Source organism: Corynebacterium sp. Marseille-Q2823, assembly GCF_903645345.1.
Taxonomy (GTDB): Bacteria; Actinomycetota; Actinomycetes; order Mycobacteriales; family Mycobacteriaceae; genus Corynebacterium; species Corynebacterium hiratae.
The window spans coordinates 167,211-209,313 of the sequence record NZ_CAHJXS010000005.1 but is presented as its reverse complement, the minus strand read 5'-3'; the positions used below and the strand labels follow the sequence as shown (position 1 = coordinate 209,313).

The following is a 42,103-nucleotide window of genomic DNA, read 5'->3' as shown; positions in this document are numbered from 1 at the left end:
TGTTTTCGTAGAGGGCCACAGCATCACGTTTGAACTGTTCGGAGTACCTAGGCATGGTGGTAGATTACCTTTCTTCCCAACCCAACCGGGCTGGATATCAGGTGTCTACCAAACAGGGGTCAGGTCCCCCCAGCTGTCAGGTGCTCCTGTGCGAGAAAACGGCACGATGGGATTGTGCGGGTAGGTGTGGAACAGCTTCGGTAGCCGGTCGGCTGGAGACAATTCCAGTTGGCGCTGCAAGTATTGGATAAGGGAGAGCTGCCCGAACACGCGATTCATTCCTTCAGCTACCGGAGCCAGCCTGACGTCATTGTTCAGTTTCGGTTTGATGTCGTAAACACGGTTGAACATCCTTGCATGATGAGCTGCGTAATTACGCAGAATATTCAAGGATTTCAGCCATGATTCAAGCTGAGGACCAGTTAGGCCGCAGGGCTCGGCAATCCGTTTGCGCACGATATTGGGTGACATGCCGTACAGGTACGACAGCATCCCCCAATCCATGATTGCGACAGCCGCCCAGATGGGTAGAGTCCCGCCATATTTGGATTTGTGGTGGGCGACGAAGTCCTCCTTCGACGCTTTCAATGCCGACTGGTACTTTCTCAGCCACACCTCGTGCACGCTACGCCCGTCTTTGTTTCGCTGCCGTGCCCGGGCGCTCAAACGCTGGGGATCCAAATAGATCAGCGGGTCAAGGCGACCCAGCTCGTGACCGAGCTTGGTTCGAATAGCCAACTCCACGCGATCAAGCTCGATGAACACGCTGTGGCGCAATTGTTCGTCAAACCCATAGAGGGCTACCACCAGGTCAAACGATGCTCCCTCAACGAATTCATCTCGGGCAGTGCCGTCGTCTTGGGAGAAACGGCGCATCGGGTACCAGTATCCGGACAAGCGGTAGTAGTTCAATTGAGCCAGCAGCGTCTCAGCATGCTTGGGATCATCCACTCGCATCCCACGCTGACGAAGCAATTCGACCTGTTCACCGTAGGTCTTGAACTGCTTCACCTGCTCCACGCACACCCCTGTTTGATACAAAAACGAAGACCGGCCCTGGACTCCCATTGAGGCGGGCAGCGGAACCGGTCATGTTGACTACGAGGTTACCTGGTTGATGACGCCGAGGCAAGAGCACGGGACATGGAGCCATCGGTACGATCCGAACCATCACCTCGGGCGGACAGGTCCTGTTCTGCGGCTGGGACGTGGCGACCGCCCTCGGCTACGCCAACACGAAAGATGCCCTGGCGCGTCATTGCAGGGGGTCGTTAATCACTACCCCCTTGAAACGGCTGGTGGCATCCAGCAGGTCAGGTTTACCAGCGAAGGTGTCCTATTACGACGTGGTGCTGGCGTCGCCGTCGCTGATCACCACCACCGAGATCGCCAAGGACTACGGCCTGTCGGCGAAGAAGCTCAACCAGATTCTGCGCGGGGAGCAGGTGCAGTTTCACCAGCCCGGGCGTTGGTTCCTCTACGCCAAGTTTACTGAGAAGGGTTACACCCAGTCCAAGACGTACGAGTACGACGAGGGCAAGACCTGCACCCACATGTACTGGACGCAGAAAGGCCGCCTGTTCATCTATGACCTGTTGAAGAACATCCGTGGCCTGCTGCCGGTGGTCGAGCGTGAAGGCGAGGACGCCAGATGACCACCACTGCGCTTCTTGATATCGGAATACCGAAGAAGAACGTCGAAGGATACCCTGACCCGACCTGCTACCGGGCCCTGAAAGCGATTCAGCGCGCCGAGATCGACTGGGCTCACCAGATGGACATCCCGAACCACCACCAGATCACCGACCAAGCCGGGCTGGAGCAGGTGGCCAGGTTGGATCACGTCGCCGCCACCTACACCAACGACCGGCGCTCGTCTGCGAGCTTCATTTCCTCGGACTGTGTCGTGATGGACATCGACAACGACCACACCGAGGAATCATCCAACTGGGTGACACTGGAGAAGCTCGCCGAGTTGATAGCGGGTGTGGTGTTCATGACCGCCACTTCCCGTAACCACCAGAAGGCGAAAGGCGTGCTGGCGGCTAGGTTCGGTTTCTTTGATCAGCAGGCGTTGGATGCCGGACGGTTCATCTACGGAACCACAAACGGGCCCTCGGCAGGCTGGCGTTCATAAAGCTAGGAGTCGATCTTAGTGTTGGTGGCAATCGAATGTGTCCGGTACGCCCACTAATGTTGATTAATGGATTCACTATTCCCCATCATTACGCAGACCCAAGGAGAACCAACCCATGACGCACCGCGCAGACGCAGGGCTTGAGCCGGCTCGGGAAACGTCGGCGGCGCAGACGTCGTTTGTGCCGCAGCCAGGAAACCAGGAGGCGCGCCGGGCGGACCTGCGCCGCTGGAAGGCGATTGCGCTGTCCTTCCTGATTGGTGCGGCGGTGATCTTTTTGGGGTGCTCGTGGTGGCAGGCGTCGGCAAGCGGGGCTCCCGTCTGGGTGGGCTACGTGCGCGCGGCAGCGGAGGCAGGAATGGTCGGTGGACTGGCGGACTGGTTCGCGGTGACCGCGCTGTTCCGCCGCCCCATGGGGCTGCCCATCCCGCACACCGCGCTCATCCCCAACAACAAGGACCGCGTGGGTGATGCGCTCAAGGACTTCGTGGAGGAGAACTTCCTCACCGCGGATGCACTCAGCGCCAAGGTGCGGGAGGCGGAGATACCGCTGTGGCTGGCGCGCCAGGGCGTGGAGCCTGGGCGGGCGGAGGAGGTCTCCGCGTGGATTGGTGAGCGCGCAGCCAGCGTGGTCGCAGACCTAGACCCGGCGGAGGCAGAGCAGTTCATCCGCACCCAGGTCATGGACCGTCTGGCAGAGCCGGAGTGGGGCCCGCCGCTGGGGCGCCTGCTGGAGGGCTATATCGCGGAAGGCAAGGCGCGGCCGCTGGAAGATGACCTCATTGAGTGGGCGCACGGCAAGATCCTCGGCATGGAATCCACGGTGGTCACCGCCATTGATGAGCGCATGCCCGGCTGGGCGCCGCGCTTTGCCCGCGAGATGGTGGGGGAGAAGGTCTACGCCGAGCTTGTGGAATTCGCCGATGAGGTCCGCCGCAACGGCAACCACGAAGCCCGCCTGGCCATTCGCCGCAACCTGTCCAAGCTGGCTTCGGACCTGCAGTGGGATGAGGACATGCGCGGGCGCATCGAAGGCATCAAGCAGGAGATGCTGGCCTCCGATCAGGCGCAGAAGGCGCCGGCGGCGATGTGGGCGACGGTCTCCTCCACGCTCATTGAACAGCTCACCGACCCAGAGTCCTTCCTGCGCCAGAAGATCACCGCCAAGGTGAAGGAATTGGCGCACCGCCTGCTGGAGGATTCCGAGTTCCTGGCCCAGGCCAACGAGCTGGTGGACAAGGCCGCGCGCTACGCGGTGGAGAAATTCGCCCCGGAGATCATCGCGATTATTCCGGAGACCATTAAGCGCTGGGATGCCCAGGAGGCTTCCGAGAATATCGAGCTCATGGTGGGCAAGGACCTGCAGTTCATCCGCCTCAACGGCACGGTTGTGGGTGCGCTGGCGGGGTTGGTTATCTACACTGTTAATCATCTGCTTTTTGGCGTCTAACAAGGAGTGACGACCATGTCCGTATTTGACTCAATCAAGAATGCCGGTTCCTCTGCTTTTGATGTGGCCAAGGATTTTGGTGGCCGTTTCAAGGAGGAGCGCCAGAACCAAGCCCAGAGCGCGCAGGCGGATCGCATTGCCCGCGCCGCCGATGAGGCGGGCATGGGTGATGGCACCGCGAAGGAAGAGTCCTTCTTTGACCGCGTGACCTCCACGGCCAAGAACATTGGGGAGTCTGTGTCCTCCGCAGCGCGCGAGACCCGCAACTCGGAGTCTTTTGAAAAGGCCCGTGAGGATTTCACCACGGCCTTCAACGAGACCCGTGAGGGTGTTCAGGGCGCTATCAACAACGCCAAGGAGCAGCGCGCGGAGGGCAAGCATGCCCAGCAGCCGCAAGAGCCGCAGAGCCCGCGCAACCCCTACGCACAGAAGCCGAATGACGATGTCATTGACGGCGAAGTAGTTGACGAGAACTAGTTAGTCTTTCTTGATGCACACTTTTCTTAACATTATTGCGTCGATACCGCACTACATTTTCATCGCGGTATCTCTCTTCGCCCTCTTTGGTGCCGTCCTAGCGGCGATGACGCGGGAGGATGCCTTCCGCGCCGGTGACCGCCAGAACAAGTGGGTATGGGTCGGCCTGCTCTTCGGCTCCGCCCTGTTGATGAACCTGCCGCTGCCTTTTGTCAGCTGGATTGGTGCCATCATCACCGGCGTGTATTGGTTTGACGTGCGCCCGCAGCTCAAGGCCATCATCAACGGCGATTATTCCTACTAATGCTGAATCTGCTTGAGGCCTCCGTGGAGGAGGTGCGAACCCAGTCGGCGGGGCAACAGCGAGTGCTGGTCTCCCCGCACCACGTGCTTGCCGCTGAGGGCGCCGAGCACGTTATTGCTGTTGCCGGTTATCCCACCGGCCGCCACCACTCCTTGGTGAAGGCAGCGGAGGCGCGGCTGGCCGTGCAATCAGGTGCCGCCGAGGTGTGGGTTGCGGTGGATGCGCTGCTCGGGGATGCCACCTCGCTCCTCTCCGAGCTCGTCACCCTCCGCGAAGCCTGCCCGCTGCCCGTGCGCTTGGGGCTCATTCTTCCTGAGCGTCCGGCTTTGCCGTTGCCGGAGTATGCGCGTGCTGCCGAGCAAGCGGGCTATCAGTGCCTCATTGAAACGGGCTCCGTCGTTTCAGACGACGAAGCCCTGGATACGCAGCTCTCCATAGAGAGCCTTTAATTCTTAATTAGCCGGTGCCTGCTGTGCTGGCGCGGTGGCGGAATCGAGTTCGCTCATTGGAACGTCGTGGCCAATGAGGGTGAGCGTCAGTTCCCCAGCCCCAACATCCACGGATTCAAAGGTCAGCTGCTGGCCCGCGAGCTGTTCCTCCATGCCTTCGGCCAAGGCATTCGAGATCGCGGAGGTCGCCTGCTCGGGCAGGTCGAAGCCGAAGAGCGATGCTTCCTTCGCATCGATGGCGAGTTTGCCATCGCGAGCCTCCGGCTTGAGCGAGAGCGTGGCCAGGCCACCGGCAAATTCCACGTCGAGGTCATCCTCGGCATCGTTGGCGGTAATCGCGGTGACCACGAGGTTGCCCAAGGCGTCATAGCCAGATTGGTCAGCAATGGCCTTCTGGAAGCTGGCAAGCAGGAATTGATCCGGGACGGTGGTCGAGGCCCGCAGGGTGCCCGCGACCGGTTCCTTGGACAGCGTCATGTCTTCGACGTGGACATCAGCGGCCGGTTGGCCGGTGATGGTGGTGCCCTCAATCTTCAGCGTGGACGGGGTCTTCATATCCATCTGCGGAATCTTGCCGTTGAGCAAACCAAAGACCATGGGGCTGGCACCGAAGCTCACCTCCGGTTCTTCGGAGGTCTCCACGCCCTGCTCCTTGGCGGACTGGGTGAATTCGCTCTTCATCTGCGAGCCCAAGAACCAGCGTAGGCCAAGCTCAGCAAGCAAGATGATGAGCAGGAGCGTCACCAGTACGCCGATGAAAATTTTCCAGGCCGTTGAGGCGGGAGATTTAGAAGCCATGACTACTAGTGTGGCGCACTGGCTTAAAGTTGGCCAACTACCAAGTCCCAATCCACTGTGAGCACGTTGTCCCGCAGGCGGCGGTTCACCGGGTGGATGGGGACTGTCTGCCGGAGTTCTTCGCGGGCCATGCGCCAGCGCACCCGCGGACCATAAGGAGACCAGCCGGCGGCGCGGTCCCAGGCGGCGTCGGCCGCCTGCAAGAGCTCATGGATTGGTTCACCCGGCACGTTGCGGTGGATGAGGATTTTGGGCAGGCGCTCCGCGATATCGCTGGGGCGCGCAACGTCGAAGGGATCCCAGGCGAGGGTCAGCGTGCGTGGACCGGCGGCGCTGAGAAGCACCCAGGCCGCCCTGCGCCCTAGCTCATCGCAGGTTCCCTCCACGAAGAAGCCGCCCGGAGCAAGACGCGAGGTCACCGTGTTCCAGGCTTTCTCTACTTGGTCAACGTCATACTGGCGCAGCACGTTGAAGGCGCGCACTAGCTGCGGGCGGTAGCCGGCAAGCTCGAAGCCGCCGAGCTCAAAGGTGACGCCATCGCGCGGCGGCAGGACGCGCTCGGGGGAAATCTCTAGGCCCGTTACCCGGGTTTGCGGGTTAACGCTGCGCAGCCAGCCAGCCCACTCCACGGTGGTGGTGTGGGAGGCACCGTAGCCGACGTCGAGAGCCAGCGGCTTACTCGTGGAGCGCAGCAGCGAAGAGATTTCCGGGTGCGCCACCATCCACCGATCGCAGCGGCGCAGGCGGTTGGGGTTTGTGGTGCCGCGGGTAACAACGCCAAAAGGCCGACCAGCGCTTTCCTGAGCCTTCAGGTTATGCGCGTGATCGGCCATGGCAACAACTGTGGTGTAGGGAGTTGTTTAGAGGTTGTTGGAGATCCACTCGTCGGTGAGCTTGCCCTCGTTGGTGTAGAGCTCCTGCAGAGCTTCAGCGACCTTCGGTTCGATGGCAGCGCCCATCATCGGAATGTTGACGGAAACCTCGGAGACATAGTCCAGAACGGTGGTCTCATCCTGGGACTTGTAGGTGATGTCACCCTTGAAGTCGACCGGGGTGCCCTTGACGTCAGCGGTGAAGGAGACGGACATCTGATCATCGACAACCTCGCCGATGGTCACGGTGCGCTTTTCCTTCAGGTCCTGGGAGACCATGGCGCGAACAGCCTCCGGGAGGAGGGAGGTCGGAAGAATTTCGTAGAGCACAGCGGTGTTGCCGGTGAACTCGTGCACGGTACCCGGTTCCGGGGACAGCTTGGCCACGATGAAGTCCCAGTACTCCCGAGTGGTCAGTGCCTTGTGCACCTTATCGATGGGCTGGTTGATGATAACGGTGTTTTCGCTACGGGTTGACATGAGTTACAGACTACCTTTGTAGACGTGCTAGATAAATTCCTGACCCTCGCTGACATTGACGGAGTCACTCTGGATTCCGAGACCACCTTCGCCGATCTCACGACGCTGCGCATCGGTGGTGCACCGCTGGTGACGGTGCGCTGCGACAGCGCACAGGCAGCGATTGCAGCTTTGGCCGCGCTTGACGACGCCTCCCAGGACTACCTCGTCGTCGGCGGCGGCTCCAACCTCGTGGTGGCGGATAGCCAGCTGGATGTTGTGGTCGTGGTGCTCGACTTCGAGGACATCGACGTCACCGTGGCCAACGGCCTCGTGCGCGCTGATGCGGGCGCGGTGTGGGATGACGTCGTGGCCCTGACCGTGGAGTGCGGTCTTGGCGGCATTGAGTGCCTCTCCGGCATCCCGGGCAATGCCGGCGCCGTGCCGGTGCAGAACGTGGGCGCATACGGCGCTGAGACCTCCGACGTCCTCACGCAGGTCTACCTTTATGAGCGCGCTACCCGCACGGCGAAGTGGGTACCGGCGGAAGAATTAGAGCTGGCCTATCGCTACTCCAACCTGAAGTTCACCGGACGTGGAGTGGTGCTGGCCATCGAACTGCAGCTGACCACCGATGGACTGTCCAAGCCCCTGCGCTTTGGCCAGCTCACCCAGAACCCCGGTGAGCGCCGCCCTGTTGCCGAAGTCCGCGAAGAAGTACTAAAGCTGCGCCGCAGCAAGGGAATGGTGCTCGACCCACAGGACCATGACACCTGGTCAGCCGGCTCCTTCTTTACCAACCCTATCGTGGAACCGCAGCTTGCTGATTCCATCCAGGAAACCGTCCGCGCTTCCCGTGGCGATGAGGATGCGGACCGCATGCCGCGCCATGCGGTGCCGACAAGCGGCACCGCATCTGGAGAAGGAAAGGAAAAGCTCTCCGCCGCCTGGCTCATCGAGCGAGCCGGCTTTGCCAAGGGCTACCCGGGTGAAGAGTCAGGTGCGAAGGCAACCCTGTCCACCAAGCACACCCTGGCGCTGACCAACCGCGGTGAGGCCACCGCAGATGACATCGTTGCGCTGGCCCGCGAGATTCGCGCCGGGGTTCAGAAGGCCTTCGGGGTGACGCTGGAGCCAGAGCCTATCTGGTTGGGTGTGAGTATTTAAGAAGGACTTGGGTGGCTAGGCTATGACGTTGAGCCACTCATCCTTGGCCGCGAGGAAATCGCGTGCGGCCTCCTGTGCGCCCTCGAGTGAGTGGTGGGCGCCCCAGCCGCACTGTACCTCGTTGGCGGCGGGAACCTCGGTGGCGTTGAGGATGTCATTGAGTGCGCCCTCGACGGCGCGGAGCAGCTCGTCCTGCTCCATGCCGTTGGTGATGGCGTAGAAGCCGGTGCGGCAGCCCATCGGGGCAAAACCAATGAGCTTGTCGGTGTAGTTGCGCATGAAGTTGGCCATCATGTGCTCCACCGAGTGGATTGCCTCGGTGCCGAGGTGTTCCTTGTTGGGCTGGCAGAAGCGCAGGTCGTACTTGATAATCTCGACTCCGCCGCCCAGGTCGGTGCGGTCGGCGACGCGGATATAGGGGGCGTCGACAAGCCGGTGGTCGAGCTCGAAGGACTTTACGTTGATCTTGTTCTCGGTGTTCTTCTCAGTCATGCTTTCCCAGTGTAACCACGGCTTAGCCTGTGGCCTGAGTGTCCTTCCCCTGAATGCGGGCTGTGCCGCATACGCTGGTCAGATATGAGCGAAGAGGAAATTAGTGGCAACGCTATTCCGGCTGAAGACCCAGAGACCATCGTGCCGTTTAAGAGCTCGACCATCCTTGAAGTCCAGGGCCACGATGAGGAGCGCGACCCTTTCTCCAGGGACAACCGGCTCCGCAAGGAGAGCTGGGGACTGATCATCCGCCGCACGTGGAATGACTTTTTCCACGATGCCTTCATGGACCGTGCCGCCGGAATGACCTACTTCACGCTCATGGCTTTTGCGCCCACGGTGCTGGCCGCCTACTCCATTGCCACGCTCATCTTCTCCTCCCGCCAAGCGGAAGTGGAGCAGCTGACCTCAGAGCTCATCGAACGGTACGTCCCTGGCTCGCTTTCTGAGCAAGCCCATACGGTCGTCGGCACGATCATCGGCTCTAGCGCGCAGGGGACGTTGGCACTGATCATTTCCCTGGCCATTTCGCTGTTTTCAGCGTCGGCGTATGTGCGGGCCTTCTCGCGCACTGCCAATACCGTGTACGGCCGGGTGGAGGGCCGGGGCATCATCCGCACGTGGGCGCTGATGTGGGGGCTGACAGCGGTCATCGTGGTCGGCGCGGTCATCGTGCTCTTTGCCAACTTACTGCGTGATGCAGTTCTTAATGAGGGGCTGATTCCGCTTGCGCGCAACGTAGGACTAGAAGATGCCGCCACGTACTTGGTGCGAATCTTCCTCCCGGTGTGGAACTGGCTGCGCTTTCCCGTCACCGTGGTTGTGGTGCTCACGCTCATCGCGGTGCTCTATCACTTCGGCCCCAACGTGCGGCCCGGGCGCTTTAGGTGGATTACCTATGGCTCCGTGGTGGCGCTCGTGGGCACAGTAGTGTCCTGGGGGCTGGTAGGCCTTTACCTGAAGTACTTCGCTGCGGCCAGCGCCTATGGTGCGCTGAGCACCGTCATGGCGGTATTCATGGACATGTGGTTGATGAACACCGTGCTCATCGTCGGCATCAAAATTGATGCTGAGGTGTTGCGCGCCAAGGAACTGCAACTGGGGCTACACTCGGAGCGTTTTATCCAAGCCCCGCCGCGCTCTGATAGCTCCTCCCAAGCCCAGGCCCGCGCCCAAGAAAGCTTGGAACAGAGAGCGCGTGAGATTTCAGATAACGCGCGGCAGGCACAGGACGAGACGGCAGGGATGTAGCTCTACTTCAAAGCGAGGTGGAAGGGAATCTCGGTGCCCGGCACGACGATGCCGAACGTGCCGTCTTCCGCGCCGTTCTCCGGCACGCTGACAGCCACTCGGCCGGTACGTTTCTCTTGCGGCTGGAAGGGAGTGTCTACGTCGATAAACCCATTGACATCCCACATGAGGGGCTGCCCATTCGATTCCTCGCCCGGGCCGAAGTACAGGAACGCCATTTCCGAGCCGGCGTCGGTCTCGTTGCCCACGTACGTCAAGGTCAAATCAAAGACCAGGTATTTCTTCCCGTCGTCTGGCTGCTTGTAGGAAGGGTCCGCGGCCATGACTTCGTCCGTGCCATCAAAGTTGAGGTTGCTGACATCCACGTGCCATTCCGGTCCTTTCAGCGTCGTGTTGAGCGGTAGCGGGTTAGAACGAGAACCGGGCGTGCCTTCTTCAATGACTTGGTTTCCGTTCTCATCAGGAACGCTTTCGTAGTATTCCGTTGCTGTTGGGGTGGGGGAGCCCGTGCTGTCCAGCGTCTCCTCCTCATCCCAGGGGCGCACCGTCGTGCCCACGACAGAACTTGATATTCCGGGTGTTTGCGTAGTGTCCGGAAGCGACCCGATGAATTTTGCGGCCATGAAGAAGAAAAAGACGACCGAGGCGATCAAGCTGCCCACCACAGTGATGATCAGGGCGACTGCTCCCCACGCAGTTGACTGGTTGCTGAGGAAAAGTGAGACGGCGCCGGTAATAAGAGCTACGAGGAGAATGATCCAGCCTGCGACGTAGATGCCGGGGATGCAGGCGATGATTGTTCCCAGTACGGCGAGCGCCGTGGCGATGATTCCAACGACGGACTTTTTCTTCGGCGGCTCTGGCTGGAGATGGGCAGCCCCGTAACCGCCACCAGGGCTGCCATAAGGAGGTCCCTGTGGAGGGAAGGGCTGGTTGGCATAGGGGTTTTGCTGTGGGCTGCCGTGCTGTCGTGGCCCCTGCTGACTGGGGCCCGGAGGCGGGGTGTGCGGCGGATACGGAGGTTGGGTCATGAGTAGCTTCTTTCAAGGGAGCGTCCGATGAGCTCCGATAATAATCGCCGCATGGCTACTGGACCTGGGAAAGCGGCTAGCCGGGGAACGCTCCTAGATGCCAAAACCTTGCTCCCGCGTTGCATGGATCGGCGCTAAGTTTGGCAGATAGGGTAGTTGCAAGGCCGAGGGAAGGCGTACCTTCCGCGCTGCGTGGCCGGCACGCTGTCACTGCGCAGATTCTTCCGAAACCTGGCGGTGGCCAGCGGCCTTTTCTTGCCCGCGCTTATTAATCAGTGCTGAGACTAGGAATCCAAACCCCATAACCGTCGTGGCCCTGGTTGACCACTCGTAATCAGCGATGAGCCAACCGGCAAGGGAAATGACGCTGAGTGAGCCGACAGCTGTTATGAGGAATTTTTCAATATCCATGCTTCGTCCTCTGGTTCGTAGAAGTCTCGCAATTAAGTAAGCGGTGCCTTATGCGAAAAGCTATCACGAGGCGAAGGGTGCAGACAGAAAAGAAGCCGAGGAGGCCCGCTTCTGAGCGGAGGTCCTCGGCTTGTTCTAAGGGCTTGCTGTTAGGGGGCTAGCGCCTTAGGCGGAGGGGTAGGTGTCGTCATCGGTGAGGCGCACGGTGTCGTCGAGAAGCATGGCAATCTCGGCGGCCTTGGCGTCCTGTGCCGGAAGGCGGCGGCCTTCGATGACCTCGAAGAGTGGGGCGCGGCCCAGCATGCCGGCCTCGAAGTGGGCGCGGCCAGCACGCAGGCGCTGCTCGGCGCGCTCACGCCACTGGGCGGCGGCATCCGCCCCGCGTTGCTGGGACACAGCCTGCTCGAACACACCTGGGTGAGCGTAGACGATGAGCGCGCTGACATGGCCGAAGCCAAGCGAGGTCAGTGCCGCGGCCTTCACGCTGTGGCCTGCCGCAGCGAGGTCCAGCGGGGAGCGCAGCCACACCAGGTTCGGCGCCTTCGGAGCGATGAGCGGGTCGACGCAGTCCAGGGACACGTTCGCCGGGATGCGGTGCGTGCGGAAGACGTCGATGATGCCGCCGGTCTGGAAGAGCGCGGCACCCGCCTTGGAGTGGCCGGTGAGCGTCTTCTGGGAGATGACAAACATCGGCTGATCCTCATCGCGGCCAATCGCTGGCCACAGCAGGGAGTGCAGCTCGGACTCGTTCGGGTCGTTGGCGCGGGAGATGAAGCGCTCGTCGATGCCGCCGGCGACCACGACGTCGGCCTTGCCCAGTGCACTCTTGCTGCATAACCCAGATAAAGATCCAGCCCACTCTCGACTAGGGCGAGGCGGGCTGAACGATTAAACGAAGCTTGTCACGGCGCACGACACCCCGCCAGACGGACGAACAAATGAGCAGGCAGTGAATGCGGTTGAATGGACGGTGTCAAGTTTTCGTGGCTGGGTGAATTTCCTTGCATCATCAATCGCATGTAGAAATCGCGTAGATCGTGTAGGCTCACACGCAGCACTAACAGCCCGAAAGAAGAAGAACAAGAAAGCATAAAGGAGGCGAACCGCGATGATGACCCATAACAATCAGCCGCTAGGACGCCTCTTTAAGCAACTCTTCTAACAGGCTGACTTGACCATTTCCCGGGAAAGCGGCCCTGCTTATCCCGGACGTTGGTGCCAGCCGCGCGACCCGCGCGCACAACTTATAAGTCAGCCGCCCAAGCAGGCCCTTTCTCACGAACTGCGTTACGCAAACGCAGAGAAAGGCTCTCTTATGCGCCTGCACAACTTCGCCTCCATTGTTGAAGACAAGACGGTGGCGCAGGCACAACTCGTCGCTGACCTGCCCTTCGTCTACCCACATGTGGCGCTCATGCCTGATGCCCACTTTGGCAAGGGCTCCTCGGTCGGCACTGTCTTCGGCACGCTGCGCGCCGTCATCCCGGCGGCCGTCGGCGTGGATATCGGCTGCGGCATGATTGCCGTGCGCACGGGGCTCACCCACGCGGACATCCAGGACTTCGCTCTCGAGGACCTGCGCACCGCGGTCGAAGACTCCATTCCGCTCTCGCCCGGAAACTACAACGGTTGGATCATGGACCCGCGCACCGAGGCCCGCACGCGCGAGCTCTCGCAGCTGGCCCAGGACACTGGCGTGGATCTCGGCCACTCCAAAAACTGGCGTCAGCAGCTGGGCAGCTTGGGCGGCGGTAACCACTTCATTGAGCTCTGCCTCGACGAAGAGGACCGCGTCTGGCTGTTCCTGCATTCTGGCTCGCGCGGCGTGGGCAACAAGATCGCACAGGAGCACATCGAGGCCGCGCAGCGTCACTGCGAGAAGCACTGGATCCAGCTCGCGGACAAGGACCTGGCCTACCTCGTCGAGGGCACGGAAGAGTTCGACTCCTACATTGCGGATCTCCACTGGGCACAGCACTTTGCGCTGCTCAACCGCGATGAGATGATGGACCGTTTCCTCGACTGCGTCGCCACCTGGGCCGGCGCAGACCGGGAGACCCTCGAGTTCGAGCGCATCAACTGCCACCACAACTACACCCAACGTGAGAGCCACTACGGCAAAAATGTGTGGCTCACGCGTAAGGGCGCCATCAAGGCGGACGAAGGCGACCGCGGCCTCATCCCCGGCTCGATGGGCACCACTAGCTACGTCGTGGAAGGCAAGGGCTACCCGCCGGGCCTCAAGTCTGCGCCGCACGGCGCGGGTCGCGTCATGTCGCGCACCCAGGCCAAGGCCCGCTTCACCGAGGCGGATCTTGCCGCACGCATGGAAGGCATCGTCTATCGTCCCGGCGCCGAGTTCGTCGATGAGATTCCGGACGCCTACAAGGACATCGACCGCGTGATGGCTGATGCCGCCCAGCTCGTTGAGGTCAAGCACACCCTGCGCCAGATCCTCAACGTCAAGGGCACCTAACCTGCGTCATGATGAGACCGTCACTTTTAGTGACGGTCTCTTTTGAGCTTTCCGATGCCCCCTCCTGCAGCGTCGCATCAGCACGACGCTTTGCCTTATGTAAGGAAACGAAGTAGGTGACCACTATTGATTACTGCTTATTTATTGCGAAGGGCTGGAACTGCTCGGCCGGTCGGAGGTGAAAGCCGAGTATTAAACTGCGTCGAAGCGAGTTGGCGTTCAGCATCGTCGACCAACATGAAAACATCGTCAGCGAAATAACCGAGAAGCCCGCCCGCACCGATGACTTTCTTACGCAGAATGCCAGCCTCGGTGAGTGAATCGAGCGCGTCTCGGGCCGTGCTTGTCGATGAAATCCCCAGCTCGGACTTCACAATGGGCACCGTGACCAAAGGCATGGCAGGAAGCTTCTTGAGCAGTTGGAACTCCGTCGAATTCGATTTCAATGCGCGCTTGCTTCCTTGCGCAGTGCGGTGGTGATTGACCTTGTCCATCCATTCTGCTTCTAGGGCGGCGACGCTATCCGCAAGTTCAGCTGCTTTGGTGGTGGCGACTTGTGCAGCCTCGACGAAGAAAGAGATCCATGCCAGCACGTCACCCTCGCGGAATTTCGTGAGTCCGTCGACGTAACGGTCACCGAGCGTTGCCAGCACCATACTGACAGGGAGAACCGCAGCATCGGTGAGCCCTCTGCGCTGCAAAAGTGCGTGAATCATGGCTCGTCCCACGCGCCCATTCCCATCCGGGAATGGGTGGATGGTCTCGAACTGTGCATGAACGAGCGCTGCTTGAACGAGCGCGGCGTGGTCTGCCCCGTTGAAGTATTCAATGAGATCATCGAGGAGTTCTGGGACTTGCACGGGAGGCGGGGGAACAAAAGCTGCATCGATGGGGTGATAGTCAGACCCGCCAATCCAGTTTTGAGTAGTACGTACTCCTTGTAAAGGCTTTTCTGCAACGAGCGCTGTCTGCATTGCAACAATGTCATCCAGGACTAGCTCGTCTTTGTAAGCCAAGTCTGCATTGATGGTGTCGAGGATGGCGACATTGCGGGCGACAGCTGTTGCGGATTCTTTGAAACCCCGAATTCCGGAATCTGATTCACGCGCGAGGATCGCCATGGCCACTTTGTCGGAGTTAGGAGCGATTCCCTCGATCCGGGAGGAAGCGACGGCCTCAGAACGGAGCAGGAGTCGCGCAACGCCTTCAAGGGAATGGGTATTGTCTCTCATCCCAAGATTGTGAATCTCCCGCTCGATGCGAACGATACGTCGCGAGAGCTCGGACGGAAGCTTCAACGACATGCCTGCAAGTGGATCGGGAACGAAAGCGTGATACTTACCTCCTTGTTTGGCGCGTCGAGAAAGACCGCTGCCATCAGCGGGGATCCATTCCAATTCGACTGTTTTTGCCACAGCTGACTCCTCTCATGCGCTTGGGGCATTGGGGATAAGGTTTATCTTGGTAGATTGATATCCTAGTTTACCGGGATAGCCGTTATCCCGGTGGACTGCGAGCGCAATGCGCCAGATAACTCTTATCGTGAGTCACCGCTTTGTTAAAGACGTTTGATACGGTCCTATGCTTCGTATGGTTCTGGATGAGTGGAGAAGATTATCGGAACCAATCGCTCGATTTTGGGGTATTGGTACTAGCAATTCGGCACCAACGTCGCCGAGGATGATGATGCAGCGTCGCCCACAGAAAAGCTGGCTGATACGGAAAGAATCCGTCGGCGAGAGCGCGAAAGCCAGCGGCTTCGTGAAGAGCGCGATATTCTGCGCAAGGCCGCGAAGTATTTTGCTTAAAGAGACGACCTGGTGATCCGCTTCCAGTTCACTTGTGACCATATCCCCGACTACTCGGTCAAGCGGATGTGCACAGTCCTGGGCTTAAATCGGTCTTCGTATTACAAGTGGAAGAACTCGGCTCCGCGGCGCCGTGCGCGCCTTTTAGATGACGCTGTGGTGGCCGCGGAGATCCAGACCATTTTCGACGCTGAAAACGGCGTGTGGGGCGCTCGTCGCATCACCGCCGAACTCAACGACCCCACACGTCGCGACGGTGCTACAACCCCTGCCAAGCGGATCAATCGCAAAAAGGTGGCACGTTTGATGCGGGCCCAGAACCTGTTCGGATTTCAAAAGAAGCGCAGGGTCTAGACCACTGTGCGCGACAAAGGCCGGCGCGTGTTTGCAGACTTGGTCAACCGTGACTTCACAGCCTGCGCTGCAAATCGTGTGCTTGTTGGCGATAGGGCCTGACCCCCGGAAAGTAGACACGTCGGGGGTTAGCTATGCTGCTTGAGTCAGTGTAGCTGATGTGAGTGCTTCGAAGGCATCGGGGGCTAGAAGATTGCACCAGGAGTGCCGTCTGCGCGTGTTGTAGCGCATGCACCATCGGAAGACTTCTTGGCGGCAGATGATGGGATTGTCAAACACTTTCCGATCACGCAGAACTTCACGCTTGAGACTGGCGTTAAACGATTCTGCCAGGGCATTATCGGCACTTGTACCCACTGCTCCCATGGATTGGCGAACACCAAGTACAGCGCAGTGCTCTCTAAATGCTTGTGAGGTGTACACACTGCCATGATCGGAATGGAAAACTGCCCCTTTAAGGCTTCCGCGGACTTTTCTGGCATGAGATAAAGCTTCGATAACCAGCGATACCCGCATGTGATCGGCTAGTGCATGGCCGACGAGTTTGCGCGAGTAGACGTCGATGACCGTGGCCAGGTACATGTTCTTGCCGCCCTTACACGGCAGGTACGTAATGTCGCCTACATAGACGTGGTTCGGCCTGTCAGCTGTGAATTTGCGGCCTACTAAATCTGGCATGACTCGACGTCCAGGCTTGCGCCTGGTGGTGATGCACCGACGCCGTTTACTAAAGCCTTTCAGCCCCATGGATTTCATGATGCGTGCGACCTTCTTGTGATTGATCGGAGGAAAGTCCGTATCGTCGTTGAGGCTTGCAGCGATGCGTTTAGCACCATAAAGCCCGTGCTCATCATCGAAGATAGTCTTGATTCTCGCACCAAGAAGGGCATCGGAACACGTCTTTAACCTGCGTTTTTCGCGGGTGTTGACCCATTTGTAGAACGAGGAGCGATTGAGCTTTAACACGTGGCACATCCGCTTGACCGAGTATTCGGTTCGGTAGTCATAGACAAACTGGAAGCGGATTACCAGCGTGTCTCTTCGGCAAAATACTTCGCGGCCTTACGCAGGATGTCACGTTCTTCACGAAGCTTAGAGACTTCTTTTTCTAGCTGGCGGATCCGTTCAGAATCAGTCGTCGCCTGGGCGTTGTCACGCAGGGTCTTCGTGCGGGCGCGTTTGCCGGTGCCGTACTGCTTAAGCCAGGAATAAAGTGAGGATCGATTGACACCAAGCTCTGCTGAAGCCGCGTGAAGTGAGAGGTCCTCATTGTTTTCGTAGAGGGCCACAGCATCACGTTTGAACTGTTCGGAGTACCTAGGCATGGTGGTAGATTACCTTTCTTCCCAACCCAACCGGGCTGGATATCAGGTGTCTACCAAACAGGGGTCAGGTCCATATTACGTATCTGCCGATCGCAGACGGAACGAACATGTACTTGGCAACAGTGATTGATTGTTTTTCCCGCAAACTTGTCGGCTTTGCTATCGCAGATCACGTGCGTTGCGAACTGGTAGAAGAAGCCCTCGAAAACGCTTCCCATCTGCGTGGAGGTCTTGATGGTGCGGTTTTCCACTCGGATCATGGAAGCGTGTATACCTCGTCGCAGTTCCAGGCAACATGCAAGCGCTTGGGCGTTACCCAGTCGATGGGCGCGGTGGGAACCAGCGCGGATAATTCGCTGGCTGAGTCGTTCAACGCGGCTCTGATACGGGAGGTCCTCAAAGATGCGAAGACATTCGCCAATCAACTGATCTGCCGCCGAGACGTCTTCCGGTGGTGCGTGCGCTACAACACGTGCCGTCGGCACACTTGGTGCGGGTATAAAACTCCCGATGAGTTCGAGTCCCAAGCCGCTTAAGGTCTGATAGGCTTACACCTACATTTTGTTCACCCCACGGTGTCTACTTTCCGGGGTCGGGCTCCTTGAAACCGTCGCTCACCAGCCGCCCAGAGTTCTCTTTCTGGAAGTCCTGAATTTTGATTAGGTCTGGGAGCATTACGGTGTTTCAATCATTCCAACTGGACGGGGAGATGAGGTATATGTCGTCGAAAGTTATTTGGCTTAATCGTTCTATGGGGTAATCCTTATTTTAAGAGCATTACAGTGCAGAGTGGAACTATCAGGATTGAACTTCGTCGAGTTGAGATAGCAATGGTATTCCGCGAACCGCTGAGGTTAGCGTCATCATGGTGGCAATGAGCGCGATTGTTGAAATGAGTCCGAGTGTTGTTGAAGCTCCCCAGTGCTCAAATCCAAAGCCAGCGAGAAATGCTCCGAATGGCATGAGAAATATTCCAGGAATGGTAGAAGCTGTGGTTACTGCGCCCATTCGGTAGTCAGGGGTAATGGCGGCAGTAAAAGCCCCAATTGCAGTATTAAAAGACGCTAGGGGTAGACCCGCGATAAACAAAGCAATGATGGTGGCGACCGTATTGCTATGTAGTGTGGTAAGCACAATAAGGCTTATTGTGAAGGTAAGTAAAGCTATAGTGCCAAGTTTTCCTAGTGGTACAACCTCTGCTAGCTTGCTGGCCAAAAAAGAACCTACGATGACACCGGATCCAAAAGATGCTGAAATCAAACCGATAATGAATGCAGATTCTCCTGTAGCGCGGTATGAAAAAATCAGTACCAAGATAAAAGCTGACATTGGAATGTTGGCAACGGCTGCCACGAGAGTGATTGCGCGCAGCCCTGTGTGGCTAAATACAAAACGGAACCCATCAGTCGAGGACTTTAGAACAGAAACATTTGTGTCGTGTTCTTCGGGTAACTGATTTGCTGACGCTGAATTAGGCTTTCGAGGAACGAGAGCGCAGGCGATGGCATGGAATGCTCCCTGGACAAAAAGAGCTAAGTGGGGGTTTAAACCGTAAAGAAGTCCGGCGCTCGGTCCGCCGAAAACTTCCGCAGTGGATTCACGTCCATGCGCGATAGCATTTGCTGTACCTAGATCGCTTGTAGGGACCATCTGCTTGATGAGACTTTGTTCGCTTGGTGCGTCGAATGCAGAGAGCGCGGAAGCGAGAACGATGCATAAAACTATGGGGAGTAACGGAAGAACACTAAAGGAGAGCATGAGAGCAATGCTGATCCAAATGATCGTTTGAGCGAGAGTAACTCGTTTTAGCACTACTGAGGGATGAAACTTATCTGTTAATGCACCGGCAAACAGGCTCAAAAGAATAAGCGAACCTGTTCCAAAAGCTGATACTGATCCTGCCAGTGTGGCGTTTTTGCTTATGTCAAAAATCAATAGTGGAACTATTACTGAAGCCATTGCATAACCAGTTTGGTTGAACGCCATTGTTCCGACTAAGCGGCGATAGCCAGGAATACTCATTAAGGTGGCCATTTCTTAGTCCTTTCATGAAGGCTAATGTTGGCAAGACGAGGGGAAATCAATGGAATATTGATTTGAATAGTCTGCAAGGTTTTGATGTAGAACTTTGCCCATAGATAAGTTGGTTCTTGAGACTAAGAACCTTAAGGCTTCGAGTGAAGCCAATGCACTGGCTATTGACACGATAGGTGCTATCGCAGCGTTAATTCCAAGAGGGGTTTCCTCATAGAGTCCAGAAATATTATTCTGTTGCAGCCGTTGTTTTTCACTTTCTCGAAGGCATCGGTAGCACCCTGTCGTTCCGGGGACAAAAGTCGCGCAAACCGCCATCGGCCCGGCGTAGCTGCAGTCAATCCAGGGCCTTTTGGTGGCTATTGCGGCTTCTGATACCCAATATGCCGATTCGGGTGGGTTGTCGATTGCTCTTATAACTAGATCTGCTTCCTTGAAAATGGGAATTAATTCCTCTACTCCTTCAATTTTTCGCTCGATCGTACGTACTGAGCAATCGCTATTTAACTCTCTAATCCTATTTTTGAGTTCATCAGTCTTTAATTTGCCGATAGATTTTTCCGAATAAGCAATTTGTCGATTCAGGTTGGACAACTCGACAGTGTCAAAATCAACGAGAGTTATTTTTCCTATTCCACTTGCGGCCATCTGTAACGCGATGCTAGATCCAATGCCTCCGGCCCCTAAAATGCAAATGCTCGACGAGCAGATAATTTCTTGAGGAGCCCATCGATCAAATTTCCCAAATCCGCCTAGCCATGAGTAGAGCGCAGTACTGCGAGAAAAACGAGTCTGTTGTTCTGGGGTTAAGTTGGGTTGAGAAATGGCCTCAATGTGTCCTAGCTGGATTAGCTTCTCGAGCAGAGTATGTGCATTAAAGGGAGAAAGTCCCGTTTGCTTAGCGATCTGTTCGGTAGCTTCGTGCTGATTTAGGGTGCCGTTTAAAATTTTATTCAATTTTTGGAGATGGTGGTCTGGATCTTGGACATAGTGGCCGATTCCTGCCGTGTTTGATCCAACAACTGACCTGCCATCCCCTAGAGGCCTAACTTCATGGGCGGTCCGGAATGATATCAAGGACATTGTTCTCCTTAAAGTAAAAAGGGGGCCCGAATGTATTCAGGTCCCCGTGGTTGTCTGATGTTTTATGCCTGTCCAACGCGGTGGGCTTCCATCAGATTCTGGGTGGAAATCACTTCAAAATCGAATGACATTGGCCTCCTCCTTTCATAAGTGAAGTTACAGACAGAGTAGCAGGGATCCAAAGCACAGTCAATGAAAAATATAATTTAAATCTCTAAGGGGTGAACGTAGGACATATATCATAATGTTTAAAAGGCATCTCATGTGAAGGTTGTCTGGGGTGGTGGTTTGTTGCTGTGACGTCTTTCGAATTTCCAGGGTCACAGCTTTGACTATGGCCAACTTGCCCAATGATTGCGGTGGTTGAGTGGTGTTTTAGTGTTAGTGTTATGACGTTAAAACGCTTCAAAGTGACTTCAGTGATGTCGGTAATTGGGGGGTTCGCATTCTCGATGAATTGTTAGCGGACATGAAAAGCTGACCGGAGGCGGACATAAAAAAGTCCGCCTATGGCCATGAGAAACTGACCAGTGGCGGACACCACGGGGGCAGGGCGTGTTCGAATGATTGACTCGTCCTGTTGGAGTATGGTAAGCGAACTTATCCCCTCTGGTTCAGAGCCCTGTTGTGACGTCGATCTAGCGCTGGGATGCTCCTCGAGTTCGAACGACGATGACGTGGTGCATCAGCCGACCGATGGGAGCCGTGTTGTTCGGTGTCGGGCGCACCTGTGGCATGAGGTCCGTGAAGCTTGGCACATGTGATTTCACGGAACGTGCCGACGGCGCGCGGCCGCGTGCTGTGGTTGCCTTCGATAGGCACGAGGAACCCGGTGTTGGAGTCACCATCGGCGACGGCGGGGCCACAGGCCTGACACCTCAACTTCACCCCTGCTTCTTCTAGAAGACAATTGCTGCTGATTAGAGACGGAGTCAGGTCCGTCCATGCTTTTCGCTAGATGAGTCCGGTTAGACTCTTCTATCGAACATCGGATGAAGACCCCTTATTTTCCTACCCCCAATAAAAACTCCCCAAACCCCTAAATCCCGTGTCTGCCACTGGTCAGTTTTTCATGTCCGCCAACATGAATTGAACCGCGTAGCCTTTGACGAAACTCGTCACTTACGGAATGGTGATGATGCGGATAAATTTAATGAGGGAAACTCAAAAACCGGCTGGCACGAGTTGTTGAAGTAGAACTTCCAGGACCAGCGAATAGTGAACTGCGTAGTTTTGTTCGTAAGGCAGTTTCGTTAGCTCATTCGATAAAACACGCACCGAACTCATCGCGCCGTGAAGCTGGCATAATCGCTGATTCCGTAATCATGCTTGTCAATATTTTTCGGCGGATGTTTGAAAGCGTGTGATGGAACATTTAATTGAAAAGCGTTGGTGAGCAAATATCGTCGCGACATAGAGCGAAACGAGGTTAGTCCGAAAGGAAAGGGCCAGTTCGTACTTGAACTGGCCCTAATTGCTAGAGGTTACGCACCCGGGAATTCACCGTTGCTGCCCAGGCGCGCATCGGCGTCGAGGAGCATGGAGATTTCCGCGGCCTTGTCGGCGTCGACGAGACCGTAGCCGTCAATCATCACCTTGGCGTCGGCGTGCGGTAGGCGGCGGCCCTCGATGACCTCGAAGAGCGGGGCGCGGCCCAGCATTCCGGCCTCGAAGTGTGCGCGGCCGGCGCGCAGGCGCTGCTCGGCGTGCTCACGCCACTCGGCAGCTGCATCCGCCCCGCGCTGCTGAGACACGGCCTGCTCGAACACGCCGGGGTGGGCGTAGACGATGAGCGCGCTGACGTGGCCGAAGCCAGCGAGGTCAGCGCCGCGGCCTTCACGTTGCGGCCCGCGGCTGCCAGATCCAGCGGCGAACGCAGCCACACCAGGTTCTTCGCCTTCGGCGCGATGAGCGGATCAACGCAGTCCAGCGACACGTTGGCCGGGATGCGGCCGGTGCGGAAGACGTCGATGATACCGCCGGTCTGGAAGAGCGCGGCACCGCGAGTGGTGAGCGTCTTCTGGGAGATGACGAACATCGGCTGGTCCTCATCGCGGCCAATCGCCGGCCACAGCAGGGAGTGCAGCTCCGACTCGTTGGGGTCGTTGGCGTTGGTGGAGGTGTCGTGCTTGGACAGGACGCTGACGTCGTTCGGCGTCAGGCCCAGGCCGCGCAGCGAGCGCGCCAGGCGGGAGTTCTCCCGGCCACGGCCAGCCCCCAGCGCACCCAGGCCAGGAGCCGGGATGGAGGTGTGGGCGCCGTCGCCATAGGAGGCCGCGTGCGCGACCACTGCGAGGACCGGAAGGCCCAGCTCTTGTGCAAGGGAACCGCGCACCAGCAGGACCGTGCCGCCGCCTTCGCCTTCGAGGAAGCCGCCGCGGCGGCGGTCATTGGCGCGGGAGATGAAGCGATCATCAATTCCCTTGGCGGTCATCTTCGCGGTCTCCGCGGTGGCGTTCATGTCGCCGAAGCCCTGGAGGGATTCCACCTGGACATCGTCGATGCCGCCGGCCACGACCACGTCGGCCTTGCCCAGGGCAATCTTGTCCACGGCCTCCTCAATCGACACCGCTGCGGTAGCACAGGCGCCGATGGGGTGAATCATGGAACCGTAGCCGCCCACCAGCGACTGCATGGGGTGCGCCGCGATGACGTTCGGCAGGGCCTCCTGCAGGATGTCGGACGGGCGCTCCTCACCAAGGAAACGGGTGACGAAGACCTTGTGCAGGGATTCCATGCCACCGATACCGGTGCCCTGCGTGGTGGCCACCTGGCCCGGGTGGATGGAGCGCAGCAGCTCCGCCGGGGAGAAGCCAGCCTGGGTGAAGGCATCCACCGCACTGACCAGGTTCCACACCGCCATGCGGTCCAGGGAGTCGAGCATGTGCTCCGGGATGCCCCACTTAGCGGCGTCGAAGTCATCCGGCATCTGGGCGGCGACGGTGCGAGTCAGCGTAGCCTTGCGCGGCACCTTGACGGTGGCACCCTGGCGGCGGGTGACCTGCCATTCGCCGTCCACCTCGACGATGCTGACGAACTCCGGGTCCGCGTCCTGAATATCGCGGGCGGTGGCTTCCGAATCCACGGCGAAGGTGACGTCGCGGTCCAGGAAGACGGTGGTCAGGTCGATGGAGCCGCGGTCGGTGAGGTGGTACTTATCCGTCAGCGTGCGCACACCGGAGCGTGCAACGACCTCATCGCGGAAACGCTCGAAGATGTCCTCCTCGGCGATCTCTTCATCGCTCTCCACCACGAACCAGCCCGGGTGCGGGTCCTCGCGCCATTCCACCAGCCCGGTCATCCAGGCCAGCTCCAGCACACCAGCTGCGGTGAGCTCCGCGGAACCATCGCGCTGCAGGCCATACTCGGCCTCGAAGCGCGTGCGGCCGGAGCCCCACGAGGAGACCTCGCCGATACCGGCGATGACCACCATGTCCTCCAGGTCCGTGGTGACCTGGCCAACTTCTTCCTCCAGGCCAGGCTGCACTGCTTGTACCTGGTTGGGCAGTGCCGCGATTGTGATGGGGGCTTCTATATCTTCGTGCGGAACTGCGCCAGCGGTTTCCGCACCTGCGGCAAGCTCCTTGAGGGAGAAGCCCTCTAGGCCGCCGGTGAGGTCCTTCTCTACCGGGGCGTGAGCTGCCTGCTCGCGCGAGTCGGCGCTGGCCAGGTCCATAAGCTCGGCGGAAATCTCCTCCGGGCTCCACACCTTGATTCCGGCCTTCTCGGCGGCGGGCACCAGCCCATCGTTGCCGCCCATGAGGTGCGTGCCGGCGACCCAGCCGATCTTGGCCTGCGCCAGGGTGACACCCTGCGGCCAGCCGGCCTCGACCTTCCACTTGTTGAGGATGGCATCGAGGGCGGCCTTGACCTCGCCGTAGGCGCCGTCGCCACCGAAGGTGCCGCGGTTGGGCGAGCCCGGCAGGACAACGTGGCAGCGCTTGTCGACGTCTTCCTGGCTCAACCTTGCCAGTCCCGCGATGGTGCGCTCGACGGACCACAGCAGCAGGCGGGCCTGGGCCTCGGTGCTGCCGGAGGCATCCGCCAGCGAGCCGGAGACACTCGGCGCAGCAAAGGGGAAGGCCAGCGTCGGCGTGAGGGCCGGCTTGAGGATCTTGACCTCGTTGCCCACGGACTCGCGCTGTTCAGTGCCGATCCAGTCGATGAGCGCGTCAATATCGCGGAAGCTCGACAGGTTCGCCGGGACCAGCCACAGGGCGGAACCAGCAGCGCCGTGCTCGGCGTAGAGCGTGCGCGCGAATTCCTTGCGGGCCTGGCTGACACGGGAGGCGGTCATGATGACGGTCGCGCCGCCCTCCAGTAGGCGCTCCACCAGCGCAGTGGCGATGGAACCAGGGGCAGCACCCGTGACCAGGGCAACCTCACCGGCGAACGCGCCGGGGGTGGTGTCCACGGCGGCCTTGGCGATGTCCTCGCGCTTCCACCAGCGCGCCTGACGCGCTAGGGCCTCGCCGGCACCGCGGAAGCTGTCCACCGGGTACTCGGCCTGGCCCAGTGCCAGGCGGGCGAGGCGCTCGCGGGCGATGGCCCAGGAGTCGTCGAAAAGCACGGCCTTGTTCGCATCAAAGGACGGCGTGACGGACTTGAGCCAACCGGAGCCGAGCTCTGCCTCGACGGCATCGATGACGGTGGTATCAGGTGCCTCGATGAGCTCCGGTTCGGAGTCCAAGCCCAGCTGGGAGAGAACCTGGCGGGCGACAGTAGCCAGCACGCCGCTCTCACCGGTGACGGTCTCGGCGAAGGCATCGAGCGCAGCGGAGTCGACCACGGCACCGCCACCGGCACCACCGGCGGCCGCGCCCTTGGACACGGATGCACCGTGGGTAGCGGCGACGGCTTGGACGGCGGCGTCGATCAGCTCGTGTGCTGCGGACTTGGAGGTAGCGCTCGCCGGCACGGTGCTCAGCGAGCCGCCGCGCACGGAGTCCTCCTCGCGGGAGCCCAGCAGAATCTCAGCCTCGACGTGGGCAACCCAGGACTCGGGCAGGCCCCAGGTGCCGGTGACGTAGTCCGCCACGGCGGTGGGCTTGAGGCCCGCAGCGCCGAAGAGCTGGCGCAGGCGCGCGCCGACGGCCTCACCCAGCACCGGGCCGAAAGCGGAGTAGCCCGGGGCGGCGGTGGCGACCTTCTCGCGCAGCGTTGCCACGTCGGCATCGGCGGCGCCATCGATGGCCGGCACGCCGATCTCCGCGGACATGTCCATGAGCAGCTGGTTACGGCGCGAGGACACACCGTTGGTCAGCTCCTCCACGGTGTCGGAGTCCGCGATCTGATCCACGCGGATCTTGTTCTGGAAGGCGAAGAGCACCATGATGGCCTCCGCCGCACCAAAGCGCAGCTCGGGGGCGTCGCCGGAGGCGGCGGCTGCGGTAGGCGCAGGAGCAGGTGCGGCAGCTGGCGCGGCCGCAGCCGGAGCCTCGGCAGCCTCGGCTGGTGCCTCGTTGGTTTGTTGTGCCTCCTCGGCGTCGGATTCCGCAGCCGGTTCGGCGGCTGGGGCTTCGGAGACGTCGGCAAGCATGACCTGCTCCTGGTCGCGCTCCACGTTGAGCACGCGGATGGTGCCCTCCGGGATGCCGGCGACGGCCAGCGAGCGGGTAGCCAGGTTGGTCAGCGTCGGGGAAGAAGCCAAGCCGACCTCGATGATCTGCTCGACCTTGCCGAAGAGGAGCTCCTGGGTCTCAATCCAGCGCACAGGCGAAGCGAACTGCCAGGACAGCAGCTCAATGAGCAGCAGGCGGGCGAGCTCGTGCTCGGAGAGGTCCTCCACCTTCAGCCCGTCCAGCTTGCCGGAGGGAGCCAGCGGTGCCACGGCGTCGACGAAGTCCTGGGTCAGCTCGAAGGGGCGGGCCACCAGGTTCGGGATGTAGCGGCCTACCAGGGCGTCCAGATCCAGCTCCTGCGGCAGGAGCTCATCGAGCTTCTCCGCGAAGGCCGGAACGCCCTCGCGCAGCACGCGGGAGTGGAAAGGAACGTCGATGCCCGGGACCATGACGGCCGCGCGCGGGGCGATGGCATTGGCCTTGTCCACCAGGGCCTTGAGCCCCTTCTTGGTGCCGGCGACGGAGTACTGCTGGCCGCGGATGTTGTAGTTAACAATCTCCAGGAACTCGCCGGTGGCCTCGGCGACCTCAGCCACCCAGGCGTCGACGTTGTCGGCATCAATGCCCGCCATGTTCGGGCGCAGTGCCGCCATGGCGTATTCGGAGTTGCCCTCCGCATCGCGCGGGACCAGGCTGCCCATGGCGGAGCCGCGGGAGTAGACGATGTCGATGACACCCTCAAGGTCGAAGATATTCGCTAGCGAAGCCAGCGCGGTGTACTCGCCCAGGGAGTGACCGGCGAAGTAGGAGGTCGGAGCCAGGGCGTCCTCGGTGCGCAGGCGCTCGGTCTGGGCATAGGCCACTACAGCCAGGGCCACCTGCGTGAACTGGGTCAGGTGCAGCACGCCTTGCGGGTGGCGGAAGGTGGTGCCGCGAACGGTGAGTTCCGTCGGGTTCTCATCGATGATCTTCTGGATGCTAAAGCCCAGGTTCTCGCGGGTATGCGCATCAGCACGGCGCCACGCTTCGCGCGCTGCCGGGGAGGCCTGGCGGTCGCCCTTGCCCATGCCTTCGGCCTGGATGCCCTGGCCGGGGTAGACATACGCCGTGGTCGGCGCGGCAAGCAGGGCCTGGCCGCGGGAGACCACCTCGCCGTCGATGCGGCAGGTGACTTCGAGGGCCTGGTGGATGCCCTTGCGGCCGACGCGTTCAACGGTGACCTCGATGTCATCGCCCAGCTGCACCATGCCGTACATGGAGTAGGTCCACCCCACCACGCGGCCATGGCGCCCGGCCACTTGCTGTGCGGCGGCCGAGAGCCACATGCCGTGCACCAGCGGTGCCTGCAGGTTCACCAGCTGGGCCGCGTTATAGGAAGTGTGAATCGGGTTGTAGTCACCGGAGACTAGAGCGAAGGGCGTCATGTCCTGCGGGGCGGTGACGGTGGCGCGGTCGACGAAGGAGCGCGGCGTCGGCACCACCTTGGTGGCGGACTTGCCGCCGCCCCACTCCGGTGCTTGGCTCGGTGCGGCGGTGCCGGTGGCGCGGCCACGGATGGCAAAGCGGTGCATCTGCGTGGCCACGACATCACCGGAGGCGTGGTCCTTGAGCTCCAGCTCCACCGTGACGATGCGCCCGGAGACGGATTCCTCGATGGCGGTGCAGGAGGAGGTGACGTCGATCTGGCGGCCGTCGGCAAGCTGCTCCAGCGGCACGCGCAGGTCGATGACGTGGTCCAGGTGCACCGCGTTGAGCAGGCCTTCGATGACCGGGTAGCCGTCCTCCAGGCGGCCGGAGCCGAGCGCGGCGTAGATGGCCGGCCAGCACGGGCCGACCAGAACATCCGGGGTGCCGGCCTTCTCGGCTGCGGCATCGCCGCAGGTCACCGCGCTGTGTGCGGAGAGCAGCGAAGCAGGGAAGTGGAAGGAGTAGCCGGACTCGACGGTGGGCATCTCCGTAATCTCATCGCCCTGCTCCGCGGTGGAGCCGACACCGGCCAGCCCCTCCAAGAGGGTGAAGACGGAGTTGGGTAGGCGCTCCTCGGAGACCACCGGGGAGCCACCCGTGGCTACATCCTCCGGCAAGTCCACTGGGACGGTGACCTCGCGAACGTAGAAGGGGCGCTGCTCCTCCGGCAGGTCATCCCAGTAGGAGTCGGCCGTGATGACGATCTCCCAGTTGCCCTCGGCATCCTGGCGCAGGTCGAAGGCATTCTCATCCATCTCATAAGCCGGGTTGGCCATGAGGTGGCCGTGCCACAGCAGGGTCGGGGAAGTACGCAGGAACGCGGCCTCATCGGCGGCGGAATTCAGGCGGGAGAAAGCCTTCTGCGGGGTCGATCCCTGCTCCAGCAGCGCATCCGTGGTGGCCTGCTCGAAGCGGGCAAGCAGGTCTGCCACCGGCTCGTTCTTCTTGGTAATACCTGCCACGGCCACGGGGCCGGGGATGATGCGCACCTGGTCAGCGGTGTAGCGCTCATCCTGCGCCTGCCAGAGCGTGTCCTTGCCGAACCAGGACTTCAGGTCACCGTCCAGGGCCGGTACCCACGGCATGGGCTTGACGTGCTTGTAGTGCAGGGAAATCCACCAGGCGGCATCGCGCGCCGAGACCTCGGTGGTGCGTGCGGCGGGGTAAGCCTCCAGCAGCTTCGCTGCGGCTGCGGGGGCATCGTGAACGTCCTCAACACAGGTGAAGAGGGTTTCAATCTGGCCGTGATCCGCTGGGTTCAGGCGGGCTTCGACGCGGTGGAGGAGATCCAGGAAGCGGTCATCCCAGCTCGGATCCACGAACGGGTGGGCCAGATCCACGAAGCGCTCCAGCCACGCGGCGTAGGTCATGGATTCCACGTCACCAAAGTAGGGCTTACAGGTCATGGCCAGTGCGTCAATGATTTCTTGGCGGTGTGCCGAGTACTCCTCGATGCTCAAGGAAGTAATCAGGCGAGAAGCCGCGGCGAAGGAGTTATCGAGGTCGTGGATGTCCGCCAAAAGGTGGGACTGCGAGGATGCCACGCCGTTCGCACCGGTGCCGCGGCCTACCCAACCGTCGTTCTGCTCCGGGCTGATTCCGGCGGTGTTGACCAGAAGGTCCTTGACGGAATCAGTGGCCTTGGCCTCCTTGGTGGCCATGGCGACGGTGCCGAGGAAGACGGCGTCGACAGGCATCGCCGGCATAGCGTGCTTCTTCGCCCACTCACCGGTGAGATAGGAGGTGGCGCGATCCGGGGAGGCGATGCCGCCGCCGACTGCCAAGTAGACGTTGGGGTGCTGGCGGATTTCGGCGTAAGTATCCAGCAGCATGTCATCCAGGTTGACCCAGGAGTGGTGGCCGCCGGCGTGGCCGTCCTCGACCTGCATGATGATGCGGTCCTCCGGGTAGGCCGTGGCGATGGCCAGGACATCGCGGATTTGCTTCGCGGTACCGGGCTTGAAGGAGATGAAGGGGAAACCGTCGGCGTGGAGGCGGTCCAGCAGCTCGCCAGCTTCCTCTACTTCCGGGATACCGGCGGAGATGCACACGCCGTTGAAAGCGGCACCGGCCGCACGCGCCTTGGGCACGATGCGCGCCTGGCCGAAGTGCAGGTTCCACAGGAAGCGGTCAAAGAACATGGTGTTGAACTGCGCCGTGCGGCCAGGGCGCAGGTGCTGCTCCATTGTGGCCAGGTGGGCGCGGAAGACCTCATCGGAGTACATGCCGCCGCCGGCCATCTCCGTCCAGTGGCCAGCGTTGGCTGCCGCGGCCACGATCTCTCCATCAGCGGAGGTGGGCGTCATGCCGCCCAGCATGATCGGGGACAGGCCCGTGAGATCGGAGAAGCGGGTCTGGGTATAGGTGCGACCGTTGGGAAGCTCGATGGTGCGCGGGGCGAAGTCAGCGTAGTTCAGGGCCTTGGGCAGTTCAGCGCCCGGCGTCGCCAGCGCATCAAGCTCCTGCGGGGTGGCGGCGGAGACCACGGTCACCCCGGTTCCCTGCACCACGCGGCGGGTGATGTTCGCCAAGGCGCGGTCGAGAACGATGAGGTGCTCGGAGTTGAGCGCGGCCAGAGTGGCAGGCCAGTCGTGGTCGGTGACCAGGATGGCTTCTGCCTGCGCGCGGGCCTCATCCGCGTCGAGGCCGCACTTCTGAGCCAGGCCTACGGTGCGCTCAGCTGCCGGTGCGAGAACCGCGTTGTGGAAGGGAAGCGCTACGGGCAGCTCATCAAAGCGCGGGCTGAGCTCATCGCCGCCGACGGTGCGCTTCTCCAGCTCGGCGTTGAAGCTCTTCACGGCCTCGTCGATGGCGGAGCGGGTGGCAGCCAGGTCCTCCGGGGCACCAGACAGCGCGAAATGGCGGCGGCCGTTGACCACGGCGATGGCGGCGGTGCCGTGCAGGTGCTCAGTGACGAAGCTGCGCTCCAGGCCCCGGATGGACAGCATCTGGGGGCGCGGATCGGAGCCGTTGACCGCGCTGGCTGCGGTGCCCATCAGGATGGCTAGGGCTAGGGCTTCTACTGGCTTGTCGACGGCCATCTCGCCCAAGCTTCCCTGGGAATGCCCAGCGCGCTCGTCGATGTCGACGCCGAGATCACGCAGCTGCTCGATGGCAGCAATCTGGCCAAGGACGATGCCGGGGATGGACACTGCCGGCAGAGAGTCGAGGGCGTTGGGCTCGACGGAACCATCAATGAGCTGCTCGAGGCGCTCAAGTGCGCCAGGGCACGTGGAGGCGATGGTGCGTGCGGCGGGGCCGGTGAGGCTGCGGGCCTGGGCGAGGGTCTCGCGCAGGGAGTCAGCGGTGGCGGCAGTCTGCGCGGCGGTGGTGATGAAACCCTGCCAATCGGAGCCTTGTCCGGCGAAAAGTACGGCCGGGCGGGGCATGGAATGCAGCATAGTAACAGGCATCTTTCCTCTTTTGAGCTGATGGGGAACGGTTTTATGAAGAGCTGTGGGCAGGATTAGTTAGCCCTACAGAACAATCATGATGTGCCACCGTAGTCGAAGCTTTCACGCAAAGCTGTCTCCCGCGCGGAAAATGTGAGGTTTTTCTCACGTTTGGTGGTGGGGGCACTCTTTCTTAGCGCTCGCCGCGCGAAGTTGCCCAACCTTTTGTATCCTCGGGCTCACTGCAGCGGCTCGGGGAGGAGCAGGGGTGGCTCAGCATCGGCTCGCGCAGCGTGAAAGAAAAGAAAAACTAGGGGGGACTATGTCTCAATCAACACCAGAGAAAACGACTAAGACACCAGCACGGCTCAGCAAAAGCCGAGTTATCAAAACTATGACCAAGCTGGCCGGAAAGCTGGAGGAAGATTCCTCCACCGGCTTGCCCACCATCAAAATTGCGGGCGGATTCTTAAGCATCGACGTCAACGAAGAGATGGGCGGCCTCTGCGTCCTTGGGTATTGGGGTGGCGCGGTGTGCTTCGACCCGGACCGCCAGCCTTTGCGCATGGAGGTCAATGATCTCAACGGAGGTGGCATCTCCGGCAACCTTGTGGCCGAGCCGTGTGGAAGCTCCGACATGCATACTCACCTGCGGGTCTTCGCGCCGCCCTATCTGCCGTCGGCGGCCACGAACGCGCAGCTCAAGAGCATTGTTGCGGGCTATGCTGCCGAGATGTCAGCGGTCTTCGCACGCTTAGATGAGCAGTTTCCGGAACACCGGTCAAAGCCGCGGAAAGGGTCGGGGCTTAAGCCGGTGTCGCCCCACTATTTCAGCGAGGCCTATGGGGTTTCAGCGGTGGGGATGTGGCGAGTGCACGAGCGCGCCACGCGCCTGGCGATGATCGGCACGCCCGTTCACGTGGTGGACCACCGGAATGGGGCCGTGAGCATCCTCATCAATGAACACGCGATCACTATTGAATCCGCTCGTGATGGCTCCGGGGATATCGAACTCAGCCTCGTCACGCCCTCCGGTCGCTGCGTCTGCGATCTTGATGCGCTCGTGCGTTGGGCCGAGTTTATGAATGATGATCAATATGTTTACTCCGCGCGCATCGAGGTGGTGAACCTCGATGGCGGCCAAGAGCAGGACCTCGTCTTAGTGACCACGGCCCGCATTCCCACGAAGTGGGGCTACACCGACGAACAGCTGGATTGGCAGCTCAGCACGTTGGTGAGCCAGCTTGTCGGTGCTGGTGAAGCGTTCTACCGAACCTTCAACCCCACGCGCGTGATGCGCTATATCGACCGCGCGGCCTAGGCGGGGGCCTCTTCGCCGAGCAGTTTTAGGAGGTCCTTCTGCACTTCGCGGCGGCGGACCTTGCCCAGCTGGTCGGAGGCCAGGTGCTCGAAGTGGTAGAAGGTACGCGGTACCTTGTAGCGGGTCAGGCGCTCGCGGCAGTAATCCTTGAGGCCCTCCGGATCGAGCACCGCGCCATCCTCCAGGATGATGCAGGCCACGACATCCTCGGAGCCATCCGCGCGCGGGCGGCCGACGATGGCCACGTTGGTGACGTCCGGGTGCTGGCGGATAACGTCTTCCACCTCGGCCGGGTACACATTGAAACCGCCGGTAATGATCATCTCCTTGATGCGGGAGACGATCTTGATGAAGCCATCGGACTCCATGATCGCCATGTCGCCCGTGCGGTACCAACCATCGTGGAAGGACTGCTCGGTGGCCTCCGGCATGTTGAAGTAACCCTTGAATACCTGCGGCCCGCGCACGAGAAGCTCGCCCGCGGTGCCATCCGGCTGGGTCTCGCTGAGGTTGTCTGGGTTGCCGATGCGCACCTCGGTATCCGGGAAGGGAATGCCGATGTAGCCGGGGCGGCGGCTCTTGTTGAGCGGGTTTGCAGCGACAATCGGCGAGGTTTCCGTGAGCCCGTAGCCTTCCACGAGTAGGCCACCGGTGAGTGTTTCCCATTCCTCAACGATGTCCTCTGGCAACGCCGCTGCACCCGAGAGACTGTTTTCGATGCCGTGGAGATCGATGTTCTGTTCCTTGGCTGCCTCCATGACCTTGGAGTAGATCGTGGGTACACCCGGCATCCACGTGGGGCGGCGCTTCTTCATAATGTCGAGGAGCAGCGGAATCTTTGGCGCCGGGGTGAGGACCAACTCGCCGCCAATGTGTACGCCGAGGGCTGCGATGAGGGTGAGGCCATAGACGTGGAAGAGGGGGAGGGCAGCGAGCATGCGCTCGGGCTTCTTGCCGATTTCGGGGACCCACGCTTCCGCCATCTTCATGTTGCAGTACAGGTTGGAGTGGGTTAACTCCGCGCCTTTGGGCTTGCCAGTGGTTCCGGAGGTGTAAAGGATCAGCGCGGTATCTTCGCGGTTGACCTTGGCATCCTGTAGCTTCTGGCCTTGTCCGCCGATGGCGCGCCCGGTGAGCGTGCTCCACGGAACGGTGTTAGGGGCGGGAACTGAGAGCTCGGCGCGCTTGTCCTTAATGATGGGAAGCGGCAAGCGCAGTAGCAGCTGCTTGGGGCGCGGCATGGCCTCGATCATGTTGACCGTAACGATCGTTTCGAGCGGCGTGGTATCACGCAGCTCCTCAAAGACCGGGCTCGCCTTATCCCACACCACGGCCACGCGGGCGGCGTGATCTTGGAAGAGGGGCTCGAGCTCAGCCGCGGTGTAGAGCGGGTTGTGCTCCACGACGGTCGCCCCGAGTTTCAAGATGGCGTAGAAGACCGCCACGTGCTGGGGGCAGTTGGGGAGCGCTACGGCGACGCGATCGCCGGGGCGAATACCGAAGGCTTTGAGGCCCGCCGCGGCGGCGCGCACGTGGGTATCGAGTTCGCGGTAGGTCATTTGGTGGCCAAAGAACCACGTGGCGGGCCTTTCGCCGAACTCTTCCACGGTTTCTCGGTAGGAGTCCAAGAGCGTTTCGGTGCCGTAATCCAGATTGGGCTTAGTCCACTCAGGGTAATACTGGAGCCAGGCTTTCGACTCAAAGGCGGAGGATGCCTGGGCAGGGGATTCGGACATGTTCGCGAACTCCTTAGGTGGTCAAACTTGTTATGTTTGGAACAGTATAACCAATCTGTGACAGAAGTCTCGCAAAACTTAGCAAAGTTGCTTAACGTAACGAAATCTTTTCGGGACAAATCAATAACCCCGGCGATGTGCGTTTATCACGCAGGGATCGCTCCGGGGTTATGGAGTGCTACTTCTCGGCCTTGAGACGCTCGAGCAGATCCTGCTGAACCTCGCGGCGGCGAATCTTGCCCAGCTGGTCCGTGGCCAGCTTCTCGAAGTGGTAGAAGGTGCGCGGAACCTTGTAGCGGGTGAGGCGCTCGCGGCAGAAGCTCTTGAGGCCGTCGGGATCGAGCGCGGCGCCGTCGTTCAGCACGATGCAGGCCACGACGTCCTCGGAGCCGTCCGAACGCGGGCGGCCCACCACGGCGGCCTCCGCCACGTCCGGGTGGTCCAGCAGTGTTTCCTCAACCTCGCCCGGGTAGACGTTGAAGCCACCGGTGATGATGATTTCTTTGATGCGGCTGACTAGACGGATGAAACCGTCCTCTTCCATCACGCCCATATCACCCGTGCGGAACCAGCCATTGTGGAAGGCTTTCTTAGTGGCTTCCTCATCGCCGAAGTAACCTTTGAAAATCTGCGGGCCGCGAGCGAGAACCTCGCCCTCCTGACCATCGGGCATGGTCTCATCCAGGTTGTCCGGGTTGGCGATGCGAATCTCCGTGTCCGGGAAAGGGATTCCCACGTAGCCGGGGCGGCGATCATCGCTCATGGGGTTACCCACGATGATCGGCGAACACTCCGTGAGGCCATAGCCTTCCACGAGCATGCCGCCGGTGTACTTCTCCCACTTCTCCACGGTGTTGACCGGCAGGGTGGACGCACCGGAGAAGGCCGCGCGCACGCCGTCGAGGGAAACGTCGTCTTCTTCCGCCTTTGCCACGATGCGCTCGTACAAGGTCGGTACACCCGGAACCCAGGTCGGGGTGTGCTTCTTCATCAGGTCCATGATGAGCGGCATCTGCGGGCTAGGAAGCAGCACCAATTCGCTGGCGATGAGCGGCGCCAGGGTGGCGTTCATGGTCAGGCCGTAGGCATGGAAGAAGGGGAGTGCGGCGAGCATGCGCTCGGGGGAATCACCCAAGCCCGGTACCCAGTGCTTGCCCATCAAGAGGTTGGAGAAGAGGTTGCCGTGGGTCAGCTCCGCGCCCTTGGGGTTGCCGGTGGTGCCGGAGGTGTAGAGGATGAGCGCGGTGGTGTCCTTGGTGACTTCTTCCGGGGTGATGACATCGGAACCATCGCCGCCGATGGCGTTGCCAACGAGGGATTCCCACGGCACCGTATTCGGAGCTGGGGCGGTGAGCTGATCGCGCTTGGACTTCAACGGCGGAATAGGCAGGCGCAGGGCCAGGCGCTGCGGAGTCGGCATCGCGTTGATCATGTTGATGGAGACGACGGTCTCCAGGGAGGTCGTCGGGCGCAGCTTCTCCAACGTGGAGGCCGTCTTATCCCACGCGATGGCGATTCGCGCGCCGTGGTTCTTAAACAGACCCTCCAGCTCGTGGGCGGTGTAGAGCGGGTTGTGCAGCACCGCGATGGCGCCCAGCTTAAGCACGGCCCAGAAAGCAGAGATGAACTGTGGACAGTTGGGGGCGACGATGGCAACGCGGTCTCCCGGGCGCACGCCGAAGGCGCGCAGACCGGCGGCTGCGCGGCGGACCTGCTTGTCCAGCTCGGCGTAGGTTTGCGTGCGACCGAAAAAGTAGGTTGCCGGCTTATCGGGATGAAGCGCGAGGTTGTTGTCGTAGACGTCGAGAAGCGTGGTGTCTCCGTACTCCAGGGTGTGCGGGGTCCATTCTGGGTAGTACTTCAGCCACGCCTTGGACTCGTATGCCGACATCGATTCACCTTTCGGTCGCGTAGGTTAAGGTACGGGCCAGTATAACGCGGGTTGTTTCGGGATACACTGGAAAACTATGCGCATCGCGATGATTTCCATGCACACCTCGCCCCTCGAGCAGCCCGGAGCCGGGGACGCGGGCGGCATGAACGTCTACGTCCTCAACACTGCCCGTCAGCTCGCGCGCCTCGGCGTGGAGGTCGATATTTTCACTCGCGCCACGCGCCCCAGTCAGGGGGAAGTGGTGGACGTCGAGGAGCGCCTGCGCGTCATCAACATTGTGGCGGGGCCCTATGAAGGTCTCAGTAAAGAGGAGCTGCCCACCCAGCTGGCCGCGTTCACGGGCGGCATTTTCAACTTCGCGCGCTGTTTTGATGTGGAGTATGACGTCATCCACTCCCACTACTGGCTCTCCGGCCAGGTGGGATGGTTGTTGCGCGATCTGTGGGATATCCCTCTCGTCCATACCGCGCACACCTTGGCTGCCGTGAAGAACGTGCACCGCACGCTCGATGACACCCCGGAAACCGAGGCACGTCGCATTTGCGAGCAGCAACTGGTGGATAACGCCGACATCCTGGTGGTCAACACCGCCCAGGAAACCCGCGATCTGATCGAGCACTACGACGCCTCGCCGGAGAATATCGTCGTGGTCTCCCCGGGGGCGGACACCGAGCTGTATACCCCGGGAACGGACCGCATGACGGAACGCGCGCGCCGCCAGCTGGGCATCCCGCTGCACACCAAGGTGGTGGCGTTCGTGGGCCGCCTGCAAAAGTTCAAGGGCCCCGACGTGCTCATCCGCGCCGCCGCGGAGCTGATGGAGCGCGATCCGGATCGCCGCCTGCGCGTGGTCATCTGTGGCGGTGCCTCCGGGGCGAATTCCTCGCCGGATGCCTACCACAACCTTGCCCGCGAGCTGGGGGTGGAGCGCGTCGTGCGTTTCCTGAGCCCGCGCCCACCCCAAGAGCTCGTGGCCATCTACCAGGCTGCGGACATTGTTGCGGTGCCCAGCTATAACGAGTCCTTCGGGCTGGTGGCCATGGAAGCGCAGGCCTCCGGAACTCCCGTGGTGGCGGCGGCCGTCGGTGGGCTGCCCATCGCCGTCGCGGACGGTGACACGGGCTTGCTCGTCCACTCACACTCAGCGCAGGACTGGGCGGACGCATTGGAACAGCTGCTTGACGACGACCCCCGCCGCATCGCCATGGGAGAAGCCGCCGTCGATCACGCCCAGCAGTTCAGTTGGGCAGCGGCCGCCACCCAGTTGGAGAATATTTACGCCGATGCGATGAGTATCGAGATTCCGGATTGCCACGCGCGCCGGGCAATCGGATATTAAAACCACCTGACGCGCTGTCGAAAAACGTGGCATGCTGGTGTTTATGAGTAACGGAAAGCTGATTCTACTTCGACACGGACAGTCCGAATGGAACGAGTCCAACCAGTTCACCGGTTGGGTTGACGTCAACCTCACCGCCAAGGGTGAGGGCGAGGCCAAGCGTGGCGGCGAGCTGCTCAAGGAACAGGGCATCTTGCCGAATATCGTCTACACCTCCCTGCTGCGCCGTGCCATCCGCACCGCCAATATTGCGCTCAACGCTGCGGACCGCCACTGGATCCCGGTTGTGCGCGACTGGCGCCTCAACGAGCGCCACTACGGCGCCCTGCAGGGCCTTAATAAGGCAGAGACCAAGGATAAGTACGGCGAGGAGCAGTTCATGGCATGGCGTCGTTCTTACGGCACCCCGCCGCCTGAGCTGGAGGATGGCGCCGAGTACTCCCAGGCCGGTGACCCGCGCTACGCCAGCCTGGATCAGGTTCCGCGCACCGAGTGCCTGAAGGACGTCGTCGAGCGCTTCGTTCCTTATTTCGAGGAAGAGATTCTGCCGCGCGCCAAGAAGGGTGAGACCGTTCTCATCGCCGCGCACGGCAACTCCCTGCGCGCGCTGGTCAAGCATCTGGATCAGATCTCCGATGAGGAGATTGCCGGACTTAATATTCCGACCGGTATCCCGCTGGTTTACGAGATCACCGAGGACGGTTCGGTTGTGAACCCGGGCGGCACTTACCTGGATCCGGAAGCTGCTGCTGCCGGCGCCGCTGCCGTGGCTGCCCAGGGCGGAAAGAAGTAACCGCCCAGGAAGCTGCGTGCTGCGCACGATCCCCAGGGAGCCTATACTCCTTGGGGATTCTTTGTAGGGGTGTGAATGATTGTGGAACTGGTACTCGCTTTCCTCGCCGGTGTGGTGGCCTGCGGCCTGGCCATACCGGTGATCACCCGGATCCGTGAACGGATGGAGCGCCGCCGCGTTCGTGATGCAGACGCTAACCAGGTCACCAGTGTTAGCCAGGTTCTGCACCTCGCCGTGGGGGGTTCCCCATCTGGAATGACTGTGCTTTCGCGCACGAAAGAGGTCATCTTCTCTAACCCCGCTGCCCATGAAATGTCGATGGTGCACGACCGTGCGGTGAACCCCGACATTTGGAAGGTCGCAGAAGAGGTCTTTGAAGACAAAGAGACCCGCACACTGGACCTCGCCATCCCCAAACGGCGCACCGGTAACCGCGTGATTCAGGTGCGCGCAGTGGTCCAGCCGCTGACGCTCAACGATGATCGCTTCGTCATCGTCTACGGCACCGACGAATCCGAATCGGTGCGCATGGAATCCGCTCGCCGCGACTTTGTGGCCAATGTTTCTCACGAGTTGAAGACCCCAGTGGGAGGCATCGCCCTGCTGGCCGAGGCACTCCTCCAGGACACCGGGGACCCCGAGCATGTCGAGTACTTCGGTAGCAAGGTGCAGAAGGAAGCGGCGCGCATGGCGGACATGGTCAGCGAGCTCATTTCCCTGTCCAAGCTGCAGGGTGCGGAGGCCCTCCCGGAGATGGAGCCGCTCGACCTCGATGAGGTCATTGATGAAGCCATCACCCGCAACCAACTCGCTGCCGATTCCCACCACAACCAGCTCACCCGCGGCGAATCCGCAGGCGTCAAGGTGATGGGAGATAAGTCCCTCCTGGTGACGGCGATTTCCAACCTGATCTCCAACGCCATCCACTATTCGCCAGATGAACTACCGGTGTCGGTAACGCAGAAGGTGGTCGGCGGGAAGGTCGTTCACATTCGCGTCACGGACCGCGGCATTGGCATCGCCCCAGAGGATCAAAAGCGCGTGTTTGAACGCTTCTTCCGCGTGGACAAGGCGCGCTCCCGGCAGACCGGCGGAACGGGCCTGGGCCTGGCCATTGTGAAGCACGTCGTGGCTAATCACGGCGGCAACATCAAGCTGTGGTCGCGTCCTGGCACCGGCTCGACGTTCACTATCGAGCTCCCTATATATGCGGAAGAAAAGCCAACAGATAATCTTATTAATCGGGATAATATAGAAGACGGAGCCGTCAGCTCTGCCGCCCCTGGTTTGCAGCGCGCCGTGGCGCGTGTAGCAGCTCGTCGAAAGGATAAAGCGCAATGACCACCATCCTCATCGTTGAAGATGAAGAGTCGCTGGCCGATCCCCTCGCCTTCCTCCTCCGAAAGGAGGGATTCGACGTACTCCTCGCCCCGGACGGGCCTAGTGCGCTAGAACAGTTCGCGGCGAATCACGTGGACATCGTCCTATTGGACCTCATGCTGCCGGGAATGTCCGGAACTGACGTGTGCAAGCAGCTGCGTGCGACCTCCTCCGTGCCGGTGATCATGGTGACTGCGCGCGATTCTGAAATCGACAAGGTCGTGGGCCTCGAACTTGGCGCTGATGACTACGTAACTAAGCCTTATTCCTCCCGCGAGCTCATCGCCCGCATCCGCGCGGTGCTGCGCCGCGGCCACGACGTCTCCTCTGACTACGCCGAGGAGGAGCCGGACGATCAGATTCTGGAAGGCGGTCGCGTGCGCATGGACGTCGAGCGCCACACCGTGCTTGTCGCCGGTGAACCGGTCTCCATGCCGCTCAAGGAATTCGACCTTCTCGAGTACTTGCTGCGCAACGCTGGGCGCGTGTTGACCCGCGGTCAGCTCATCGACCGCATCTGGGGCGCCGACTACGTGGGTGACACCAAGACTCTCGACGTTCATGTCAAGCGCCTGCGCTCCAAGATCGAAGCCGAGCCTTCCCACCCGCAGCAGCTCGTGACGGTGCGCGGCCTCGGCTACAAGTTCGAGGCTTAAGCGCGAGGATCCGCCGGGTGCCGCGGGAAGTCGACCCCGGAGCGCGCCCGGGCCTCGCAGTGCTTGGCCAGAATCTCGTAGCTCTCCTCGCCAAGTAGCGCGATGAGCTCGGTCTTCTGTGACTTCCACAGCGGCTCATCCGCTATGTGGCAGGAGGGATCCGCCGAGCAATACCAATCGAAGTCCTCGCCGCCGTTGCCCCACCCGCGGCGATCATATTCGCCGATAGTGGTCCGCAGGATTTCCTCCCCGTCGGGGCGCTCCTCATAGTCTTCGTGCCGGCGAATCGGCAGTTGCCAGCATACTTCGGGCTTGACCACGGTAAGCTCCTCGCCCGCCTCGAGCGCCCATTGGTGGATAGCGCAGCCCGCGCCCGTGGGCCAGCCGGCACGGTTAGCGAAGATGCAGGCGCCGTCGACAAGCGGCGTCTTTAGCGCGGGTTCCGGCTCGCCGTCATCGCCGTCGAGCTCATCCCACTCCAGCCACGGTTCCAGCTCCTCGGGCTCACCGTGTTGAAGGAACTCATCTACCCCCTCAGGGCGGTGCTGCCAGAAGCGGGCGGGCATGCGGGAGACGGCGTCGTGAAGCTGCTCCCTGTCTGTCTCATCAGCCATGTAGGCGCCGTGGACGCAGCAGCCGACGTCGGGCTGTTGCTTATCGATGCCGTGGCACCTCTCGGTTCCAAACTGGCAGGCATAGTGCGATTCGAGCCAGGTCAGGTCGATAGAGAAGACATGGAGTGGATCGTTCGGATCCGTAAATTCAAACCACTCTCTGGGGAAGTTGGGGGCCTTTTCGCGGCCGGCCAAGATGGATGCTGCCGCGGGGGAGGAGGCAGGAAAACCCAGGTAAACTTCATTCGATTTCGGGCGATTCACACCTACCCACGGTAGACCTACTACTCTGGAGGCGTGCGATTAGGTGTATTAGACGTCGGAAGTAATACCGTCCATCTTGTTGCGGTCGACGCCGCAACCGGTGGGCGGCCTTCGCCGATGAGCGATTGGAAGACCCCGCTGCGTCTGGTGGAACAGCTAGACAAGGACGGCAACATCCACGAGAAGGGCATGAAGAAGCTCATTTCCGCCGTGGGTGAGGCCGCTGAGCTGGGCCAGAAGCTGGGCTGTGATGAATTCATCGCCTTTGCTACCTCCGCCGTGCGCTCGGCCACGAACTCGGCCAAGGTCCTTGACGAAGTGGAAAAGCAAACCGGCGTGCGCCTAGAGATCCTGTCGGGCGAAGAGGAAGCGCGCTTGACCTTCCTGGCAGCGCGTCGCTGGTACGGCTGGTCCGCTGGCCGCATTACCAACCTCGATATTGGTGGTGGCTCGCTGGAGCTATCCACCGGTACCGACGAGCATCCGGAGATGGCCTTCTCCCTCGACCTGGGAGCTGGCCGCCTGACCCACAACTGGTTTGATACGGACCCGCCGGAGAAGTCCAAGGTGAACTTGCTGCGGGATTACATTGACGCGGAACTGGTCGGCGTGGCCGATAAAATGCGCGCACTGGGCCCCGCTGGTTTGGCCGTAGGAACTTCGAAAACCTTCCGCACGCTGGCTCGTTTGACCGGTGCCGCACCGTCATCGGCGGGTCCCTACGTCAAGCGCACCCTCACTGCGCCGGGTCTGCGCCAGCTGATTTCCTTCATCTCTCGTATGACTGCAGCTGACAGGGCAGACCTTGAGGGTGTAAGTTCTACCCGATCGCATCAGATCGTCGCCGGCGCCCTTGTGGCCGAGGCGAGCATGCGTGCCCTGGGAATCGAAAAGTTGGAGATCTGCCCCTGGGCTCTCCGAGAAGGTGTCATTTTGCGCCGTACCGATAAGGGACTGGAATAGGAAAGAAACGTGGCTGACAAGAAACAGTTGACAGTTGCGGAGCTGCTGGCCCGTAACGCGAAGAACCGACCCGGCGAGGAGAAGGCCCCGCGCCGCCGTCGTCGCAGCCTTGATGAAGGCGGCATCTCGGTTGCGGAGCTGACCGGCAATCTTGAGAGGGTCAAGGCAACTCCGGCCGAGGCAAAGCACTCCAGCGTCTCCATTGACGAAACGGCCCCGGTCATTCCTGCACCGAAGAAGGAGCAGAAGGAACAGCCTAAGCAGGAGACTCCTCAGCAGGAGGAATCCAAGAAGAAGGCTGACAAGCCTCAGGCTGCTGCTGTCCCAGTAGAGAAGTCAGCTGAG

The 42,103-nt window shown here is 60.7% G+C and carries 31 protein-coding genes and 3 pseudogenes (1 of these 34 running past the window's edge); 18 read left to right on the top strand and 16 right to left on the bottom strand.

Translation table 11 applies throughout. The features are described 5' to 3' along the window. Window positions 1–105 precede the first annotated feature (105 nt). Entirely contained in the window at window positions 106–1,020 is a 915-nt protein-coding gene (locus HWX44_RS08040; protein ID WP_175974076.1) for an Abi family protein, read from the bottom strand. 311 nt (window positions 1,021–1,331) lie between these two features. Here HWX44_RS08040 and HWX44_RS13300 point away from each other — a divergent pair, with 311 nt between their 5' ends. The 6 genes from HWX44_RS13300 to HWX44_RS08005 all read left to right on the top strand — a co-directional run bounded on the left by HWX44_RS13300 (window position 1,332) and on the right by HWX44_RS08005 (window position 4,817). Further along, window positions 1,332–1,655, top strand: coding sequence for a phage antirepressor KilAC domain-containing protein (locus tag HWX44_RS13300; protein WP_232761147.1), 324 nt, complete (start codon window positions 1,332–1,334; stop codon window positions 1,653–1,655). Beyond that, window positions 1,652–2,137, top strand: coding sequence for a hypothetical protein (locus tag HWX44_RS08025; protein ID WP_049154434.1), 486 nt, complete (start codon window positions 1,652–1,654; stop codon window positions 2,135–2,137). The genes HWX44_RS13300 and HWX44_RS08025 overlap by 4 nt, the downstream gene beginning before the upstream one ends. A 115-nt stretch (window positions 2,138–2,252) precedes the next feature. After that, window positions 2,253–3,587, top strand: a complete 1,335-nt coding sequence (locus HWX44_RS08020; RefSeq protein ID WP_049154436.1) for a DUF445 domain-containing protein — start codon at window positions 2,253–2,255, stop codon at window positions 3,585–3,587. A 15-nt stretch (window positions 3,588–3,602) separates the two neighbouring features. Then, window positions 3,603–4,064 (top strand): CGLAU_01105 family protein, encoded by a 462-nt coding sequence (locus HWX44_RS08015; protein ID WP_049154438.1) that lies wholly within the window; start codon window positions 3,603–3,605, stop codon window positions 4,062–4,064. A 13-nt stretch (window positions 4,065–4,077) separates the two neighbouring features. Further along, a complete protein-coding gene (locus tag HWX44_RS08010) occupies window positions 4,078–4,368 on the top strand; it encodes a DUF2516 family protein (RefSeq protein ID WP_049154440.1) in 291 nt (96 codons plus the stop codon). Further along, window positions 4,368–4,817, top strand: a complete 450-nt coding sequence (locus HWX44_RS08005; RefSeq protein WP_049154441.1) for a deoxyribose-phosphate aldolase — start codon at window positions 4,368–4,370, stop codon at window positions 4,815–4,817. Before HWX44_RS08010 ends, HWX44_RS08005 begins: the two co-directional genes overlap by 1 nt. Before the next feature lie 3 nt (window positions 4,818–4,820). Here HWX44_RS08005 and HWX44_RS08000 read toward each other — a convergent pair whose 3' ends face one another. Genes HWX44_RS08000 through HWX44_RS07990 form a run of 3 tightly spaced genes read right to left on the bottom strand, consistent with a single transcriptional unit; the run spans window position 4,821 to window position 6,967 of the window. After that, on the bottom strand, window positions 4,821–5,615 hold the full coding sequence (locus tag HWX44_RS08000; protein ID WP_175974074.1) for an LmeA family phospholipid-binding protein: 795 nt from the start codon (window positions 5,613–5,615) through the stop codon (window positions 4,821–4,823). Between the two features lie 23 nt (window positions 5,616–5,638). Next, window positions 5,639–6,448 (bottom strand): SAM-dependent methyltransferase, encoded by an 810-nt coding sequence (locus HWX44_RS07995; protein WP_102234661.1) that lies wholly within the window; start codon window positions 6,446–6,448, stop codon window positions 5,639–5,641. A 27-nt stretch (window positions 6,449–6,475) separates the two neighbouring features. Beyond that, complete coding sequence (locus HWX44_RS07990) at window positions 6,476–6,967, bottom strand: DUF2505 domain-containing protein (protein WP_175974072.1); 492 nt, start codon at window positions 6,965–6,967, stop codon at window positions 6,476–6,478. A gap of 24 nt (window positions 6,968–6,991) precedes the next feature. Here HWX44_RS07990 and HWX44_RS07985 point away from each other — a divergent pair, with 24 nt between their 5' ends. Continuing rightward, on the top strand, window positions 6,992–8,113 hold the full coding sequence (locus HWX44_RS07985; protein ID WP_175974071.1) for a UDP-N-acetylmuramate dehydrogenase: 1,122 nt from the start codon (window positions 6,992–6,994) through the stop codon (window positions 8,111–8,113). 15 nt (window positions 8,114–8,128) lie between these two features. Here HWX44_RS07985 and HWX44_RS07980 read toward each other — a convergent pair whose 3' ends face one another. Beyond that, the gene (locus HWX44_RS07980) at window positions 8,129–8,605 is read right to left on the bottom strand and encodes an S-ribosylhomocysteine lyase (protein WP_175974069.1); all 477 of its coding nucleotides are present in this window, start codon (window positions 8,603–8,605) and stop codon (window positions 8,129–8,131) included. Window positions 8,606–8,689: 84 nt separating this feature from the next. Here HWX44_RS07980 and HWX44_RS07975 point away from each other — a divergent pair, with 84 nt between their 5' ends. Next, window positions 8,690–9,856: a YihY/virulence factor BrkB family protein gene (locus HWX44_RS07975; protein ID WP_254868142.1), complete on the top strand. Its 1,167-nt coding sequence runs from the start codon at window positions 8,690–8,692 to the stop codon at window positions 9,854–9,856. A 2-nt stretch (window positions 9,857–9,858) separates the two neighbouring features. On the opposite strand, the gene HWX44_RS07970 is transcribed toward HWX44_RS07975, so the two are convergent. The 3 genes and pseudogenes from HWX44_RS07970 to HWX44_RS07960 form a co-directional block, all read right to left on the bottom strand. Further along, window positions 9,859–10,887 (bottom strand): hypothetical protein, encoded by a 1,029-nt coding sequence (locus HWX44_RS07970; protein ID WP_070754809.1) that lies wholly within the window; start codon window positions 10,885–10,887, stop codon window positions 9,859–9,861. A gap of 207 nt (window positions 10,888–11,094) precedes the next feature. Further along, window positions 11,095–11,298 (bottom strand): hypothetical protein, encoded by a 204-nt coding sequence (locus tag HWX44_RS07965; protein WP_046647827.1) that lies wholly within the window; start codon window positions 11,296–11,298, stop codon window positions 11,095–11,097. A gap of 165 nt (window positions 11,299–11,463) precedes the next feature. Next, window positions 11,464–12,066 (bottom strand): annotated as a pseudogene (locus tag HWX44_RS07960) (hypothetical protein); the annotation flags it as partial. A gap of 547 nt (window positions 12,067–12,613) precedes the next feature. On the opposite strand from HWX44_RS07960, the gene HWX44_RS07955 reads away from it, so the two are divergent. Then, complete coding sequence (locus tag HWX44_RS07955; protein ID WP_046647825.1) at window positions 12,614–13,774, top strand: RtcB family protein; 1,161 nt, start codon at window positions 12,614–12,616, stop codon at window positions 13,772–13,774. Window positions 13,775–13,911: 137 nt separating this feature from the next. Here the strand turns inward: HWX44_RS07955 and HWX44_RS07950 are convergent, their stop codons facing one another. Continuing rightward, the gene (locus tag HWX44_RS07950; protein ID WP_175974067.1) at window positions 13,912–15,189 is read right to left on the bottom strand and encodes a Fic family protein; all 1,278 of its coding nucleotides are present in this window, start codon (window positions 15,187–15,189) and stop codon (window positions 13,912–13,914) included. A gap of 405 nt (window positions 15,190–15,594) precedes the next feature. Between HWX44_RS07950 and HWX44_RS07945 the strand changes: the two genes are divergently transcribed. Continuing rightward, window positions 15,595–15,936 (top strand): IS3 family transposase, encoded by a 342-nt coding sequence (locus HWX44_RS07945; protein ID WP_005531138.1) that lies wholly within the window; start codon window positions 15,595–15,597, stop codon window positions 15,934–15,936. A 132-nt stretch (window positions 15,937–16,068) separates the two neighbouring features. Here the strand turns inward: HWX44_RS07945 and HWX44_RS07940 are convergent. Next, window positions 16,069–17,261 (bottom strand): IS3 family transposase gene (locus HWX44_RS07940; protein WP_175973892.1). Its coding sequence is split into 2 segments (ribosomal slippage): window positions 16,069–16,979 and window positions 16,979–17,261, totalling 1,194 coding nucleotides; the frame shifts between segments, so codons are not numbered across the junction. An 11-nt stretch (window positions 17,262–17,272) separates the two neighbouring features. Here HWX44_RS07940 and HWX44_RS07935 point away from each other — a divergent pair. Then, window positions 17,273–17,797 (top strand): annotated as a pseudogene (locus HWX44_RS07935) (transposase); the annotation flags it as partial. A 262-nt stretch (window positions 17,798–18,059) separates the two neighbouring features. Here HWX44_RS07935 and HWX44_RS07930 read toward each other — a convergent pair. From HWX44_RS07930 to HWX44_RS07915, 3 genes and pseudogenes are all read right to left on the bottom strand, one after another. Further along, the gene (locus HWX44_RS07930) at window positions 18,060–19,295 is read right to left on the bottom strand and encodes an MFS transporter (protein WP_175974065.1); all 1,236 of its coding nucleotides are present in this window, start codon (window positions 19,293–19,295) and stop codon (window positions 18,060–18,062) included. Between the two features lie 21 nt (window positions 19,296–19,316). Continuing rightward, window positions 19,317–20,378, bottom strand: coding sequence for a HesA/MoeB/ThiF family protein (locus tag HWX44_RS07925; RefSeq protein ID WP_175974063.1), 1,062 nt, complete (start codon window positions 20,376–20,378; stop codon window positions 19,317–19,319). Between the two features lie 1,484 nt (window positions 20,379–21,862). Further along, window positions 21,863–30,819, bottom strand: a pseudogene (locus tag HWX44_RS07915) (fatty acid synthase subunit beta domain-containing protein). A gap of 373 nt (window positions 30,820–31,192) precedes the next feature. Between HWX44_RS07915 and HWX44_RS07910 the strand changes: the two are divergent. Further along, on the top strand, window positions 31,193–32,119 hold the full coding sequence (locus HWX44_RS07910) for a hypothetical protein (RefSeq protein WP_175974059.1): 927 nt from the start codon (window positions 31,193–31,195) through the stop codon (window positions 32,117–32,119). Here the strand turns inward: HWX44_RS07910 and HWX44_RS07905 are convergent. Together HWX44_RS07905 and HWX44_RS07900 are read right to left on the bottom strand one after the other, a co-directional pair. Next, complete coding sequence (locus HWX44_RS07905) at window positions 32,116–33,855, bottom strand: long-chain-fatty-acid--CoA ligase (protein WP_046647820.1); 1,740 nt, start codon at window positions 33,853–33,855, stop codon at window positions 32,116–32,118. The genes HWX44_RS07910 and HWX44_RS07905 overlap by 4 nt on opposite strands. Window positions 33,856–34,033: 178 nt before the next feature. Next, the gene (locus HWX44_RS07900) at window positions 34,034–35,746 is read right to left on the bottom strand and encodes a long-chain-fatty-acid--CoA ligase (protein ID WP_046647819.1); all 1,713 of its coding nucleotides are present in this window, start codon (window positions 35,744–35,746) and stop codon (window positions 34,034–34,036) included. Between the two features lie 76 nt (window positions 35,747–35,822). Here HWX44_RS07900 and mshA point away from each other — a divergent pair, with 76 nt between their 5' ends. The 4 genes from mshA to HWX44_RS07880 all read left to right on the top strand — a co-directional run bounded on the left by mshA (window position 35,823) and on the right by HWX44_RS07880 (window position 39,917). Further along, window positions 35,823–37,088 carry a D-inositol-3-phosphate glycosyltransferase gene (mshA, locus tag HWX44_RS07895; protein ID WP_046647818.1) on the top strand — a complete coding sequence of 422 codons (1,266 nt, stop codon included), beginning with the start codon at window positions 35,823–35,825 and terminating at the stop codon, window positions 37,086–37,088. 43 nt (window positions 37,089–37,131) lie between these two features. Next, entirely contained in the window at window positions 37,132–37,881 is a 750-nt protein-coding gene (locus HWX44_RS07890; protein ID WP_049154647.1) for a phosphoglyceromutase, read from the top strand. A gap of 75 nt (window positions 37,882–37,956) precedes the next feature. Beyond that, window positions 37,957–39,222 (top strand): sensor histidine kinase, encoded by a 1,266-nt coding sequence (locus HWX44_RS07885; protein WP_046647817.1) that lies wholly within the window; start codon window positions 37,957–37,959, stop codon window positions 39,220–39,222. Further along, window positions 39,219–39,917, top strand: coding sequence for a response regulator transcription factor (locus HWX44_RS07880; RefSeq protein ID WP_046647816.1), 699 nt, complete (start codon window positions 39,219–39,221; stop codon window positions 39,915–39,917). Before HWX44_RS07885 ends, HWX44_RS07880 begins: the two co-directional genes overlap by 4 nt. Here the strand turns inward: HWX44_RS07880 and HWX44_RS07875 are convergent. After that, window positions 39,914–40,795 carry a hypothetical protein gene (locus HWX44_RS07875; protein ID WP_070547298.1) on the bottom strand — a complete coding sequence of 294 codons (882 nt, stop codon included), beginning with the start codon at window positions 40,793–40,795 and terminating at the stop codon, window positions 39,914–39,916. The genes HWX44_RS07880 and HWX44_RS07875 overlap by 4 nt on opposite strands. 33 nt (window positions 40,796–40,828) lie before the next feature. Here HWX44_RS07875 and HWX44_RS07870 point away from each other — a divergent pair, with 33 nt between their 5' ends. Both HWX44_RS07870 and HWX44_RS07865 read left to right on the top strand, forming a co-directional pair. Next, a complete protein-coding gene (locus HWX44_RS07870) occupies window positions 40,829–41,758 on the top strand; it encodes a Ppx/GppA phosphatase family protein (protein WP_083312729.1) in 930 nt (309 codons plus the stop codon). A 9-nt stretch (window positions 41,759–41,767) separates the two neighbouring features. Then, window positions 41,768–42,103 carry the beginning of a hypothetical protein gene (locus HWX44_RS07865; protein ID WP_070513471.1) on the top strand. It continues 534 nt past the right edge of the window, so the window shows 336 of its 870 coding nt (coding positions 1–336); its start codon is at window positions 41,768–41,770; its stop codon lies off the right edge, out of view.

What these genes read in the sequence shown, in the direction of transcription:
- HWX44_RS08025 (WP_049154434.1), top strand. Translation starts at nt 1,652, where the DNA reads ATGACCACCACTGCGCTTCTTGATATCGGAATACCGAAGAAGAACGTC.
- HWX44_RS08020 (WP_049154436.1), top strand. Translation starts at nt 2,253, where the DNA reads ATGACGCACCGCGCAGACGCAGGGCTTGAGCCGGCTCGGGAAACGTCG.
- HWX44_RS08015 (WP_049154438.1), top strand. Translation starts at nt 3,603, where the DNA reads ATGTCCGTATTTGACTCAATCAAGAATGCCGGTTCCTCTGCTTTTGAT.
- HWX44_RS08010 (WP_049154440.1), top strand. Translation starts at nt 4,078, where the DNA reads ATGCACACTTTTCTTAACATTATTGCGTCGATACCGCACTACATTTTC.
- HWX44_RS08005 (WP_049154441.1), top strand. Translation starts at nt 4,368, where the DNA reads ATGCTGAATCTGCTTGAGGCCTCCGTGGAGGAGGTGCGAACCCAGTCG.
- HWX44_RS08000 (WP_175974074.1), bottom strand. Translation starts at nt 5,615, where the DNA reads ATGGCTTCTAAATCTCCCGCCTCAACGGCCTGGAAAATTTTCATCGGC.
- HWX44_RS07995 (WP_102234661.1), bottom strand. Translation starts at nt 6,448, where the DNA reads ATGGCCGATCACGCGCATAACCTGAAGGCTCAGGAAAGCGCTGGTCGG.
- HWX44_RS07990 (WP_175974072.1), bottom strand. Translation starts at nt 6,967, where the DNA reads ATGTCAACCCGTAGCGAAAACACCGTTATCATCAACCAGCCCATCGAT.
- HWX44_RS07980 (WP_175974069.1), bottom strand. Translation starts at nt 8,605, where the DNA reads ATGACTGAGAAGAACACCGAGAACAAGATCAACGTAAAGTCCTTCGAG.
- HWX44_RS07975 (WP_254868142.1), top strand. Translation starts at nt 8,690, where the DNA reads ATGAGCGAAGAGGAAATTAGTGGCAACGCTATTCCGGCTGAAGACCCA.
- HWX44_RS07970 (WP_070754809.1), bottom strand. Translation starts at nt 10,887, where the DNA reads ATGACCCAACCTCCGTATCCGCCGCACACCCCGCCTCCGGGCCCCAGT.
- HWX44_RS07965 (WP_046647827.1), bottom strand. Translation starts at nt 11,298, where the DNA reads ATGGATATTGAAAAATTCCTCATAACAGCTGTCGGCTCACTCAGCGTC.
- HWX44_RS07955 (WP_046647825.1), top strand. Translation starts at nt 12,614, where the DNA reads ATGCGCCTGCACAACTTCGCCTCCATTGTTGAAGACAAGACGGTGGCG.
- HWX44_RS07930 (WP_175974065.1), bottom strand. Translation starts at nt 19,295, where the DNA reads ATGGCCACCTTAATGAGTATTCCTGGCTATCGCCGCTTAGTCGGAACA.
- HWX44_RS07925 (WP_175974063.1), bottom strand. Translation starts at nt 20,378, where the DNA reads ATGTCCTTGATATCATTCCGGACCGCCCATGAAGTTAGGCCTCTAGGG.
- HWX44_RS07910 (WP_175974059.1), top strand. Translation starts at nt 31,193, where the DNA reads ATGACCAAGCTGGCCGGAAAGCTGGAGGAAGATTCCTCCACCGGCTTG.
- HWX44_RS07905 (WP_046647820.1), bottom strand. Translation starts at nt 33,855, where the DNA reads ATGTCCGAATCCCCTGCCCAGGCATCCTCCGCCTTTGAGTCGAAAGCC.
- HWX44_RS07900 (WP_046647819.1), bottom strand. Translation starts at nt 35,746, where the DNA reads ATGTCGGCATACGAGTCCAAGGCGTGGCTGAAGTACTACCCAGAATGG.
- mshA (WP_046647818.1), top strand. Translation starts at nt 35,823, where the DNA reads ATGCGCATCGCGATGATTTCCATGCACACCTCGCCCCTCGAGCAGCCC.
- HWX44_RS07890 (WP_049154647.1), top strand. Translation starts at nt 37,132, where the DNA reads ATGAGTAACGGAAAGCTGATTCTACTTCGACACGGACAGTCCGAATGG.
- HWX44_RS07885 (WP_046647817.1), top strand. Translation starts at nt 37,957, where the DNA reads ATGATTGTGGAACTGGTACTCGCTTTCCTCGCCGGTGTGGTGGCCTGC.
- HWX44_RS07880 (WP_046647816.1), top strand. Translation starts at nt 39,219, where the DNA reads ATGACCACCATCCTCATCGTTGAAGATGAAGAGTCGCTGGCCGATCCC.